Here is a 54,166-nt window from a genome sequence, read left to right as displayed (position 1 = left end):
GCCGTTGCTCGCAAGCTTCTCACCATCCTCAACGCCATGCTCAGGGACCAAAAACCATGGCAACCCGCTTGACAAAGAACACAGTCGCTGAGGAGCCGCGAAGCGGCGTCTCGAAGGATCGAGGCCGAGCTGTATCGGCCGGGCCTTCATGGTTCGAGACGCGCTTCGCGCTCCTCACCATGAGGGTCTGGTAACCTACTTGGTGCAGTCCTTCAGATCTTTGTCGGCGATCGAGAACACGGCGTCCGCTTTGATCTCGATGTCGCGGACCACGCATTGCCGTGAGTTGGGATAGCTGACCTTGGCGTCGTAGCGGCCGGGCTCGACCCCGGTGATGCGCAGTCGCTCGTCGTGGTCGACCTCCTTGTCCTTGTCGTTCAGGCACTGGTTCGGACCCCAGTCGGTCTTGCCTGACGGTGCGAGCTGGAAGCCGGAGATGGTCTCGCTGGTGAGATTCCAGAGCCGGATGCCCTTGCCCTTGGTCTGCGCAAGCGTCGTGCCCGGCATCGCAACCAACAGGATGCCGATCGCAATCAGCTGACGGCGCATGGTGACCTCCCTCGACAATCTCTGATGATGCAGTTGACCACGAGTGGTCATTTCGATTCAAGCGGCAACGCCGCAAGCTCCGTCCTGATCCTGGCGAGCTCGCCTTCGCTGCGCTGGCTGCGCGGAATCGAAATCGGCACCTCCTGCACGATACGCGCCGGCCGCGGCGACAGGAAGAACAGGCGGTCGCCGAGACGGATGGCATCATCGAGACTGTGGGTGACGAGCAGAGTCATCACCGGGCGGCTCGCCACCAGTGTCGCGATCTCGTCGCGCAGGCGGCCGGCGAGCGCGTCGTCGAGTGAGGCGAGGGGTTCGTCGAGCACGAGCAGATCGGGCTCGACCGCAAAGGCGCGGGCGAGAGCCACGCGGCGGGCAAGGCCCAGCGACAATTCGCCGGGGAAGTGGCTGCGATGCGCCTCCAGCTCGAGGATCTTGAACAGCTCTGACAACTTGGCGTCAGAGGCATTGGGCGCGGCGAGCCGCACGTTCTGCTCGACCGAGCGCCACGGCAGCAGCCGCGGCTCCTGGAACACCATGCCGATCCGCGCCTCGGGCGGGCGCGCGACTTGGCCGGAGAAATCGCGGTCGAGCCCGAGGATGATGCGCAACATGGTGCTCTTGCCGCAACCGGACGGGCCGATCAGCACGCCGACCTCGCCGGATTGCAGCGCGAACCTGATCGGCGCCAGCACGTCGTGCGCTCCGCCCGCAGCGCTCTCGTAGGTCTTGCCTGTGATCTCGACCTCAAGCCGCACGGGGCCGCCACCGCGTTACGCGGGCCTCGAACGGCTGCACCAGCGCGGTTTCGATGACGAGCACGACCGCGGCGAATGTCAGGGAATAGGCGAGCAGGCGCGGCGTGTCGAACAGCTGGAAGGCGACGCCGATTTCGAAGCCGACGCCGTTCGGACGCCCCAGCAGCTCGGCGACCAGCACGATCTTCCACACCAGCGACAGGCCGGAGCGGGCGGAGGCCGCGATATAGGGTGCAAGCTGCGGCAGCACGACATGGCGGAAGGCGCGCCAACGCGGCATCGCGAACACGGTCGCCATCTCGTCGAGCGAACGGTCGAGCGCGCGCGTGCCCTCGCGCAAGGTGACGACCGCGGTCGGCAGCTTGTTGATGGCGATCGCTGCGATCGCCGCGGCTTCGGTGAGCCCAGCCCAGATATAGGCGAGCACGATCACGACCAGCGCCGGCAGGTTGAGCAGCAGGATCAGCCAGGGATCGCCGAGCCGGTCGGCGAGCTTCACCCGCCCCATCAGATAACCGATGGCGCTGCCGACCGACATCGCCAGCACGAAGGCCAGCGTGACGCGGGCAAGCGTGGCGCCGAGATGCAGGAACAGCGCACCGCTCGCGGCCTCGGCGATGATGACGTCGAGCACGGCGGGCGGGGAGGGCAGCTTGGCACCGCCGACGAACAGCGCGGCAATCCACCAGATCGCAAGGAACAGGGCGAAAGAGAAAAGGCGCAGCACCTCAGTCTCCGGGGACCGCGTGATAGAACGTGCCGGGATCGAGCTCGGCCGCGGGCCCGACCAGATCACGGCCGCCGATCTCGGCCAGCACGCGATAGAGCACGCGCGCATCCGTCTCCTCGTCCGTGATGCTTCGGCGCGGAATGCCGTCGCGATAACGATCGCGGTATGTCCTGAGCATTGTGGGATCGGTCGCGCCGGTGAGCGGAGCGATCTTGTCCCAGGCCGCATCAGAGCTGACCAGCAGCTGCTTGGCCTTGCGGGTCATGGCGATGAAGCGCGCCACGGTGTCGCGATGGCCCGCAGCCCAGCCCTCGTCGAAGACATAACCCACCGCGGAGACCGCGCCCTTGGCACCTAACTTCGGCAAAATCTCCTCGATACCGGCGAGGCGCCTGAAGCCCTTGGCCTCGAGCTGGGCGCAGAAATTCCAGAAATTCAGGCTCGCATCCATCTCGCCGTCGAGCGCCTTGGCCGCGATCAGCGGCGGCGCGCCATAGACGATGGTCGCATCCGACTTGAGGTCGATGCCGTCCTGCTTCATCCGCGCCTGCAGCAGCAGCCAGCTCTTGTCGATCGGACCGCCGCCGACGGCGAGCTTGCGGCCCTTGAGATCAGCGAGCGTCTTGATCGGCGAGGCCGCAGGCACCATCACGGCGCCGAGCGCGCTGGAATAGGGATAGAAGGTGAGCCTGGCACCAAGCGCGCGCTCGCGCGACACCCACAGCCAGTCCGACAGCATGATGTCGGCATTGCCGGCGCGGAGCGCGATCTTGCCGGCCTCGGGGCTCGCAAGCTCTGTCACCTCCAGCGACAGATTGGCCTCCTTGTCGAGCCCGGCCTCGCGGATCGTCGCCAGTTCCCAGGAAAACGTCCCGGTCTTCTGCACCGCCAGGCGGATGACATCAGCGGCATGGGCCGCCGCGCCCAGCGCCAGCATCATCACGAGCACTATTGTTCTTGCCAATACTCTCATCACCTTGTGAGCCATTTCCTCGGACAGAGTGCTTTTCAGGACAATAGGCATAGCATAGCTTCCATCGCAACCAGCGGGAGGACGCACATGAGGTTTGCGGGACGATCGATTGTCGCTGCTCTGGTCGTGCTCGCGGCGACCGCCTGTGCAGCCCGCGCCGAGGAGGCCAATGACTATCCGACGTCAGCGCGCGCGGAATATGTCTACGGCTGCATGAAAGCCAATGGCGAGACACGGCAGGCGATCGAGCAATGCTCGTGCTCGATTGACGTCGTCGCCTCCATCGTCCCCTACGAGCGTTATGTGACCGCCGAGACCGCGCTCAGCATGTCCCAGGTCCGCGGCAATCTCGGCACCCAGTTCCGGACCTCGGAGCAGGCAAATTCGGCGATGAATGATCTCAGGCGGGCGCAGGCCGAGGCCGAGGTGAGGTGTTTCTAGTTCTTTCTTCCCTTCTCCCCTTGCGGGAGAAGGTGGCGCGAAGCGCCGGATGAGGGGTATCTATCCGAGCATTCAAGCGTGAGAGGCGTTCGCGGAGACATACCCCTCACCCGTCTCGCCGCCACGCGGCGATCCACCCTCTCCCGCAAGGGGAGAGGGGAAGAAAGCACCTCTCACGTCCCCGGCTTCTCCACGTCCCACTCATTGCGGAACACGTGCCCGTCCGTGTCCTTGGCTTCCGCGCGAAAACGCTTGGCACCGTTGGAGACGTAGGTGAAGCGCAGGTTGGGATCTTCCGAGATCGAGATACCGCCTTCCATCGACAGCACGGGGCTGCCGTCCTGCGTCAGCGTCAGCTGGTTGATGAAGAAGGCGGGAATATAGAGCTGCGTGACCTGATCCATCTGCAGGCCGGAATTGTTGGGATGGCCAATCATGATCTGGGTTTCGCGGATGCGGCTTGCCGGCGCGTCCTCGCGTGCGAATTGCCGGTAACGCATCTGGCCGAGGTGGTTCTTGGCTTCCTCGGCATTCTTGCCGGCCGGGGCCGAGCAACCGCCTGAGGCCTTCACGTAAACCTTGGAGACGTAGAGCTGACCGTCGCTGAGCTCGGCGACCGCATGCACATCGGTGTAATTATTGACGCGCACGCGCGTGGAGATCTCGCTGACATTGGCATCCGGCCCGAGATCGAATTTGGCGGCCATCGGCGCCGGGTTGCGATCGATCACCAGCGTGATCGAGCGGATGCGGCGGCTGTCTGCGGGCGACAGCTTGCTGCGCAGGGTCACCGGCACGATCGCGGCGTCCTCGGCGCGATAGGGCATCTCGATGGCGATGACATCAGCGCCGTCGTTCATGGGACGGTTGCTGAAGATGTCCTGCACCAGGCCAGGCCAGGGATCGTAGGCCTCTTCGGCGCTCGCAGGCAGCGCGAAGGCGATGCCGGCGAGCGCGGCGATCAAAGTCAGGCGGCGTGTGCATCCCATCATGGTCAAGGTCCTATACGGACGACGCAGTTGTTCGACGAGGGTAGCGCGCCCGCTACTCCCATTCAATTTCAGAAAATGCTGCGGTTGCGTTGCGGGCGTTATAGTCTTCGAACAGTTCCCAAAGGGGCCGCTCGGTCGCGGCGGCCTTGTCGGCCGCGCTCCGGATCGGCTCGCCCTTCTTGTTCGACGCACGGACATCCGACAGCAGCGTCGAGAGATAACGCCGTTCATCGGCCAAAGCGGCAGGCCAATCGCTCACGGGGCCGTGACCGGGAACGACGCGGACTGCCGGAACGGCCTCCAGCTCTTTCAACAGGGCGAGCCAGCCGCGAATGCTGCCGTCCATCACCGGAACGTGGCGCAGAAACACCAGATCGCCCGCAAACAGCGTCTTGGTCGTCTCGTCGAACACAGTCAGATCATTGTCACTATGCGCGGCCGGCCAGGCCCGCAAGGTTATCAGGCGCGATCCCAGATCGAGCGTCATCGTGTCCTTCACGAGCAGGGTGGGCGGCACGATCTTCACGGGATCGATCAGCTCCCCGCCCATGATGCGGCGGAAATTGTCCAGATAATACGGCCCGCGCGTCGCCAGCGCCTGCGGCAGCTTGCTGTGTCCGACGAAGCTGGTTCCTTCAGCCACAAAGGCGGCATTGCCGAAGACATGGTCGGGGTGGCCATGGGTGTTGATGATATAGCGGATCGGCTTGCTGGTGCTGGCCCGCACGGCCGCGAGCAGTTCCTCGCCTTCGCGCCGGCTGCCACCGGTGTCGATCACGGCCACCGCATCCCCGCCGACGATGAAACCGACATTGGCGATATCGCCCTCGTTCTCGCGGCTCATCAGGGCGATGGTCCCGGAGTGCACGAAGATTCCGGGGGCGACTTCGCTCACAGGCAATTCGGCCGCCCCGGCGCGTGCTAGCGTCGCTGCTGCCAGCAGGGACAGGGCTGCGATCTTTGATGCGAGATGCGACACTTTTCCGCCTCGGTTCAGGATTGGCCGCATTGCACTGCAGCAAAAAAGCCAACACCAAGTTTGGCAAACAGGATGCGTTCATGCGTTGCATGGATAGCATTCGAATGAAATGAGGAGGAAGCGCGATGGAGGCCGGACGACATCGTCGCTGGTTGTTCTTGCTGTGCGTGATGGCGGCGTCGTGTGCGATCGGCAAATTCGCCCGCGCGCAGACGAGTGATGGTGGCGATCTCTCGTTCGAGCTGGTCGATCCAAAAGTGCTGCGGGTCTGCGCCGATCCGCGCAACATGCCGTTCTCCAACGAGAAGGGCGAGGGCATCGAGAACAAGCTCGCCGAGCTGTTCGCGGACAAGCTGCAGAAGAAGCTCGACTACGTCTACTTCCCGCAGGCGACGGGTTTCGTGCGCATGACGCTCGGTGCGCATCGCTGCGACGTCATCATGGGCTTCCCGCAGGGCGACGACGTCGTGCAGGGCACCAATCCCTATTACCGCACGACCTATGCGCTGGTCGCCAAGTCAGGCAGTGGGCTCGAGGATGTCGATACGCTCGAGGATCCAAAGCTGAAGGGCAAGCATGTCGGTATCATCGCCGGCACGCCGCCGGCGACCAACATGGCGATCGCCGGGCTGATGAGCGATGCCAAGCCCTATCCGCTGATGATCGACACGCGCTACGACAATTCGGCGCAGGCGATGATCGACGATCTCATCTCGGGGAAAATCGATGCCGGCGTGTTGTGGGGCCCGATGGCCGGCTATTACGCCAAGAAGGCCGGCGCGATGCATGTGACGCCGCTGGTGAAGGAAACCACCGGCCCAAAACTGGTCTATCGCATCGGCATGGGCGTGCGCGCCGCCGACCAGAGCTGGAAGCGGCAGCTCAACAAGCTGATCCAGGAGAACCAGGGCGAGATCAACAAGATCCTGCTGGATTTTGGCGTGCCTCTGCTCGATGAAAACGATCGGCCGCTCGGCGTGGAGGCGGCCAAGAAGGCGCCATGAGATGGCCGCTTGCCGCTGCGCTCGTCGCCGCCGTGCTGGCGGTGCCGGCGTCGGCGCAGCAGGACTCGGCGCAGCAAGATTTGCCACGGCAGCAGGAGCCGTTCGAGCCGGAGGGCTATCGCACCGACAATTACCGCGCGCCGGTGCCGGCGACGCTGGAAGGCGCACGCGTGCTGACGACGGCGGAGGCCGAGGCCATCTGGCGGGCGAAGAGCGGCGCTTTCATTGACGTGCTGCCGCGCGCGCCGAAGCCGAAGAACCTTCCCGCAGGCACGGTGTGGCGCGATGCGCCGCGGAGAAACATTCCGGGCAGTATCTGGCTGCCGGACACAGGCTACGGCGCGCTGCCGGCCGCAATGGATGATTATTTCCAGCGCGGCCTTGCGCAAGCGTCGCACGGCGACAAGGCCGCGCTATTGGTGCTCTATTGCCTCGCCGATTGTTGGATGTCCTGGAACGCCGCCAAGCGCGCGCTGGCGTATGGCTACGCCAACGTCGCCTGGTATCCTGATGGCACCGACGGCTGGGAGCGCGCGAAGTTGCCAACGGAGGACGCGCAGCCGGAGCCGCGGCCCGAGCAGTGAGGCAAGACGTGGCGGTGGAGGCCTCGTGGTTCGAGACGACCGCTTCGCGGTCTCCTCACCACGAGGGTCTAACATCTCACCGCGAAACCAGACCTCATCCTGAGGAGCCCGCCAAAGGCGGGCTCCTGAGGAGCCCGCCAAAGGCGGGCGTCTCGAAGGATGGCTGCAAAGTGAGACTGCTACTGCTTCTGCAACTTCGTCAGCATGCCCGTACCATCCGTATCGGTCGCGGTGTACGTCACCCTGTCGCCGGCATGGACGGCATCCAGCATTGCGGCGTCCTTGGCCTTGTACTGCCGCAGCGCGCCGGCGCCGCCGGCACTGCCGCCGACCGTGCCTTTCTGCGTCTGCTGGATCGAGATCGTGTTGTTGAGCCTGTTGATGCTGGTGACCATTCCGGTCAGGTCGTCAGCAAAAGCGCTTGATGCAAGCACGGTGATGGCCGCAGCGCCTGCGAGGACGAATTTTGCTGTTCCCATCGAGCCCTCCTGTCGCTGGAGATTCACAGGATAAGCCATCCTAGATCGATTTGGTTCCGGCTGATAGCGCGGCAAACATTAACGATCGCGTTGATGTCGCGGGAACTCTGATGAAAGCTGTCAGCAGCGCTGACGCTATTCCATTTCCTGCTGGATCACGCGCCCGAGCGCGAACAGGCGCTGATCGATCGTGGTCGGAACCTCGCAGACGAAGCGTACCACCTTGCGGCGGTCCTCGAAGATGCGGGTTTCCCAGATCAGCTGGTTGCTCATGGCGTCGACCTTGGCGTCGTCGCGCGGCGTCGCGTCCTGCAACGCCTGGAGCTGGATGGTCTCCTCGCGGATCTTGTCGGCGGCCTCGCGCTGCTTGCGGCTGACGCGCTCCAACCCGCTCATGACCTGGGAGCGCTGGGCGTTGAGCGTGTCGAACAGGCCGGCGAACAGCAGTTTTGCGTTGTTGGTCTTGTCGGCGGCGGAGCCGGCCAGGAATTCCTTCACCGACTTCTCGGCCTCGTCCAGCGGCGTCTTGCGGGCCGCGAGCTTCGAGACCAGCGCGCTGACCTTGCTGTCGTCCTTCCACTTGGTCTCGGCGTCACCGAGCTCCGGACCGGCCCAGACGGCAGCGAGCGAGATTTCCGGCACCTTGGCCTGCGCACAGGGCCAGCTGGGATAGCGTGGATCGGCGGCGTGGGCGGCAGCGGTCGAGACCGCGAACGCAAGGGCCACAAGCGCAAATGTCCGAACGCTCATCCTTCGCCTCCGGCAGGCCCGCGCCGCGCCAGCCCGCGCGAGGGATCATAGGCGAAAATGGCGCCGATCATGAAGACGATTGTGCAGGCTCCGACCACGGCGAGCGAGATCCAGTTGATCTGCCCATACAGCGCGAAACGGATCAGCTCGACCGCATGGGTGAACGGATTCGCCTCGCAGAGATAGTAGAGATACGGGCTGCCTTCCTGAACGCGCCACAGCGGGTAGAGCGCGGACGACGCAAAGAACATCGGGAAGATGACAAAATTCATGACGCCGGCAAAGTTCTCCAGCTGCTTGATGCCGGAGGAGATCAGCATGCCGAGCGAGCCGAGCATCAGCCCGGACAAGATCAACGCCGGCAGCACCGTGAGGTAGCCAATCGGGGGCGGGGTGATATCCCAGAACCAGGCGATGATCAGGAACGCATAGACTTGGAGCAGCGACACCGCCGTGCCCGCGAGCAGCTTGCAGAACAGCAGGAAGCCGCGCGGCAGCGGGCTCACCAGCAGCGTGCGCATATTGCCCATCTCGCGATCGTAGACCATCGAGAGCGAGGATTGCATGCCGTTGAACAGCTGGATCATCGCCATCAGTCCAGGCGCGATGAAGACCTCGTAGAGGATGTAGGTCTCGTGGGGCGGGATGATGGAGATGCCGAGCACTTGCCGAAAGCCGGCGGCAAAGATGAACAGCCACACCAGCGGCCGCACCAGCGCCGAGACGAAGCGTTCGCGCTGATGCAGGAAGCGCAGGCCCTCGCGCCAGACGATGCCGGTGAGGCAGGTCATGTATTCGCTGGCCGAGAAGCCGCGCGGCATGTCTCGCGTGGTGATGCTGCTCATGCGCCGCCTCCGGGCATGATTTGCGCACCTGTCAGGCGCATGAAAGCGGTGTTGACGTCCTGCGCGCCGGCTTCGGTGATGACGCGGCCCATCGGCCCCTGCGCCAGCACCTTGCCCTGATGCAGCACCACGAGGTCGTCACCGGCCATGATCTCGTCGAACAGATGCGTGGCCCAGAGCACACCGATGCCTTGCTCGGTCACGAGCTGGCGGACATGGCTGATGATGTCGGCGCGTGCCTTGACGTCGAGGCCGACGGTCGGCTCGTCCAGCAGCAACAGCCGTGGTTTATGCAGCAGCGCACGGGCGATCTCCAGCCGCCGCATCTGGCCGCCTGAGAGATCGCGCACCTTGCTGCCGGCGCGGTCGGCAAGCCCGATGCGCGCGAGCAGCTCGGCGCTCCGCGCGGTTGCTTCACGCCTGATGATGCCGTGCAGGGCTGCGTGATAGAGCAGGTTCTGCGTCAGCGACAGGTCGAGATCGAGCGTGCGCGGCTGGAACACGACACCGAGCAGTCGCAGCGCCTCGCCGGGCGAACGGCTGATGTCATGGCCAAAGATGCTGACGCGGCCGGACTGGATGCCGAACAGGCGCGTGATCAGCGAGAACAGCGTGCTCTTGCCGGCGCCGTTGAGGCCGAGCAATGCGGTGAAGCTCGCGGGCCTCACGTTGAAGGAGACATCGATCAGGGCCCGGCGCGGGCCATAGGAATGGCTGACACCGTCGATCGACAGCGCCGGCACTGCAGCCGGATCGGGCTTGGGCATTTCCAGTGGTTCGGCGATGGGGGCGGGGCTGGTCATGGCGCGATCGTGATGCCCCAGGGCAATTCGCCGACCTGGATGGTCTTGATCACTTTTTGCGCGGCGATGTCGATGACGGAAACGTCGTTGGAGACGCCGTTGGTGGTGAGGAGATATTTTTCATCCGGCGTGAACGCCATGTGCCAGACGCGCTGGCCGACCAAGAGGTATTTCGTCACCTTGCGCGTAGCGGTGTCGACCACGGCGACGCGGTTGGCGGGGCCGAGCGCGATAAAGGCGGTCTTGTCGTCCTTGGTCATGCCGATGCCGACCGGCTGGATCGCCTCTTTCCGGAGGCCGGGGATCTCGAAAGTGACCTTGCCGATCACCTCGTGCTTGGCGGGATCGACGATCGACACCGTACCGCCGATCTCGGAAGAGACCCACAATTCGGACGAATCATGCTTGTAACAGGCAAAGCGTGGCCGTGGATCGACCAACACGTTGGCAACGATCTGGCGCGATCCTGTGTCGATGAAATGCGCCATGTTGGTCGTTTCGGACGTGTTGATGAGGGTCTTGCCATCAGGGCTGATGGTCATGCCCTCGGGCTCGACGCCGACCTGGATGTCGCCGAGACGGGCGCGCTTCTCCAGATCAATCACCGTCACCGTGTTGTCGTTCTCGTTGGCGACGTAGAGTGTCTTGCCGGCGGCATCCTGGGCGAACAATTCGGGGTCGGGACCGGATGGCAGGGTGTCCACCACGCCTTGGGTCTTGGCATCGATCAGCTGGATGGTGTCGTCGTCGCCGACCGCGACCATCACGAACTTGCCGTCACGCGTGAACTCGATGCCGCGCGGACGCTGGCCGACCTTGATCGTCTTGGTCACCGTCCAACTGTCGGTGTCGATCACCGACACCGTATTGCTCTTTTCGTTCGAGACATAGGCGATGAAGGCATGCGCGGGGGCTGCCGCCAGCACCAGTCCGGGCAGCAATCCCGCACGCAACATCAAAATTCTCATTTCAGCTTGCATTTGCTCTCCGGGCGATCGTAGCCGAGCGTGTCGAGCTCGGAGACCTGGTGCAGAAATCCTTCCTGCGGCGACACCGACACCACCATGCGGCCGTCGACCAGCAGGATCGGCTGGCGGAGCTGCAGATTCCAGTCGCGCAGGGTGAGGCGGGTGCCCTTGAAGGCGGCAACCTCGAAGTTCGGCCCCTTGATGAAGTCCGTGACCTTCTTGACGTCGCCGGAATTGGTGCGCGATGTCGCCTCACCGATCATGCGCACTGCGGTCCAGGCCTGCATGTCGAGCGCGGTCATGCGGCGTGCGTTAAGCTTCATGAAGCGGTTCTGCATCTGCGTCGCGCCCCATTGGTCCTGCGCGGCGTCCCAGCTGCGCGGCACCAGGCCCGCCGAGCCCGCGACGGGCCGCGGATCCCAGGTGCGATAGGGCAGATAGGCGGCGAACACTTCGCTTTCGTCAGCGGCGACCAGCACGTCGTAAGCCGGTGCCTGCTGTGTGAACACCGGCATCTGGCGCTGGATCAGTGTGACCCCGGAATCCGTGCGACGCGCGCCACCGGTGTCCTCGAAGCTGCGCTCCTGCACGATCTTGGCACCGAACCGCGTGGCGGCGCGGCGGAGCGCATCGGCGTAGAGCTTGTCCTGATCATGCGAGCCCACCACCAGCAGCCAGCGCGACCATTTCTTCCACACCAGGTACTGGCCGAGCGCATCCGCCAGCATCGAGCGTGTCGGCGCGGTGTGGATCACATTGGCGCGGCAATCCGCCTCGCGCAGCCGCTCGTCGATGGCGCCGGCGTTGAACAGCAGCGTGCCGCGATCGCGCAAGGCGTCGGCGACTTTGAGAAGCGCATCGGCCGGCAGGTCGGCGATGATGAAGCCGTTGTGTTCGGCGAGCGCAGTCGCGGCCTGGACCGGGTCTTCGCCTTCCTTGACGCGGCGTTCCTCCAGCGTGAAGCGCTGGCCCAAAAATTTTCCGGTGGTGTTGTTGTCCTCGATCGCGAGTTTTGCGCCGGCCGTGCCGTCATTCTCCGCGGGCTGCTCGACCAGCGACAGCGTCGATCTGGTGCCGGCGACGCCGAGATAGCCGACGCCGATCGTAACAGGGTCGGCCGCGAGCGCTTGCGCCGCTGCCAGACACAGGCCGATCGGGCCGAGCAACCATCGGATCATGCTTCCTCCTCACGTTCTCCCCGGCTTGACCGCCGATGGAGAATTGTTTCTCTTCAAGCATGACCGATTTGACAGGGCTTGCAACCCCGGATTTGGTCGTCGCGACGCCACGAGCGGAATCACGATCATGCGAGCGCTGATATGTTTCGCAGCTTTGCTGCTGATGGGGTCGCCGGCATTCGCCGATCCGCCAAAGCTTGCGATCTTCGATTTCGAGCTGGTCGACACCAGCCTGCCCGGCGAGTTCTATGGCTCGAAGCCGGAAGAGGCGCGGCTTGCGCATATCAGCGACCAGCTCCGCAAGGAACTGGCCGAGTCCGGTCGGTTCCAGGTGCTCGATATCGCGCCGGTCAGGGATGCGGCACGTCACAGCAATCTGCAGGCCTGCGGCGGCTGCGACCTCAAGCTTGCCGGACAATTGGGCGCGGACCTCGAGATCACAGGCATGGTGCAGAAGGTCTCGAACCTGATCATCAATCTGAACATCTATCTGCGCGACGTGAAGACCGGCAACATGATCACGGCGGCCAGCGCCGACATGCGCGGCAACACCGATGAATCCTGGTCGCGCACGATGAGCTATCTGATCCGCAACCGGCTGCTGGCGCCGAATTACGGGAGGCCGTGAGTAGATTCTTCTCCCCACGAGCGCCACTGCACCCTCTCCCCTTGCGGGAGAGGGTGGCTCGCCGCGTAGCGGCGAGGCGGGTGAGGGGTATCTGTCCTCGCGAACAGTCGCGCGTGCGGAGAGAACCCCTCATCCGGCGCTTCGCGCCACCTTCTCCCGCAAGGGGAGAAGGGAAGGCAGTGAGCGCTCGGCGCGCAAACCTCACCCCTTCAGCCGCTCCGCATGCCAGTGCAGATGATCGCTCATGAATGTGGAGATGAAGTAGTAGCTGTGGTCGTAGCCCGGCTGCCGCCGCAGCGTCAGCGGGATGTTGGCCTTGGTGCAGGCCGCCTGCAGCAGCTCGGGCTTGAGCTGCTCGTTGAGGAAATTGTCGGCCTCGCCGACGTCGACGAGGAAGCTGGAAAATTTCGCGCCGTCCTCGATCAGCGCCACCGTGTCATGGCTGCGCCAGGCCTCCTTATTTGGCCCGAGATAGCCCGTCAGCGCCTTGATGCCCCAGGGCACCTGAGAGGGCGCCACGATCGGGGCGAAAGCGCTGGCGGCGCGATAGCGATGCGGGTTGCGCAGCGCCACGGTCAGCGCGCCGTGGCCGCCCATCGAATGGCCCATGATCGATTGCCGTTTGGCATCGACGGGAAAATTTCCCGCAACAATCTTGGGCAACTCGTCGGTGACATAGGTCCACATGCGGTAATTGCGGGCGAACGGCGCTTCGGTCGCGTCGACATAGAAGCCCGCTCCAAGGCCGAAATCATAGGCATTGTTGGCATCGCCGGGTACGTCGGGCCCGCGCGGCGAGGTGTCGGGGGCGACGAAGATCAGGCCGAGCTCGGCGCAGGCTTTACGGAATTCGCCCTTCTCGGTGACGTTGGCGTGGGTGCAGGTGAGCCCGGAGAGATACCAGACCACGGGCAGTGTTGCGCCTTCGGCATGCGGGGGAACATAGACCGAGAACACCATGTCGGTTCCGGTCGCGCTGCTCGCATGGCGGTAAACGCCCTGCACGCCGCCGTGGGATCTGTTGGTCGAGACAGTCTGGATCGTCATGCCTGATGGCTCCGTGGCATCTCACCACATCATCTTTGCAATGCTTGTGTGACCGAATTTTGTGGCGCTCTTTTACGCCACGCCGCTGTCGATCGCCAGCCGCACCAGCTCGACCGAGGTCTTGACCCCGAGCTTCTGGCGCATGATCGAGGAGGTGTTGGCGACCGTTTTGTAGGATGATTGCACCAGCCAGGCGATTTCGGACAGGCTTTTTCCAGCGCTGAGCAGCCGCAGGATTTCCATCTCGCGCGCATTCAGCTTCGACAGCGGGCTCTGCGCCAGCGCCGGCCCCGCGAAGGCGATGCTGCGCGCAATCGCGCTGGGCAAATAAGTGCCGCCGCCGCCGACGGTGCGGATGGCCTCGACGAGGTCGTCGGGGTCGCCAGTCTTGGAGACATAGCCCTTGGCGCCGCACTCGATCGCACGCGCGGCGAAGGCCGGGTCGTCGTTCATGCTGAACATGATGATGCGGGCTTCCGGCGCACGCGCGAGGATGCGCCGTGCGAGCTCGAAACCGGAGACGGTCGGCAGGTTGATGTCGATGACGCAGAGGTCGGGGCGCTCGACGATGAAGACGCTCTCGCCGTCCTCGGCGTCTGCGGCCTCCAGGATCTCGATCTCGCCTTCGTCGGCCAGCACGGCGCGGCAGCCGGAGGCGACAATGGGATGATCGTCGACGATCAGAATGCGCATGGGCGTTCCCCGTGACAGCGCCGGCTTGTTTTGCGCCGCATGATACCGAGCGAGACAGACGTGCGTCTCATGTCGGCTCATGCAACCCGGCCGGGATTGCTGTACGCTTCCGATTAGATATCGGGCGCTTCTCTTCTGTCAACGTCGTCGGACGGGTGAAGCTTCGAGGGGCACGGGCGAAAGCAATGTGGCAAAATCTATCCCTGCGCGGGCGTATCAACCTTCTGCTGGCGCTGCTGCTGGCGCTCGGGCTCGCGGTCAACATCGCCCGCCAGGTCGCCGAGGCCGGCCCCCGCGTGCAGGCCGAGGACCAGAGCGTGATCCGGCTCGCGCGCGAGTTCATCGAGATGATCGTTGCCGATCTCAACGAGGCGCCGGATCCCGATGCCAGGCTGAACCGGATCGCGCACGACCTCAACCGTCTCCGCCATGTCAGCATCGCGCTCCGTGATGCCGGCGGGAACCCTCTGACACCGCCGCGGCCCGATGCGGATGACGACACGCCGGGGCCGCCGGCCTGGTTCGTCAGCCTGGTTCATCCCGAGCAGACCGCTGTCAGCGTGCCGGTCTCCGTCCATGGCAAGCCCGGCTCGCTCGTGATCACCTCGCATCCCAATGACGAGATCGCCGAGATCTGGGACGCCATCGTCACCCAGCTGGAGGTCGGCTCGGTGATCGCGCTGGTGCTGTTCCTGGTGACGATGACAGTCGTCGGCCGCGCGCTCGCGCCGCTGCAATCACTGGCGCAGACCATGGGCGAGCTCGAGGGCGGGCATTATGATGCGCGCGTCACGCCCGGCGGCGCGCCTGAGCTCGCTGCGATCTGCACCAGGCTCAATCACCTCGCGGCAACGCTCGGCGAGGCCGTCGAGGACAAGCGGCGGCTTGCCGAGCGCGCGGTGTCGCTCCAGGACGTCGAGCGCAAGGAGATCGCGCGCGAACTGCATGACGAGTTCGGGCCGTATCTGTTCTCGCTGCGCGCGCATGCCAGCGCGCTGGCCAAGCTCGCCGACGGACGTGCGCCAAGCGCGGAGGCCGTGCGAAAGCACGGCGGCGCGCTGCTGGAGCAGATCAACGCGCTGCAGCAGTTCACTCGTCGTGTGCTGGAGCGCTTGCGGCCCGTCGGTCTCGCCGAGCTTGGCCTCGGCAAGGCGCTGGAATCGTTGTCGCGGCTATGGCGGGAATCGCATCCCGACGTCACCATCGAAACCACGATCTCGCCGGCGCTCGGTGTCACGGGTGAGACGGCCGATCTCACCATCTATCGCGTCGTGCAGGAAGCGCTCACCAACGCGTTCCGTCACGCCGGCGCGACCGCGATCGCCGTGGTGATCGAGCCGGCGGAACAGCCGGGCCGCGACGGTCGCTGCTGCGCCCGCGTCCGGGTCAGCGACAACGGCCGCGGAATGGAGCCGGGTCAGAAGCTCGGCTTCGGCCTCGTCGGCATGCGCGAGCGTATCCTCGCGCTCGGCGGCACGCTCAACGTGGCCTCAGGCGAGGGCGGCGTCACCGTGGAAGCATTGGTTCCAACCGCAGCGGCCTGATCGCGCCCGACTTGAACGAGGAAAATTCCCGATCGGGAATAATTCCCGATTCCGTCGGGAAAACGGGTGCGGAGAGCGTACGACCTTTTGAGGCTAGTGCATCAGGTGCCGCCGATTACACTCGTCTCAAACCATCAGGCGAAAATGAAAACAGCCGGTGGTGACGGGTGGGACGATGGGAATGCGCTGGGCTGGACACACGCGACGTCTCCTGATGGCCTCGGTCTTATCAGGGCTGATGTCCGGATTCGTTGTCGCGACGGATGCGCTCGCCGCACAGGACGAGGAAACCAACGTCCAGAACCTCCCCGCGGTCGAAGTGGTGGCGCCGCCGCCCACCGTACGACGTGCTCCGTCGCGCCCCGTGGCGCGGACGGCCGCGAATTCAGGCAAGCCGAGGGGTAGCGGCAGGATCTACGTCTATCCGACGACGCCTGGGACCGGCAGAGGTCTCGAGGTCGACAAGGTTCCGTCGGCGATCAACGCGGTCGACGCCAATCAGATCAAGCGCACCGGCTCGCTCAATGTCACCGATGCGCTGCGCGACAACATCGCTGGCGTCAGCATCAGCGAGGTCACCGGCAATCCGTTCCAGCCGAACGTCGAGTTTCGCGGCTTTATCGCTTCGCCCGTCACAGGCACGCCGCAGGGCCTCGCCGTGTACCAGAACGGCGTGCGCATCAACGAAGCCTTCTCCGACGCGGTCAACTGGGACCTGATCCCGACCGCGGCGATCAGGTCGGTCACGCTGGTGACCAATAATCCCGCCTTCGGCCTCAACGCGCTCGGCGGCGCGATCAATCTGCAGATGAAGGACGGCTTCACCTATCAAGGCGCCGAGCTCGATGTCATGGGCGGCTCGTTCGGCCGCATGCAGGGCTCGGCACAATGGGGCAAGCAGGTCGACCAGAACTGGGGCGTCTATGCCGCGCTCGAAGGCCTGCACGACAACGGTTTCCGCAACTTCTCCCAATCGGACGTGCGGCGCTTCTACAGCGATGTCGGCTACAAGGCGGGCGACAGCGAATTCCATGTCAATGTGGGGGCCGCCAAGAACGATTTCGGCGCCAACGCCACCGTTCCGGCCGAGCTGTTGAACAATTACTGGGGCGCGACCTACACGACACCGCAGACGACATCCAACCGTGTCGGCTATCTCAACCTGACCGCCAAGGCCGACGCGACGCCGACCTGGACGCTCGAAGGCACCGCGCATGTACGCCGCTACGAGCAGAAGATCGTCGACGGCAACCCGACGAACGTCGGCGCGTGCACCGCGGATGCGACGCTGCTGTGTTTCCGCGACGGTGCGACGCCTGCGAACGGCACTGACGGCACCCAGCTCGGCAATCCCTTTGCGCCGGGCACGATCCTGGGCGAGATCGACCGCAGCTCGATACGCTCGACCAGCTTTGGCGTCTCGGGGCAGGCCACCAACACCGATCAGCTGTTCGGTCACGAGAACCGCTTCGTGATGGGCACGAGCTATGATGCCAGCGTCACGCGCTACGTTGCCACCGCCGAGATCGGTTCGATCGGCGAGAACTACGTCGTCAGCGGCAGCGGCGTCTTCCTGGGGCCAACAGGCACGTTCGCGACCGGGCTTGCCGGTCCCGTCTCGCTGCGGACCGTCAATCAATATAACGGCTTCTATGCGATGGATACGTTCAACGTGACGGACGCCTTTGCGATCACGGGCGGAGGCCGCTTCAACGTGGCGCGGATCTCGCTGGAGGATCAGCTCGGCACCGCGCTCAACGGTGACTCCACCTACACGAGGTTCAATCCGGTGATCGGTGGGACCTACAAGATCACGCCGGAGCTGACCGCCTATGCCGGCTATTCCGAGGCCAACCGCGTACCGACACCGCTCGAGCTCGGCTGCGCCGATCCGAACAATCCCTGTCTCATCGCGGCGTTTCTGGTCTCCGACCCGCCGTTGAAGCAGGTCGTGTCCAAGACCGTGGAAGCGGGGCTGCGCGGCACCAGGGAGCTGAACATCGGCACGCTCGGCTGGAAGATCGGCGGCTTCCGCGCCACCAATGATGATGACATCCTGGCTGTCCCGGTGCCCGGCCGGACTGGTTTCGGCTATTTCACCAATGTCGGCAGGACACGGCGGCAGGGGCTGGAGGCCGAGGTCAACATCAAGTCAGCGGCTCTGCAGTTCCAGGCGAGCTACGCCTTTGTCGATGCCCGCTTCCTCGACGCCTTGACGCTCGGCTCGAACAGCCCGTTCGCCGATGCCGCCGGCAACATCCAGGTCTTGCCCGGCAACCAGATCCCCGCGATCCCGCGTCACCGCGTCAAGGTCGGTGTCGACTATGCCATCACCGATGAGTGGAAGGTTGGCGGCAATGCGCTGTTCGTCTCCAGCCAGTATCTGGTCGGCGATGAATCCAATCAATATGCGAAGCTGCCGTCCTATACGGTGTTCAACCTGCACACCTCCTACCAGGTCACCAGGAACGTCCAGGTCTATGGCAAGGTCGACAACGTCTTTGACAACAGGTACGCGACCTACGGACAGTTCTTCGACACCGGTGCTTTGCCGAACTTCGCCAACGGCGGAAACCCCTTCACTGACCCACGCTCGCTGAGCCCGGCAAGGCCGCGCGCGTTCTATGCGGGAATGCGGGTGACATTCTAGATCGGAAAGTCGTGCGGGACCTCAAAGATCATCCGGCAAGGCAAATCGGCTGCTGCCGGCTTCTCGCCTCAATCGCCCAGTGGCCCTTTGGTATCGCCATCGCTCCCTTTCATCAGCTCGTATTTGATCCGGCGCATTCGCGCTTGAGCTTCTAGCGGCTTGCAATAGGCCGTCGAGGCGGCGAGCAGATCGACGGTGGCAAGGAGGGCATAGCGCGACGCCGTCGGCTTGAGGGCATCGGGCGCTTCCGGCACGTACACGCCGAGCGTGATATCGGCGATCAGCGCCAGTCTGCTCTCCGGTTTGGTAATCGCAACGACCAGGGCACCGTATTGCTTGGCGACGCTGGCCGCCGCGATCACCTCGCTCGCGGTTCCCGTGGTCGAGATGGCAATGACGACATCGTCGCGGCCGAAGGTTGCGGCAATCATGCGCATCAGTCTTGGGTCCGAGGCATGGGAGGCGGCGATCCCAAGACGAAAGAACCGGTTCTGCACTTCCGCGGCTGCGAGAGTCGAGCCGCCGCCCACACCGAACGCAACCAGTTTCGAACAGGCGGAGATGGCTTCGGCTGCCCTCTCGATGTCCTCCTTGCGCAGTCCCTCCTCGACGACGGCAATGGCACGCCGGATCTCCTGAAACACCGACCGCCACAGCGCCGGGCGCGCCAGATCCGTGCCGACATGCGGGGGCAGTTCGACGTAGATCCGTCCCACCGCCATGGCTTGCGCCAGCCTCACCTTGAGGTCGCGAACTCCGTGGCAGCCCACGGAGCGGCTGAACCGGGTGACTGTCGGCTCGCTCACGCGCGCCCGACGGGCCAATTCGGCGTTGCTGGCGTGAATAGCAAACGCGATGTCCGCCAGCAGCACAGTGGCCACACGCTGCTCCGACGGGCTGAGATTTGGCGAACTCTGTCTGATGAGAGAGATGATGTCGGCGGCGATGACGTCGTCGTGGCCTTCCGGCGTCGGCGTGGCGTGAGCGGCGGCTCGCACGTTACGACTTCGCTTTGCACGCGGCATGTCCCAGCCTTTTCCCAGGTCCAATCGAGCTGCGCCGCGGGCAGGGCGGCTTGTAAGAAACCTTCAGCTTAGACCAAACGTATATCAAGACCGGCGTCCCCAACAGCAAATTTTCCCTTGTAATTCGTGGCAGCCTGTATGTAATTTTCAAACATAACATAAGGTGCCGCCGGACCCGAGACTGAAGCGGGGAGGCAGGCGACGTGGAACGACCAGGGAGGGACGATCATGAGATGCTGTCCGAGTGTCTTGATGCGTGGTGTCGTCGCGACGGCCGCCGCGTTGTTCCTGCACGCGCAAGCCAGCGCTGCCACCGTGCTGCGCGAGGCCACCATCGGAGAGCCGCCGCCACTCGACGTCATGCTGACCACGGCCGACGTTGCCTCAGTCATCGGCCGTCACATCTTCGAGACCCTGTATGCGCTGGACTCGAGCTATGCCCCCCACCCGCTGCTCGCCGAGAGCGATCGCGAAGAGGACGGCGGCAAGACGATCGTCATCAAGCTGCGTGAAGGCATCCTCTTCCACAACGGCAAGGAGATGACTGCCAAGGACGTGGTCGCCTCGATGACGCGCTGGGGCAATTTCGGTGCGCGTGGCAAGCTTTTGATGGCCGGTGCCATTTCGGTTGAGGCGACCGGAAAGTACGAGGTCACGCTGAAGCTGTCGGCGCCGAATGGCGCCTGGAAGACGCTCATTGCGGACGTCAATGGCGGCCTTGCGATCTATCCGGAAGACATTTCCGTCAATGCAGGAAACAAGCCGATCGAGCAGAGGGACTATGTCGGGACCGGCCCTTACAAGTTCGTGGAATGGCGGCCGAACCGCTATGTCGAGGTCGAAAAATTCGATGGCTACAAGCCGGTGAAAGAGAGAGGCGACGGCTTCGCTGGCGCCCGCGCCGCCATCTTCGACAAGATCCGGTTCATTCCGGTGCCGGATGTCGGCACGCGCGTGAGCGGCGTGCAGGCGGGCGACTATGATTATGCGGAAATGATCTCTGGCGACTTGTATGAATCGCTGAGCAAGGACCAATCGGTTCAGGTGCAGCGCTCGAACGCGCCGATCTTCGGCCTTTTCTTCATGAACTCCAAGCAGGGGATCCTGAAGGACAATTACAAGCTCCGCCGCGCCATCCAGACTGCCTTGGACAAGTCGCAGGCCCTGCGCGTCGCCTTCGGGCCCAAGGACCTCTGGAACGCGGAGGGCTCGATCTTCCCCAAGGGCACGCCATGGTATTCGACGGAAGGAGTCTCCGGCTACAGCGCGCATGATCCGAAGACGGCCAAGGAGCTCGCGAAGGAGGCGGATTACACGGGAGCGCCCATCCGTCTCCTGGTCTCGACGAACTACCAGGCACACTACGACGAAGCTTCCGTCTTCACGCGCCAGTTGGCCGACGCCGGGATCAACGTCCAGATGATGGTCGTCGATTGGGCGACTCTCCTCAAAATGCGAGGCCAGCCGGAACAATGGGACATCTTCGTCACCCACCATTCGTTTTCGGCCGATCCGCTGCTGCTCACGTTCCTCAACGCGAGTTATCCGGGCTGGTGGGACAGTCCCGAGATCGGGGCGCTTCGGGCCGAGCTGATCAAATCGACCGACGCTGCGGTTCGAAAAGCCACCTGGGACAAGATCCAGACCCTGATCTACCAACAGGTGCCGGTGATGAAGGTCGGTGATGCCTACACGTACGACATCGCGTCCCCCAAGCTGAAGGGACTCAACCCGAACGGTCCGGCGTTCTGGAACGTGTCCACCAAACCGTAATCGGCAATGAGGTCATGAGACGTGTCGGGCACCGGCGCTTGCCGTAGCAGTTGATCGGCGCACAAGTACATGTGGTCTTACGCTTTCAAGCGTGCGGGAACGACGGCTGTGACGCTGCTGGCAGCGTCCGTCATGATCTTTGCGTTCATCCATGTCGTACCGGGGGATCCCATCTACGTCCTGCTCGGTGACACCGCGACCGCGGACCAGATCGATGCCTTGCGACATCAGCTCGGCCTCGATCAACCCATCATCCTGCAATTTGTCACCTGGATGGGCCATGTGCTCGAGGGTGACCTCGGGCGGTCGATCTTCTTCCAGGCGCCGGTGTTGTCCGTGATTGCCGACGGCGCCGAGACCAGCATCCTGCTTGCCACCATGACGATGATCTGGGTCGCGGTCATCGGCGTGCCGATCGGCATGATCGCGGCGGTCCGGCACGGCACGTGGCTGGACCAGGGCCTGTCAGGCGGGGCGATGTTGATGGCCTCGATACCCACATTCTGGGTCGGGCTGTACTTGATCCTGATCTTTGCCGCCTGGCTGGGCTGGTTTCCAAGCTCGGGATATCCCTCGGTCTTCGAAGGCGGACCCGCAAATCTCCGCTATCTCGTGCTGCCCAGCCTCGCGCTTGCGGCGCCGAACGCCGCCTTGATCCTGCGGCTGACGCGCGCCAGCATGCTCGACGTCTCCCGCGAGGATTACGTGCGCACGGCGAGGGCGAAGGGCATCCGGCCATGGCAGGTCGTGCGCCGCCACATCTGGCGCAATGCGCTGCTGGCAGTCGTCTCGGCGTTCGGATTCACCTTCGCCGCACTGCTGTCGGAGGCGGTGGTGACCGAAACCGTATTTGCGCTGCCCGGCATCGGCCGGCTCGTCGTGCAGTCGATCCTTCGCCGGGACTATCCCGTGATCCAAGGCGTCATACTGGTCATCGTCGTGGTGTATCTGCTGGTCAACCTGATCGTCGACCTGAGCTATCGTCTGCTCGATCCCCGGGTCGAGTTGCAATGAGCAGCAACAGCGCGACCTTGTGGCTCAGGCCGTTCTTCGCTCGCCCGATCGCGCTGGCGGGGCTTGCGGTCTTGCTGGCGACCGTGCTCGCCGCAGCCTTTGCTCCGTGGCTTGCGCCGTTCGATCCCTATGCCATCGATCCGGCGATCCGCCTGACGCCCCCGAACGCAGTCCATTGGTTCGGTACCGACCAGTTCGGCAGGGATACGCTGTCCCGCGTCATCCACTCGGCGCGGATGGCGCTCCTCATCGGCTCGGGCGTGGTCGTGTTCGCTCTCGCCACGGGCGTGCCCGTCGGTGTCCTTTCCGCCCTGTTCCCGCGTCTCGGCCACGTGCTGATGCGCATGGTCGATGTTCTGATGGCCTTTCCGACGCTGCTGCTCGCACTCGGGATGATCGTGGTCCTGGGACCGAGCGTGGCCAATGCCATTCTGGCTATCGGGCTCGGCTACATGACGACGACGACGCGCATCGTCTACGGGCTGACGTTGCGCTTGCGCGCGGAAACCTATGTCGAGGCATCGCGCAGCATGGGTGCCGGGACGACCTGGCTCATCAGCCGGCACATCCTGCCAAACCTTGTGTCGTCGCTTCTGGTCCAGGCGAGCTTCGTCTTCGCGTTCTCGCAACTTGGCGCGGCTTCACTGGATTTCCTGGGTCTGGGCGCTCCGCCCGAGATTCCGAGCTGGGGCAACATGCTGGCGGAATCGCGCACCTTCATCACGCGCGCTCCATGGCTGCTCATCTTCCCGGGCGTCATGATCGTGGTCACGGCATTTTCGCTGAACCTCGTCGGCGATGCCCTGCGCGATCGACTCGATCCGCGGTTCCGTCAGGTCTTCGGCGAGAAGGGGTAGGCGGTGCTTTCTGTTCGCGACCTTACGGTATCATTGGGACGCGAGCGCGCGACCGTCGACATCGTCGCTGGCGTGTCCTTCGGCCTGGCCAAGGGCGAAATCCTGGGGCTTGTCGGCGAATCCGGCTGCGGCAAGAGCATGACCTCGCTGGCCATCATGGGATTGTTGCCGCAACCCGGCCCGCGCGTCCGCGCCGGGCAGGTCATGTTGGATGGCTGCGATGTGACGCAGTTGCAGCCTTGGCAGCGTGTCGAAGCGGCCCATGGCCGCATGGCCATGATCTTTCAGGAACCGATGACGTCGCTCAACCCGGTCCGCCGGATCGGCGATCAGATCGCCGAGGCCGTGCGCGTGCACGAGAGAGTTTCGGGCGCGGCGGCGCTCTCCCGCGCGCGCGAGCTGCTGGAGCTGGTGCGTATGCCCGACCCCGCAATGCAACTGTCGGCCTATCCGCATCAATTGTCCGGGGGGCAGCGCCAGCGGGTCATGATCGCGATTGCGCTTGCATGCAGGCCCCAGGTTCTGATCGCCGACGAGCCGACCACGGCGCTGGATGTCACCATTCAGGTCCAGATCCTCGGCCTCTTGCGCGAGCTGTGCAATCGTCTCGACATGGCGATCTTGTTCATCACCCACGACATGGGAGTCATCGCGCAACTCGCCGATCGCGTATCCGTGATGTATGCGGGCCGCATCGTGGAAACCGCGTCGGTTCGTGCGCTCTTCGGCAAGCCGGCTCACCATTACACCAGCGGACTGATGGATTGCATGCCGACGCGAAATCCGGGCGCGCGCCGCTTGCCGACCATATCGGGCCAGCCACCGGCGCCCGGCAGCGTGGCTGCCGGTTGCGTCTTCGCCTCACGCTGCGTCGCCGTACGCGACCTTTGCCGCGTGGAATCCCCGCCCCGCGCGGAGGTCTCGCAAGGGCACGAGGTGCTCTGCGCGTTTCCCTTGGATGACGGAGGGGCGCGATGAACGGCGAGGCCATTCTCGAGGTCCGGGAACTGAAAGTCTCCTTCGATGTCAGGCGCGGAGGACGGAAACAGCGGTTGCAGGCCGTGGACGGCGCCTCGCTGTCGCTGGCCGAGGGCGAGGTGCTCGGAATCGTCGGCGAGTCCGGCTGCGGCAAGACCACGGTGGGACGATCGATCGTTGGGCTGGTCCGGCCCGACAGCGGCCGCGTCAGCTTCAAGGGAGCCAATGTGATCGGCGTGCGCGGTGCGAGCCTCCGCACCATGCGTCTGAACGTCAGGATGGTGTTCCAGGATCCCTACGCATCGCTCAACCCGCGGCGTGCGATCGGGGATGCGGTGGCGGAGGCAGGCGACATCAATGGTTTCTTCAGCAGCCGTGCCGAGCGCAGCGCAGCGATCGCTGACACATTGGCGGCCGTAGGCCTCGATCCGTCGTTCGCCGCACGCTATCCCTATGAGCTGAGCGGCGGGCAGCGGCAGCGCGTCGGCATCGCGCGAGCCATCCTTCCCACGCCGTCCATCGTCATCGCCGACGAACCGGTGTCGGCACTCGACGTGTCGGTGCAGGCCCAGGTGCTCAATTTGATGATGGATCTGCGCGAGCAACTGAGCCTGTCGATGCTGTTCATCTCGCACGACCTCGGCGTGATTGGACGGATCAGCAGTCGCGTTGCCGTCATGTATATGGGCCGGATCGTGGAGCAGGCCGGGACGCGAATGGTCCTCGATAATCCCCTCCACCCCTACACGCAGGCCCTGGTGGCAGCGATCCCGAAGCCGGATCCGTCGATACGGATCCAGGGTGCAATCGAAACGGGCGAGCCGCCAAGCCTGTTCAAGCGGCCGAGCGGCTGCGCATACGCGCCGCGTTGTCCCATCGCGAGCGATCGCTGCGGGGCCGAGGCTCCCGAATTGCGATCCGTCGGCGCCGACGGCAGGAGAGTTGCCTGTCACAACGTGTAGCGGCCGGCGCGGCCGGGTGCCGTCGCGGCCTATGGTAGGTTGTTTCGAGATTTGCGTACGGCTTGAATGCGTCAATGAATTTGATCGACGACAAGGCAGCCTGTTGCCAGCTGGCCGTAAGCTCCCCGGCGTTATAGTGGCGTCATGCACCCGAGCACGACAGGGCAGAGACAATGTGGATCAAGACACTCCTGCTGGGATTGAGCTTGACGGTTTGTGCAGCGCTTCCAGCCGACGCGCGGTCGGGAGGCGTTGGTCATGACGATCCCCTGAATTCAGAGCACATCGACGTCCTTCCCAGCGATATCAGGCAATATATTGCCGGCATATGCAAGGGGCGCGCGCGCGCCCAGCACGACTTTGCGACTTATCTGCCGTCGGAGAAGCGATGGCGCATCAACCTCGAATATCTGCATTGCGAGGGGCTGGGCGAGTTTCGTCGCGGAAACCAATGTCTGAACGTTGATTTCGTCGGCGAAGGGTCGCACTTCCACCTGGCGCGCAAGAGCTATGCGGATTGCGGCTTCTGACGGCCAACCGCTGGCCCACTTTGGGAGCATCAGACTCTACGATGACTTTGCTGCTACGGCGCTTTCGCCAACGTCCTGGCAAAAAACTCCTGCGCTGCCGCGATCGCCTGACGATGGGTGTCCGCCTGCGGAACCTTGAAGGTGCACCACTGCGGGAATGTAGCCCGACCGGCGTCGGTACAATCGGGCAAAAAATCGGTGTGACCGACGCCCGGCAGCCGTAACAGCGTCGCCCCGGGGATCGCCTTGGCCGCGATGAGGCCGTTCGTCGCCGGCGGCACGTCGATGTCATCATCGCCCAGCATGATGCTGACCGGCTTGCGCATGGCTGCGAGACTCGCGGGATCGAGCAATTGAATGGGCCCCGGAGCCATGACGAACGCCGCCTGCACTTCGGACAGGGCATGGCTTTCGCCAGCGCGGGCAAGCTCGGCGGCGATGTCCGGCGAGGCCCGGGTTTTACTCTGGTCGGCTAGCGTCGTCGGTGTTCTGTCGCGCGCGCGCTGATGACAGGTACCATCGTCGGGATTCTCGGTGCAGAAGGCGACAAAACGATCGAAATCGAAAGATCGCGCGCCCGCCGCGACAAGCGCCGTATATCCGCCCCACGACAGTCCAGCCGCACCGACGCGCGCTCTATCCAGATGCGGCCCAATCACAGGGTCATTTTCGGCGGCCGCGAGCGCCGAACGCAGATCCTCGGCGCGGTCCCAGGCCAGGAGCATGGCCGCCGTCGTCTTCACATCGTCGCCGTTATCGCCGGGGTGGTCGACAGCGATCACCACATAGCCGGCGCGGGCCATAGCGATCCCGAACCAGCCCACCATGCGAGCGCTGGCGCCACCACCAGGCGCCAACAGCAGGATCCGACGCAACCCGCCATCGGCGAAAGGCGCGTCGAACGCGACCGCTCCGACTTCGAACAAGGGCTTGTGCGGTGGGCCGACGACCAATGGCTGCTCTACCGCATCTTTTGCTGCCGGATACCAGACGGTGAAACGCAATTGGTCGCGATGCTCCGCGTCGCGCAGGGCGGCGGTCTTTTCGGTGGTCACACGATGCGTTTCGCCGACAGGGTCGGCATGCGCGCGTTGGAGTGACAGGAGAACGAGCAATGCCGCGCCGAACAGATATCTCACCTCAATGCTCCCGTGCATTGAAAATTCCCCAAAGCTTGCAGCTCGCGTGCCAAAGGCAGAACGCCTTCGCCTCGCTCCACACGCTTGATTGCCTTCAGTTTGCAAGCGGTCGGAAACTGACGGTTCTTTCCTCTTGCTGCCACAGGTCATCCTCGAAATGCCCGTCACTGCAATTATCGTGTCTCACAGCTCCTTGGTGAAATGATAGCGACGAATACCTCCGCCCAAAGTTTTGTTGCTGGTTGAATCGGCGACTTCCTCACGAACCATTTGATATTCAGAGGCCCTGTAAAGTGACAGCGCTTCGCGCTGCAGCTCTGAGGTGCTCAAATCGATCCGCGGACAATTCCGCTTGCGGCATTCGTCTTCCGCAAACCTCAACATCATTCGTGCGATACCCCGGCGCCGAGCGTCTGGATGAACGTACATGCGCCGCAACTCCATCCCCGCAGTTGATGAAGTTTCGAGTCCAAACATGCCAACGACTGTTTTGCCGTCGACTGCTACCCAGAACCCGCCTTGCCGCCGTCTGTAGTAGCGGCTGATCTGACCAATTTCTTCATTCAGGGACACTGCGATGTACTGCTCAAACGCTTCCGCCATGTGTGGAGGCGCAAGAAGTCGATTGACCCTGACGAATAGACGACGGACTTGGTCCGCGTCCTCTTCAGTAAACGGCCGTATGATGATCGTAGGTTCCAGCTGATCCACCTGCTGCGCTAGTCACGTCCTTCGGAAAACGGCAACACGTGGCGTCCATACTATCGAACTGCGTGAGCGAGATCACGGTCAACCCGCTTCAATTTCCGGATACTGCATCCGTCGATCATGAACGATCTTCTTAACCCAACGAACAGGAATTTCCCATGAATCGCTTCATCATTCCCGTTGTTGCAGCTCTCAGCATCCTTGCCGCCACTTCAGCCATGGCGCAAAACTCGATGGCATTCGTGCCGCACGGGATTGGCTATGACAACAAGCCGGTACTGCCGAAAGACCCGCCGACTAAACCCGTCGGCTACAGGAATCCGGGCGTGACAAATATCGTCTCTTGCAGCAAGGAGTGCATGTCTCCGACCGGACTCTACAATGTCTGCCGCAACAACCTGACCGGCGCAATCGTCTCGAAAACTGTCGTTGATATCAACGCATGCATGCATTGACGGAGGCAGGACTAGTCAACGGGCTCCGGGAAATGACGAAAACCCCGGACCCCGCCCGGCTTCAAGACCACCGACCCGAAGCAGGTTGGGTCGCGTTCGGTTTCGGTGTTTTTCGAGCCTGACCGCCGAAACACGTGCCGAATTGCCCCGCATCCTCTCGAACCGCGGGCCCTGGCGACCGTCGGCCTGAAGGTCCGCTGTGGGTCAAAGGCTGCTCTCGGTAGCCAGCACTATGAAGCGGACATCAGACTGTTCTAGGTTGGTGTCAGTCGTGGGCCATTAGCCGTCTCGACCGTGTCAGCCTTTGCTCGGAGCGGCTGCCTTTCGGCCATCCGGTCTGACGAGCGCTGCAAGCAATAGGAGAAACGGGCAGCCGAGCCAAAGAGCGAAGCCCAACTTAGCGCCTCTCACAACGTACTTTACGTCGGCAACAGGAACAGAAGTCAACGTGACGGTTGATACGGCAAGCGCTGTAGCAAGCCCCGCAAACACAATTGCGAGATAGCGCGGTATCGGCAAGGCGGAAGCCAGCATCAGCGGATTGGCAAACCACCCGAACTGCCCGATCAAGATACCCAAGGGCCCTAAGAGCAGAAGCCACCATCCGGCCCACTCTTCCGTAGGCGTGTCATATGGGGGATGAATTGACGTTTGGTAGGCCGAAAATGCTGGCACGAACAGTGACGAGATGAACATCAGAAGCGCCGCCAAATACAGCGTCCATTTGATTTGCGTTCGGCGAGCGTCCGAAATCATAAAAGGCAATCCTCGAGAGTGCAATTCAGAGCAATCTCAGTCTGCGCGGTACAACCGAGGCCTTGGTTGCATAGATCGAAATCGTCTACCTTGAATGCGAGCTACCGTTTAATTTTGAATGAACTTTGACCGCCAGGTCTGCTCAGGGTCAATCACGTCGATTTCGGCACGTCGCCACTATGTCCGGTCTGGCCTCGACTGCTGGCATGGCGGATGCCATTGCGATCTTCGCCTTCGGGCCACAGCAGACCACGGTCGTTCAAATGGAAGCCCCGTGTGCTTGCCACGCTATAAATAGCCAAACGGCCGCAGCCGGTAGTGAAGCTAAGAAACCCGATAGGAAGGGACCTTTCTCTGCGCGAAGCCCGATGAGAGTGAAACCGGCAAACCACGCGGCATAGGTGCCGAGCAGGATGTTCCTTTGAGCCTCGACGCTCGCGCGCTCATCAAGTCCGAACAGATTTATGGTCATCAACAAGTAAGCGGCTATTGGAAACAGCATCAAGAAGCAGCCGACCCCGCCGACGACGAGTCCGACGACAAGGCCAAGGAGATAGCGACCTGAAGGAGACCAGTCGGAAGATGCCATCGACGCCCCGATGATTGGTGCGCAACCTAAAGGAAGTGTCGGTTGGTTGTATGAACAAATGGTTTAGTCGACCTGTGTGAAGGTCAGGCCCGCTTTGGGTCAAAGGCTGCCCTCGGCAGCCAACATGCCCTGGTCGGGTCATCTCTCGCAAGCGGACATCGCCGCGCTCTGGGCCGAGGTCAGCCACGGGCCAACAGCGGACATCAGCGGTGGGTGTCTCAGTTTAAAATTTTCAGACGGCTAGATCTTGATCGCCAACTACCCGGTGACATGGAGCCACAGGACGTACAGTAGGGTCCCGGCCGAACACCAAAGGATAAAATAGAAGATCAGTCTTAAAAGGTTGCTATCGCTGCTTCGATAATAAGAACGGTCCCGGTTGGATATCTGCCTCTCCTCTCGGATCAACTTGCGGGCAGCCCATACCAGAGCCCACGCTCCGACCATAAACCAAATTGGCAATAGCAGGGACAACCAAACCTCCGTTCAAACGTGAGATTGATCAGAGGTTGTAGATCATCATCATTCCCCCGGTCACCACGTTGACGGCGGATTGGTTGCCGAAATTTTAACCTCTCAACGCGACCAGACAATGGAGCGAGGTCAACCTTGGGTCATTCGCCTCGATCAAGAGTGACCGCGGTCGCGTCCGGTCTACGTCAAAGACCTGACGCCAAGGGGGAGTATCGGGGCGACGCCAAGGGCCGGAAAGAGAAGTGCAATTTAATTGCTCGTCGCAGCACGATAGAAGGCTTCGACCTTGCTTAGGTCTTTTGAGTGAGTGCCCTCTTGGTCGGTTCTTGTTTTTGAATCGACGCCGGCAGGCCGCACCGACCCTATAGCTCTTTTGACATTGTCTGGTCCGAGCCCGCCAGCAAGTATTACTGGGGTACGAACATTCTCCACTATCATCCGACCGATGCTCCAGTCGTGCGTCACGCCCTGAGCACCAATTTGCAGATCACCTATGCGATGACTGTCAAGCAGGATCCAGTCGACGATTTGATCGTATGCTTGCGCCACACTCACCGCCTCAGGTCCCGTGACAGGTACGCTACGCATGAATTTGACTTTTGGTAGAGACTTTCGGAGCGCCACGACGAGATCAGGCGTCAGCAATTCGGTTGATGCGCCGAGATGGACGATGGGCGGATCAAGCTCTCGTGCCATCCGTTCGATAAGGGCGATATCCGCCGAGAGAAACAGCGCGGAAAGTACGGATGGCGCCCGGACCATCTTCATAACGGTTGACGCCTTCTGAACCGAAAGCTCGCGGGGGAAGGCACCATCCCCTACGAGCACCCCAACATGATCCACGCCGATCGCCGATATTGCCTCGGCTTCCGCAGGTGTCGCGACTTCGTAAATTTGCGTCAGCATTGTCTTACACCAGAGCGGCCAGTCGAACCTTTGAATAACTGGGATGGTCAGGTGTTTGGTCAATGGCCGGTTTGGGTCAAAATGCGAAGAACTCAGGTTGAGCACATCTGCTCCGCTCTGTCCCAATGAGCGGACCTGCGACAGACGCGGCGCAGCTTCTCAGATGGGCCAACAACCGACCTTAGCTCGCCTCATCACGGGAAGGTCCCGATAGTAGAGAGCATACCCCCATGCACAGCGCTCCCGACAAAACGAGCGTCCACTCGCCGGCCGTCATGTACTGCCTCGTAAGTCTCGTTAACGAAAATAGCAGAAACCAGACGGTCGCCGCGCCAACTATTGCGCTCAGAGGTGCCCTTAGTTGCAAGGGGATGAAATGTGCGAGGTAACCGTCGATTGGCCCGGTGATAATCGAAACGATAAGCGAGAACAGGAAGGCATAGACGACGCCTTCCTCAGGAACTCTTCCTGCGGCCAGCTCAATCAAGACCGCCGATGCTACACAAAGCGCGGGTCCGAGTACCGAGAACACGAGAGTTCTCCTCACTGCCCCCACTCGCTGCGGACCGAAAGTCGTGTACGTCATGAGCAGCGCGAACGTGATCAATACGACAATTAGTATCGATATCACTGGCATCGGTGAGTCTCGCTGCAAACCCGCAGCCGACCGTACGCTGGTCGAGTCAATTGGACACTCGGTGAAATGCTAAAATTTGAGGAACAGGTCGGCTTCGGGTCATTCACGTTGATTTCGGCGCGTCGCCACTATGTCCAGTCTGGCCGCGACTGCTGACATGGCGGATGCCATTGCGATCATCGCCTTCGGGCCAGAGGCGGACCAGCATCACTATCCAAAACGCTCGTTGCATGGCGCTTTCCGCATCGTGGATATCTAGACTTAGAAAGTTGACCCACAGGTGATGCGGAGCGTGCCCCGCACAATTTGAATGTCAACGTTCCGCCCTATCGGCACGGAGTTTCGCCCGGTAGTGACCCAGGCCAATGCGACGCCATCGGGAATTTGTTTTTCGGACGCAGGTTCGCCAAAGTGGTCAATCAAGCTTTTTCTCGTGTCTTGGATCGCGTTCGGGCCGGCAGCAATCGGCGCTTGCACTTGCACGACTGCGTCCAATCCCCACACATGAGTGCATTGCACGCCGAAGAAGGGTGCTGCCAGAACGCCGGATGGCGTCAAGAGCCCAAGGATGAACGCGCATTTCGACAAGTGAGTTGCGATTACCAAAGCAAGACCTCTGAATTGGACTGCACCACGCTAAGGACAGCATAGCACGACTAAGTCCGTTTCGGGTCCAGGAGCGGCCGTTCGGTTTGAAGAGGGCATGGTTCGTCTGAGCAAGAAGGGCTGGTATCAGCAGCCAGTCCCAACGAGGTAGAAATGCTCCCCTAGCGGCGTCCCCGATGCGCCGCACATTCCAACCTCTGTATTCGCAACCCTCTCTTTCCACGCGGGCGATTGCTCCGACAAGGCTATTTCATCGCTCTCGTCGTAGACAACACCGTGGCCAGTTCCAAATCCACCCCAGTTCCACATCGCGAACCGAGGTTCGCCAGCAGACGGAAGGTTCGCCACATCCACGAGATAGCTCCGGCGCATGACTTGGAAATGGAGCCTCTCCCCAATGTCCATTGCGAGCGACCAAACGGTACCGGCATTAGCGATTGCGATAAGCGTGGCGAGTGGCAGTACTGACATCGAAATGGCTCGCCGCCAGTTATGGGCACGTGCTGAAAAAATCGCTAGACCTGAGGCGAGTAGCGCTGAGCAGGCCCACACCAGGAGCAGGATGGGCGCGCCCAAGAAGACCAGACCAAACGGTCCGCTCCAAAGGATGATCAAAATAGCCGGAAACAAAACGGCCCACGCAGTCGGCCACAGTTTGACGTGATCCATATTCGCACTTGTCATTCCAACAGTTCCGCTCACACCAGGAGGCACCGTAGCACGCTGCGGCAGCTGCGTCGGCTTCGGGTCATTCACCTCGATTTCGGCACGCCGCCACTATCCGGTCTGGCATCGACTGCTGACATGGCGGATGCCATTGAGATCTTCGCCTTCGGGCCAGAATCAGACTCAAGCAGCGGGGCAAAACGAACCGTTATTCGACCACGCTTTCAGTAATTGTAATCAACGTCGGCAGTGCCCTTGAGCCGGCGCCACTGCTCGTCTTAAGGTGGAAGAGCTTTGGATTTGCCGGTTGTTTCAGCGGGCCAGATCGATTGGCCAGGTGCGCCGGATCACGGCTTGAAGCAGATTGAGCCCAGCCAAGATTGAACCCTCAAGCGACCGCATGCTACCAAAAATGAACGGCGTCGGTGCGGGTTCATCTGCTTGAAGGGCATCTGGACCTGACGCCTGGCCCCGCGGCAGCAGGCACTCCTCGGAAAGACGGCGATGCGATTCAGTTGGACCAGCCTGATCCTGGCGCCGTTGTTGGTGCCGCTGATTTTCAGCGGTACGATGATCATTGTCCTGACCGGCGACCCGTTGCGGGCATTCCCGACTCTGCTGGGCGTGAGTTGCATCTTGTCTTATGGCGCCACGATTTTCCTTTTCCTGCCCTGCCTGTTCCTGCTCTCTTTGTCGCATCAGATGACTGGCGTTAAGGTCTGCCTGCTTGGATTTGTACTGGGCGCAGTGGTGATCTTGCCGCTGATATTGATTAGCTGGAGCGGCAGCGGTCCCCACTCTGGCCCCCCGTTCGTGAACTTCTTTGTATTCTTCCTGCGCTGGGCTGCCGATCCGATCACGGCGCTGTTTCCGCTCGCCGGGCTTGTGACGGCTGGGCTGTACTGGTGGCTGGCAAAGCGACAGACCGGGTCGGCACGCGTGCAGTGATGGCACCATTCCATGTCCGCTTAGGGTCATGAACGTCAAAACTCAAGGTGAGCATAATAGGTCTGCTTCCGGGTACATAGCGACCTGTTGAGCCTGACAGCCGAGCCATGATTCAAGCCACCCAACGGAAGGCGCCGAATCATGCGCTACGAACTCACGGACTACGAGTGGTTTGCCACTAAGCCGATGCTGCCGAATAAGCCGCGCGCTGGCCCGCGGTCCTGGCAAGTGATGCTCGGGTGAAGGCATTCGTTGCGTGGCTGTTGGACGAGGCCGCCGACTGCGTCCAATAGGGGGACCGCACAACAATCCCGATGATGCCAGCATACGCCTGTTTTGCCCGACGGGACAAGTGATATTCGGTTTTTAAGAAATCGCGTGATCGAGCAGCGGGCTCATTCGCGATGACCGGTCATTCCGCTCGCATCGCGCTTTAAGTCCTTGATTTAATTATCCGCGCCTACTGTGCATGGGGTTGTTTTGTGCCTTCCCTCACTCCACCTTCATCGGCTCGAGTGGGGCAGACGCAATGCTGGCAGCCTCACGGCCTTTGGCGGTGTTCACGCGTTGCCGCCGCTGGACGAGATACTGGTCGGCGAGCACGCCGATCAGGATCACCGCGCCCATGACGGCGAAGTTCAGCGAGCTCGGGATGCCCAGCAGATTGACCAGGTTCTGCAGCACCTGGAGCAGCACGGTGCCGAGCACGACGCCGACGATCGAGCCTTCGCCGCCGCGCAAGGAGCAGCCGCCGAGCACGGCCGCGGCGATGGCATAGAGCTCGTAGAACGAGCCGTGCACGGCCGGCGAGATCGAGCGGGTGTACATCGCGAACAGGATCGCGGCAAACGCGGTCAGTCCGCCGCAGATGACGTAGGCGGACACCATCACGCGCTCGGAGCGGATGCCGGAATAGCGCGCGGCCTCCTCGTTCTTGCCGACGGCGTAGAGATAGCGGCCGAACACCGAGCGGTGCAGCAGCACCCATGCAATTGCGGCGATGGCAATCAGCGCCACGATGCTGTGTGGCACCGGAAAGCCGAGCAGATTGGTGCGGCCGGCCGTCAGCCATTCCAGCGTGGGGAAGCTGGCGCCGAAGCCGAAGCCGGCGGTCGCGTCCTCGGTGTAATAGCGCGCCGCGCCGCGATAGATCAAAAGCCCGCACAGCGTCACCACGAACGGCTGGATGTGCATCCGCGTCACCAGCGTGCCGTGCACGAGGCCGATCACGAGGCCGCTCGCGATGACCGCGGCAAAGGCGAGGATCCAGTTGACGTCGTGATTGACGATGAGGTCGATGAAGAGAACGCCGAGCAGCGCGATCACCGATCCGACCGAGAGCTCGATCCCGCCGATGATGATGACGAAGGCCTCCGCGATCGAGAAGATGCCGAACATCCCGACCTGGTTCAGCGTATTGGAGAGGTTGCCAACGTAGAGGAAACGCGGATTGATGAAGGCCACGACCGCGCCGACGACGAGGATCAGGACCAGCAGGCTCAGATCTTTCTTGTTCAAGGCAACCTCATCTCAACCGCGTGGCCGACGGCCAACTGGAGCACGTTGTGTTCGCTGAACTGGCTGCGATCGAGGAAACCCGAGATCGCACCCTCGTGCATGACGGCGATCCGGTCGCTGACCCCGATCACCTCTTCCATGTCGCTCGAAATCATCAGGATGGCGACGCCGGAATCGGTCAGCCGGCGCAGCATCTCGTAGATCTCCTGCTTGGCGCCGACGTCGACGCCGCGCGTCGGCTCGTCGAAGATCAGCACCTTGGGCCGCATCGACAGCCATTTGGCCAATACGACCTTCTGCTGATTGCCGCCGGACAATGAGCCGACCGTGGTGGCAACATCAGGCGCGCGGATCTTGAGCTGCTCACGCTGGGCCCGCGCGTTCGTCGTCTCCAGTGCGGTGTTGACGAGCCATGCGCGCAGATAGGACGACAGATCCGGCAGCGAGATGTTTTCGGCAATCGACACGTCGAGCAGGAGGCCGCAGCCCTTGCGATCCTCCGGGATCAGATAGATGCCGTGGTCGATCGCCCCGCGCGGGCTCGTCACCCGGATGGCTTCGCCGTTCAGCTTGATCGCCCCCGCCTTGAGCGGTTCGACACCAAAGATCGCCCGCGCGAGCTCGGTGCGCCCGGAGCCGACGAGGCCGGCCAGCCCCAAGATCTCGCCGCGCCGAACGGAAAGGCTCACCGCGCGCTCCGGATAGGTGTCGGTGACGGCCTCGACGATGTCGAGCACGGCCTCGCCGGGCGGGGCGGCCGGCGGCACGTAGAGCGATTTGAGGTCGCGCCCGATCATCAGGCGGATCATCGCCGCGGGCGACAGCTCGGCGCGGGTGAGCGCGCCGACCATGCGCCCGTCGCGCAGCACGACCGCGCGGTCGGCGCATTGCATCACCTCGTTGAGGCGGTGGGTGATGAAGATGATGCTGACGCCATCGGCTTTCAGGGCCGCGATGACCCGCATCAGCCGGTCGGTCTCGGAAAGCGTCAGACTGGACGTCGGCTCGTCCATGATGACGAGGCGCGCATCGAGCGACAGCGCCTTCATGATCTCGACGAGCTGACGCTGGGCCAGCGACAGATCGGCGAGCGGTGCGTCCGGCGCGAAATCTGCTCCCAGCCGGTCCAGCAGCGGCTGCGTCCTGGCGTAAAGCGCCTTGCGGTCGATCAGCCGCAAGGGCCCGCCATGCACGGGCTCGCGGCCGATGAACACGTTGCCGGCGACGTCGAGATTGTCGAAGAGATTGAGCTCCTGATGGACGAAGGCGATGCCTGCGGCGATCGCCTCGGCCACCGTGAGCGCGCTTCGTTCGGTGCCGTCGACGCGAATGCTGCCGCCGCTCGGCTCGACCACGCCGCCGAGCACCTTCATCAGGGTCGACTTGCCGGCACCGTTCTCGCCGATCAGGGCGATCACCTCGCCCGGCGACACGGCAAGGCCGACGTGGTCCAGTGCGACCACGCCGGGATAGCTCTTGCTGATGTCGATGAGTTCGAGAAACGGCTCAGGCATTGACGGTTGCGGGCAACGCCCGCACGTCTCCTACTTCTTGAGCATCGTCTTCATCGAGCCCATGAAGTCGTCGACGTTGGCTTTGTCGATGACCTTGCCGGGCACGATGATGATGCCGCCTGCGGGCACGCCTGATTTGTCGCCCTCGATGTACTTCGCCATCAGCTTCATGCCCTGATAGCCCCACTCGAACGGCTGCTGCACGACGGTGCCGGCGATGGCGCCTTCCTTGACGCCGCCCAGCGTGATCGGATCCTCGTCAAAACCGATGATCTGGATCTTGCCGAGTTTGCCGGCCTCCTTCAGCACTTCGTAGATGCGCGGAGTGTTGTAGGAATAGAAGCCGACCAGGCAGCTCACGTCGGGCATGGCGGCGAGGATGTCCTCGACGTTGCGCTTGGCGCGGGTCTGATCGATCTCGTCGCCGCGAACGTCGACCAGCTCGACCTTCGAGCCCTTGATGGTCTCCTTGACGCCCTCGATGCGCTCGCGCGCGTTATCGGCGCCGGGCAGGCCGACGAAGCCGACGCACTTGCCGCCATTCGGCAACGCCTTGAGCATCAGCTTGCCGGCGTCCTTGCCGAGATCGACGTTGGACGAGCCGATATAGGCGATGCGCTTCGAGTTCGGCGCATCGCTGTCGGTGGTGAACAGCAGCGTCTGCGAGGCGATCTTGTTGAGGTGCTCGACCTGGTTCTTCGGATCGACCGCGCTGACCATGATGCCGGCGGCACCGGCGGCGACGAGGTCGTCCATCATGCGCTGCTGAACGGCAGCAGCGGCCTGTTCCGGATATTTGAGCTGAAGGTTGTAGTTGGGCAGCTCGCCCTGGGCCTTCTTCACGCCGGCTTCCGCGATCTTCCAGAAGTCGGACGCGCCGTTGACGACGAAGGCCAGAACCTTCTTGTCCGCCGCATTGGCCGAGCCGAGGCCCAGAGCCATTGCAAACGCGACAGATACACCTGCGATCAAGAGACGCTGCATTCCATCCTCCCCTTGTGCGGTCAGCCCTTCGTTGAAGGCCAACTCTGCTTGAGCCCGAATTGGGCACACGCCTCGTTCTCGCGGGTCGTGCAGGTCAGCCGCCGTCCGCATCCTTGCGGCAGGGGGCGGGTCACCGGCCGGCCCATGAGGTGAAATGAGGCGCGTACCTCATGATGTAGCAAAAGCACGCCGAGCGTGCAACAGGGGGCGAGGTTCGCGCGAAGTCGTCCGGAACTGCTCGCGTCGTGACGTTATCCTGAACAGCAACGCGGAACTTGAGTCCCGGCTGCGGAACTATCCCTCCGGATTGGCACGGGTCGCGTCCTTAAGTGGTTGTTAGCGCTGGCCGTGCGGATGATTGGCCTGGAAGGCCAGGAGAGACCGCTCCCATGCTGAAGGATGGTACCTACGCGGCGTGGTACAAGACGCCGTTCGACCAGGGCACCGGCATCGTGCATGTCGCGGACGGCCAGATCTGGGGCCGCGACAGCCTGATGACGTATCATGGTTCCTGCCAGGTCGATGGCGACCGCTTCACCGCGACCGTGACGACCAGGCGCCATACCGAAGGACGTGACACGGTCTTCGGCGTCTATGATGAACTGACGCTGGACATCGAAGGAACTTGCCCCGGCAAGGTTGCGACCTACACCGCGACGGCGGGGCAGGCGCAGGGAGTCGTCCTCCAGGGGACGCTTATTCTCGCAGAACAGCCGGTGACTGCACCTGAACGAACCGGAAAGGTCCCGCCATTCGATCCCGGCAGGCTTCCAAAGCTGCCGAAGCGCTCGCGCTGAGCGAAGGTGCCATCTCAGCATCGCCCGCATCGACCTGTCGCGGCACGGGTAGCAGAATTCTGCATCCTCAGATATCGGTGCCGGCGCTTCTCAAACCGCCTGCGCCCCGTCATTGTGCCGCCGCATCATCAATCTCGGGGCAGTATCAAATGTCGGACAAGGTCTCGCGTCGCCAGTTCGCGAAAATCGCGGGGCTGTCCACAGCCGGTGTCGCAAATCCTCTCGCGTTCGCCGAAGCCAAGCCGGCCGCCGCGCCGCAAGCCGCCGGCGGTTTCCCGGCAGGCTTCGTTTGGGGCACCGCCACCTCGTCCTATCAGGTCGAGGGCGCGGTCGAGGAAGATGGGCGAGGGGCCTCGATCTGGGACAAGTTCGTGCGTATCCCCGGCAAGATCGAGGACGGCACCAATGGCGATCGCGCTAATGAGCACTATCATCGTTACAAGGATGACATCGCACTCATCAAGGAGCTCGGCTGCAAGGCCTACCGCTTCTCGGTGGCCTGGCCGCGCGTGTTTCCTGACGGCGACGGCAAGCCCAATCCGAAAGGGCTCGACTTCTATCATCGTCTGGTCGACGAGCTCTTGAAGAACGGCATCGAGCCGTGGCTCACGCTTTATCATTGGGACCTGCCGCAATCGCTGCAGGATCGCTTCGGCGGCTGGCGCTCGAGCGAGACCTGCAAGATCTTCGGCGACTACGCGGCTTACGTGGCCGAGCACCTGACCGATCGCGTCAGGAACGTCTTCACGCTGAACGAGAGCGGCCGTTTCGTTTATTTCGGCTACGGCATCGGCATCGACGCGCCGGGTCTGACGCTGCCGCAGGCTGACGTGAACCAGATCAGGCATAACAGTGCGCTCGCGCATGGGCTCGCAGTGCAGGCGGTGCGCGCCCATGGCCGCCGCGGCACGCGCGTGGGACCAGCCGAGAACATCGATGCCTGCATTCCCGCGATCGACACGCCCGAGAACGTCCGCGCCGCGGAGATCGCGTTGCGCGAGCTGAACGCCGGCTATCTCAACGTCATCATGACCGGCCGCTACACCGACGCGTTCCTGAAATATGCAGGCGCCGACGCGCCGAAATACACCGACGCAGAGCTGAAGATCATCTCTTCGCCGGTCGACTTCCTCGGCCTCAACATCTACGCACCGCAGCATTATATCGTCGCGTCGGACCAGGGCGCGGGCTTCATGCCGCTGCCGATCCCGAAATCCTTTCCGCACATGAACTCGGACTGGCTGCGCGTCGGCCCCGAGACCATCTACTGGGTGCCGAAGCTTGCGGCAAAGATCTGGAAGACTGATGCGATCTACATCAGCGAGAACGGCACCTCCGGCGATGACCAGGTGACGCCGGACGGCAAGATCCACGACACCGACCGCATCATGTATCTACGCAACTATCTCGCCCAGCTTCAGCGCGCCACCGCGGAAGGCGTGCCGGTGCGCGGCTACTTCCTCTGGAGCCTGATGGACAATTTCGAATGGGTGTTCGGGCTCAACAAGCGCTTCGGGCTCTATCACGTCAATTTTGACACGCAGGTGCGCACTGCCAAGCTGAGCGCCAGCTTCTATCGCCACGTGATCGCGAAGAACGCCGTGGGGGCGTGACGGGTTCTTTCGTGTAGCGCCATGACGTTGTGGAGATTTTCGTGCGCTAACCGCCCAGCGGAAAATGCGGGCGAGGGACGTTATCACAGCGCATTGACTCCGCTCTCCCCCTGATTCAAAACCGTCCTCAACACTCATAACAAGAGGACAACGCCCATGACCGACGCGCTGATCATTGATGCCTGCCGCACTCCGCGCGGCGTCGGCAAGGCCGGAAAAGGTGCGCTGTCGGGCATCCATCCGCAGCAATTGGGCGCCACCGTGCTGCGCGCGCTCGCTGATCGCACCGGCATCAACACCGCCGATGTCGACGACATCGTCTGGGGCTGCAGCGCGCAGGTGGCGACGCAAAGCGGCGACCTCGGCCGCATGTCGGCGCTCGATGCCGGTTATGACGTTCGCGCCAGCGCGGTGACGCTGGACCGCTTCTGCGGCTCCGGAATCACCAGCGTCAACATGGCGGCCTCCTCGATCATGGCCGGCGCGGAAGACCTCGTCATCGCCGGCGGCTGCGAGATGATGTCGATGGAAGGACGCCGCGGCGGCGGTCCGATGATGATGGATAGTGGCAATCTGCGGCTTCGCGCGCGACATCCGCAGTCGCATCAGGGCGTCTGTGCCGATGCGATCGCGACGCTCGAAGGGATCACGCGGCAGGACGTCGATGCGCTTGGCCTCGAAAGCCAGAAGCGCGCGGCGCAAGCGATCGCCGGCGGCCATTTCAAAAGGAGCCTCGTGTCCGTTTATCGCGAGGACGGCAGCCTCGCGCTCGACCATGAAGAATATCCGCGGCCGCAGACCACCATGGAAGGCCTCGCGGCGTTGAAGCCTGCATTCCCTGCGATCGCCGACTATGCGCTGGACGACAAGGGCACGACCTATCGCGGCCTGATCCTGCAGAAATATCCTGATCTCGACATCGACTTCATGCACCACGCCGGCAATTCGTCCGGCGTCGTCGATGGCGCCGCCGCGATCCTTCTCGCGTCGCCATCTTACGCCAAGGCGCATGGCCTGAAGGCGCGTGCCCGTGTCGTTGCGATGGCGAACATGGGGGACTCGCCGACCCTGATGCTGAACGCGCCGGTGCCGGCGACGCGCAAGGTGCTGGCGAAGGCGGGCCTGACGATCGACGACATTGATCTGTTCGAAATCAACGAGGCCTTTGCGGTGGTTGCGGAAAAATATATCCGCGACCTCAAGCTCGACCGCGCCAAGGTCAACGTCAACGGCGGCTCGATCGCGCTCGGCCATCCCATCGGCGCAACCGGCTCGATTCTGATCGGCACCGTGCTCGATGAGTTGGAGCGGCGCGACCTCAAGCGCGGTCTCGTCACCATGTGTGCGGCTGGCGGTATGGCTCCGGCGGTCATCATCGAGCGCATCTAGCTCGCTGCAAGCCCCGTAAAACGCAGGGCGAGACGCCGCAGAGCGACGATCGAGCCTTATTTTCTAGGGTGAAACGCGCTCCTCCTCTCACAAAGATGCCGGTCGTCGCTTGTCGAAAGCATCGAATCAGCTTTAGCAAGGCTGTTTGCGGGCCTTTGAAACAAGGCAAAAACCGCTGCCTGAGGCTTCTTCCGCTCCGGAAGCCGCTAAAATGCAGGGGTTTTTGCCACAGGGGGCCAAAAAAGCCCGTAAAACCGCGACAAAACTGTGCAGAAGGCTATAGGCCTTCGCCGGTTGGTCTAATATGCAACCGGCAACGAATCAGAGGAGACACGATGCCAGCCCAAATGTCCAAATCGCAGTTGATCGAAAAGATTGCGACCGCCACCGAGCTTTCCAAGCGCGACGTCAAGAGCGTCATGGAGACGCTGACCGACGTCGGCCACAAGGAGCTCAAGAAGAACGGCCTGTTCCTGGTGCCGGGCTTCGCCAAGTTCGTGGTCATCAAGAAGCCCGCGACCAAGGCGCGCAAGGGCACCAACCCGTTCACGGGTGAAGAGATGATGTTCAAGGCCAAGCCGGCCCGGAAGATCGTCCGCGCCCGCCCGGTCAAGGCCGCCAAGGACGCTGTGGCCTGATAACGCAAAGGCCCCCTCGGTGAGAGGGGGCCTTTTGGTTTGAGTTAAGTGGCCGCGAGGGCTGAGGCGGAGGGGTTCAGCCCTTGCGGCGCTTCACCCGGACCGGGATCGGCTGAAGCCGCGGCTCGGGTGCCGCCAGCGCATCGCGCACCCGGTCGATGGCACGACCGAGCAGCTGGCGCAGCCGCTGCGTCTTGCGCGATCGCTTTGCTTCTTCCAGCAGTTTCTTCATCGCCTTCACTCCGCCGCTTCGACCTTGACGTCGGCCTTGACTTCCGCCGGCTCGAGCGCGGCGGCGATGGCCTCGTCGACGCGCTCCAGCCAGATGAATTCGAGCTTGTCCCGCGCGCTCTTCGGGATGTCGTCGTAGTCCCGCTTGTTGCGCGCCGGAAGCATCACCCGCTTCAGTCCGGCGGCGGCCGCAGCCACCACCTTCTCCTTGATGCCGCCGACCGGCAGCACCAGGCCGCGCAGCGAGATCTCGCCGGTCATCGCCGTGTCGCTCCTCACCGTGCGATTGGTGAGCAGTGACGTCAGCGCCGTGAACATCGCCACGCCCGCGCTCGGTCCGTCCTTCGGGGTTGCTCCCGCCGGCACGTGAACGTGGATGTCGTTCTTCTCGAACACCTGATGATCGATGCCGAGCTGCGAGGCCTTGCTCTTCACCAGCGTCAACGCTGCCTGCACGCTCTCGCGCATGACCTCGCCGAGCTGCCCGGTCAGGATCATGCCGCCGCGGCCGGGGACGCGCGAGGCCTCGATGAACAGGATGTCGCCGCCGACGGGCGTCCAGGCAAGGCCGGTGGCGACGCCGGGAATGCTGGTACGCTGCGCGATCTCGCCTTCGAAGCGCGGCTGTCCCAGGATGTCGCCGATGTCCTTCACCGTGATCACGACCTTCGCGGCCGTGCCTTCGGCGACCTGCACCGCGGCATGGCGGAACACCTTGCCGATCTCGCGCTCGAGGTTACGCACGCCGGCCTCGCGGGTGTAACCCTTGACGACCAGCCTTAGCGCCTCCGGATCGATCTCGGCCTGCTCTGCCGAAAGGCCATTGGCCTCGAGCTGGCGCCGCACCAGGTAGCGCCGCGCAATCTCCAGCTTCTCCTCCTCGGTGTAACCGGCGAGGCTGATCAGCTCCATGCGATCCAGCAGCGGACCCGGTATCTGGTCCAGCATGTTGGCGGTCGCGATGAACACCACGCGCGACAGGTCGAAGGGCACGCCCAGGTAATTGTCCCGGAACGTCCCGTTCTGCTCGGGGTCGAGCACCTCCAGCATGGCGGCGGAAGGGTCGCCCTGCACGCCACGGCCCATCTTGTCGATCTCGTCCAGCATCATGACGCAGTTGCGTGCGCCCGCTTTCTTGATGCCCTGGATGATGTTGCCGGGCAGCGCGCCGATATAGGTGCGCCGGTGACCGCGGATCTCGGCCTCGTCATGCACGCCGCCGAGGCTGACGCGCACGAAGGGGCGATCCATCGCGCGGGCGATGGATTGGCCGAGCGAGGTCTTGCCGACGCCGGGCGGGCCGACGAAGCACAGGATCGGCGCCTTGCCCTGCGGCGCCAGCTTGCGCACCGCCAGATATTCGATGATCCGGCTCTTGATCTTCTCCAGGCCGAAATGATCCGCATCCAGGATGCGACGTGCCTCCTTGATGTCGATCGGCTTCTCCGCCGGCAGCGCCCAGGGCAGCTCGATCAGCCAGTCCAGATAGGTGCGGACCATGCCGGCTTCACCGGCAGCCTCGGGCATGCGCTCGTAGCGGCGCAGCTCCTTCTTGGCGTGCGCGTCCGCTTCCGGCGGCATGCTGGCCTTGGCGATCGCAGCCGTCAGCTCGGCGACTTCGGCGGCCTTGCCGTCGCCTTCGCCCAGCTGCCGCTGAATGGTCGCCATCTGCTCGCGCAGGATCGCCTCGCGCTGCCGCTCGTCGAAAGAGGCCTTGGTCTTCTGGCCGATCTCGTTGGAGATGCGCAGCACCTCCAACCGCTCGGCCAGGTGCTTCGACACCTTCTCGACACGCAAGGTGAGGTCGATGGTCTCCAGCACCTCCTGCTTGTCCTGCGGCCTGATGTCCATGAATGAGGCCGCCAGATCGGCGAGCGCGCCGGGCGCGGTAGTGCTCTGGAACATCGCGACCAGCTCGGGCGGTGCCTGCGGCAGCAGCTCGATCGCCTCGATCGCCTGGCGCTGCAGATTCAGCGCCCGTGCCTCGATCTCTGGCGAAGACGTGGTCGGCTCCGGAATCTGCTGGAAGCGCGCAGCGAGGAACGGCGTCCCCGGCAGGAAGTCGAGGATACGCGCGCGCTGCACGCCCTGGCAGACGATATGATGCGTGCCATCGGGTGCGGTGATGTAGCGCACGATGTTGGCGATGGTCGCGACCTTGTAGACATCGTCCGGGCCGGGCTCATCGGTCTCGGGGCTGCGCTGCATGAGGATGCCGATCGGCCGCTGCTCGCGCAGCGCCTGCTGTGCGGCGGCGACGGATTTCGGCCGCGCGATCGCGATCGGCGCGATGGCGCCGGGGAACAGCACCATCTCGCGCACGGGGATGATGATCAGTGCGTCGTCGGGGATCTTCACGTCAGGATTGGTCTGTGCGGTATTCATTTGTTCGGTGGCCATGATCGACCTCAGGATTTGGCGAGGCGCAGTGCGACGCAGCCGTCCATCACGAAGCGGCTGATGGCGTAGCGGCCAAGGGGCAACGAAATGCGGCGCTCAAAACGCCCCTGCGGCAGCTCGAGCCGGTGGATGCGGGCGTTGCGAAGCTCCGGCGGCAGCGTTCGCTGGCCGGAGATGACCAGCACCCCGTCATGGATGACGGTCTCGACATTGTCCGGATTGACGCCGGGAAGCGCGACCAGGATCAAAAGCTCATGCTCGGTCTCGAGCACGTCGATCGGCGGTTCCCAGCAGGCGTCCTGGCGGCCGAACTGCTGCCGCATGCGTTCGCCGCGGGTCAGCTGGTCGAGGGCCTCGGACAGCATCCAGTCGAAGGGATTTTTGGGTGGCATGGCAAAACTCGGCGAAGGCGCTGCGGTTCGAAAACCGGGATATGGTGATGGTTCCCGCAAATTCCAGCATCGCGCGTTCGGAGCATGCCTGCCTCTCCACGGAGAGGAGGGCCTTGCCGTCAGACGCGTCGGCGCCGCGGAAGATGTTCCGCGGCGCCGGAGGCAACAATTGGGCGGGACGTGGATCAGGCGGCTTCGCGGTACTCGGCCTCCGCTTCGAGGTTGATCACGGACGTGGCGAGCTCGGTCAGGGTGTGGTCGGTCGCCTCTTCCTCGTCCAGCGTATCCTGGAGCAGCCTTGCCGCCTCGGGCATGCCGAGCTCCTCGGCCCAGGTGCGCAGCGTGCCGTAGCGCGAGATCTCGTAGTGCTCGACGGCTTGCGCCGCGGCGAGCAGGCCGGCGTCGAGGGCAGGGGCGTTCTTGAAGTCCTTCATGATCTCGGCGCCCTCGTCGGTAATGCCGTTGATGGCCTCGCACGGCTTGCCGCGTGCCGGCTTGTCCAGCATCGCAAAGATCTGCTCGAGCCGTCGCACCTGGCCCTGCGTCTCCCGCAGATGCTTGTTGAAGGCGGCGGCCAGGTCCTTCGAATGGGCGGCCTTGGCCATCTTCGGCAGCGTCTTGATGATCTTGTTCTCGGCGTAATAGATGTCTTTCAGCGTTTCCAGAAACAGGTCGCTCAGCATCTTGGGCGCCCGGCGCGGGCGGCGCGATGCGGCCTTTTTCGCAGGGGCACGTTTCTTTGCTCGTTTAGCCATAGGTCCTCCTCATGAGGTGACACGGGAAGGCACGCCCTTCCTCAATCCTCACGCGATCAAGAGCCAGCGTTTGCAAATGTTCCTCGCGAGCGCCCGCGCGAGCCTGTCGTAGGCCTGCGACAATCTATTAATATATTGATTTTACACTTGATTTCGTGATCCGGCGGGGTCGTTGGCAATCCGGGGTCCGAACGGGTCCGCTTTCGCTTGCACTGCCATATTGCTTTGACGTACTTCGGGTCTAACAAGCGTCCATCGCCAAGAAGGTCGAGACGTAGTCGGGATGTCGATGACAGCGGACGAGCTCGCGAAGAGACAGGCCATCATCGACGCCTGCCGCCGCATGAATGCGCTCGGCATCAACCAGGGCACCTCTGGCAATATCAGCGTGCGTTCTGGCAATGGGATCCTGATCACGCCCACCAGCGTGCCCTATGACGCGATGACGCCGGACCAGATCGTCTTCATGGCGATCGACGGCTCGCACGCGCCCGACCAGAAGCCGTCCAGCGAGTGGCGCTTCCATCTGGATATCCTGAGGGCGCGCGGTGACGTCAACGCCGTCGTCCACGCCCATCCGACCTACTGCACCATCCTGGCGATCATGGGCATGGAGATCCCGCCGGTGCACTACATGATCGCGGCCGCCGGCGGCGACAATATCCGCTGCGCGCCCTATGCGACCTTTGGGACAGTGGAGCTGTCCGGGCATGCAGTGCGGGCGCTGGAGGGCCGGCTGGCCTGCCTGCTCGACCATCACGGCATGATCGCAGTCGGCAGGACGCTCGACAAGGCGATGTGGCTCGCCGTCGAGGTCGAGACGCTGGCGCGGCAATATCACGGCTGTCTCCAGATCGGAAAACCGCCGCTGCTCTCCAGCGACGAAATCGAACGGGTCCGCCAACGCATGGCCGGCTACGGCATGGCTGAAGGGTAGGGCGGGCGTCAGGTGTTTGCGCGGATCAGGCATATCGTCGATCGTAAGGGGACGAGCCGCACCATGCTTCGGCTGCGTGCGCTCCTGCGCAGCAACGAGTTCTACCTGATCCCGCTGGCGCTCGTGATCGGCACGCTGGCCGGTGCGATCGTAACGCTGATGGCCGAGATCGCGCAGATCGCCCATGTCGTGATCTACGGCATTCCCATCGACGTGCGTCTTTCGGCCAACGCCTATATCAGTCCCTGGGCGGCGATGATCGCGCCCGCGCTTGGCGGCCTGGTGCTCGGCATCATGGAATGGTGGCGGCGGCGGCTGAAGATCTCGAGCGCAGTCGACCCGATCGAAGCCAATGCGCTGCGCGGCGGCAATCTGTCGATGCGCGACAGCGTGGTGGTGTCGAGCCAGACGCTGATCTCGAACGGCTGCGGCGCCTCGGTCGGCTTAGAGGCCGGCTACACCCAGATCGGCTCGGGCATCGCCTCGCTGTTCGGCAAGTTCTTCAATCTCCGGCGTAACGACCTCCGCCTGATCGTCGGCTGTGGCGCTGCGGCGGCGATCGCAGCAGCCTTCGGCGCGCCGATCACCGGCGCGTTCTACGCCTGCGAGCTGATCGTCGGCGTCTATTCGGTCGGCAGTGCCGCGCCCATCCTGGCGGCCTCGCTTGCCGGCGCGCTCACCGCGCAATGGCTCGGCGGTGCGCCATACTCCATCGAAATACCGAAGGTCAGCGCCGTCGGCGTCGAGCAATATCTGGCGCTGATCGGGCTCGCGCTCGTCACCAGCGGCGTCGGCATCGCCGTGATGCGCTCGTCCTCCATGTTCGAGCGGCTGTTCAAATGGCTGCCGGTCTGGCTGCGCCCCGTGATCGGCGGCCTCATCGTCGGCGGCTTCGCCCTCATCACGCCGCAGGTGCTGGCGGCCGGCCACGGGGCCATGGTGCTCGATCTTTTCCACGACATGACGATCGGCCTGGTCGCGCTGATCATCGCGCTGAAGGTGACGGCCTGCCTGATCTCGCTGGCCTCGGGCTTCCGCGGCGGTCTGTTCTTCGCCTCGCTGTTCGTCGGCAGCCTGATCGGTAAGTTCTTCTCCGCGGTGCTGCTGCTGATCAGCCCGAACTTCGTGATCGATCCGCTGGTGGCCATGCTGACCGGCATGGCCACGCTCGGTGTTGCCATCGTCGGCGGTCCCCTCACCATGTCGTTCCTCGTGCTCGAGATGACCCGCAATGTCGACGTCACCGCTGTGGTGCTGGCCGGCTGCATCGTCACCTCGATCTGCGTCCGCTTCATGTTCGGCCATTCCTTCTCGACCTGGCGCCTGCATCTGCGCGGCGAGACCATCCGCAGCGCCAACGACGTCGGCTGGCTCCGCAACCTCACAGTCGAGCGGCTGATGCGCTCCGACGTCGGCAAGGTGCCGTCGACCACGACGATCGCCGCCACCCGCAGCGAATTTCCGCTGGGCTCGCGCCCCGGAATCGTCATCGTCAACAATGCTGACGAATATGTCGGTCTCGTCCTGCTGCACGATCTGTTCTCCAGCGATCTCGACACCATCGCCGACGACATCCAGATCATCGAGCTCGCGCGCCTGACCGAGATCGTGCTGATCCCGGAAATGAACGTGAAGTCGGCGATGGCGGTGTTCGACGAGGCCGAGGCCGAAATGCTGGCGGTGGTCGATTCCACCGACAGCCGCAAGGTGGTCGGCTTCCTGACCGAAACCACCGCGCGCCGCCGCTATGTCGAGGAAATCGACAAGGCCACGCGCGGCGTGCTGGGCGCGTTGTCGTAAATCGCCCACCCCCCCCCCGGGCAAGTTGACGCTGGCACGCAGAGCGGACTTGCCAGATCGTTCACAACCTCTAGGCTCGGCACGGACGGCCGGACGAGTGCCCGGCCGCGTTCAGCGACGAGGGCCGCGCGATGTCGGACACGCTTCGCCTGTTGCTTGCCTTGCTCGACCTCGGGCCCCGCTTGAAGGACCTGCTGGGCGATAAATGGCCGCCCTACCGCGACGAATTGCTGGAGTTGGCTGGACGCGCCGGCCAGGGTGAAGACCCGGACAAGCTTCGCTGGGCGCTCGATAGGCTGATCGTGCGCCTGCTCGGGGAGGCGCCGGCCATGGAACTCGTCGCGCGCGTGATGGAGCAGATGTCCTCGCCAGTGGCCGAGACCGTCACCCGGCGCGGCCGCGTGTCACCGCTTGTGGTCCCGGACATCGTTCGTCCGACCACGGATGAAGCGAGTGGCGTCGTCACCATCCCCGTCTTCTACGGCACCGACCGCGCACGCGGCGACGACACGCCGGCGCGCTATTTTGGCGGCGCGCGCGGGATGCCTTCGTTCGGGATCGCGGAGGTCAGCGTGCCCACGCGTGGCCGCGATCTCGGCGAACTCACCAGTCCGAGCTGGTGGCGGCTCGAATTCTCCGCCGATCCGGAAAAGCATGTGATCCTTAAAACCGTGGGATCGCTTGATCGGGACGCGTTCGTCGCCAGCCTGACAGACTCGCTCGCCGCAGCGGACCTGCATGACGTTCTGGTCTTCGTGCACGGCTACAACGTGTCGTTCGAGGACGCGGCGCGGCGGGCCGGCCAGCTTGCGGTGGATCTGAAATTCGGCGGCCGGACGCTGCTGTACAGCTGGGCGTCGGCGGCGGATGCGAAGCAATACACCGTGGACGAGAGCACGATCGACTGGTCGCGCGATCACTTCGAGGCATTTCTTCAGCTCGCGCTCGGCGAGATCGGCGCCGGCAAGGTTCACGTCATCGCCCACAGCATGGGCAACCGCGCCGTGATCAACACGCTCGAACGCGCCGCGTCCTGGCAGCTGCCGGCCGGCGCCGCCAAGCTTGGTCAGATCATCTTTGCCGCGCCCGACATCGACCGCGACCGCTTCGTTCAGCTCGCAGCGAAGTTCAAGGGATGCGCGACGCGCGTCACGCTCTATGCCTCCTCCCGCGACGTCGCGCTGCTGGCCTCGAAATTCGTGCATGGCTATCCCCGCGCGGGCGAGGCCGGCGATGCTCTGACGATCGTCGACGGCGTCGATACGATCGATGCCTCACGGGTCGACACCAGCCTGGTCGGCCTGCACCATTCTTATTTTGGCGAGAAGCGCTCGATCCTGAACGATATGTTCAGTCTGATCGTGCAGCAGCTCGCACCTGACCAGCGCTTCGACCTCCAGGCGGCAGGCGATGCGCTGCGGAAGTACTGGAGTTACAGGGCCTAGTGGGCGTACGATCGCTCAAAGCGTGGCGGATTGCCGCGATCGCGAAACCATCCCGCTGCTCTAAGCATTATATGTCGTTTCCCTATGTCTTCATTGGCGAGAACAGAGGACAGCTAAGATGAGTGACAGACCTTTGAATTCGAGACTTGGCCGTAAGGTTGCGCTGGCCGCATGCGCCGGTCTCGCTCTGGTCGCGGGGGCGCTGTCGCCGGCGGTCGCCGCGTCCCCAACGCCGGCCAAGGCCGCAATGGCAGGGCAGGGCTCATCCAACGCGACCGATTTCAGCGCCGCGCGACGGCATCGCTATTATCGCCGCGGACCGAGCCCGGCGGGCCTTGCCTTCATGGGCCTCGCCGCCGGTCTGATCGGAGGCGCGATCGCCGAGAGCCGGCGTCAGGAGTATTACGACAACTACTACTATGGTGGCCCGCGCTATTACGGCCCCGGTCCCGGCTACGGCTATTATGGCGGACCGCGTTACTACTACGATCCGTATTGATCGTTGCCGTGACCCGTCGGGGCAAAACACCAGCGGGCGCTGTCAAGTCGCGCCCGCAGAAATATTCCACTTTACCGAAATTCGGAAATGGCGTATGTATCGCCCATCCCGGCTCATCCTTGAGGGGCGATCTCGAGTCGTCTTGATTGCGAGCCGGGCTTGCGGTGGACGCGGGCAGCGTTGGGCGCGAGAGGTGCGGGCAGGGCGGGTAGTCCCTGTGAGCCCGAAACCGCGTGCTGACGAACGGCGCTGTCAGGTTCGTCTCGCCTGCGGGTTCTCAGGTATGTCGACAAGGCCTGGGAAAACTGCGGTGAACAAGCGAACCCTAGCGTACGGCAAAACCGTGTGGTCCTGGCCGTCGTCGCTACGGTCAAGCTGTCGCAGAGGTGCAGGGAGCCCAACCGGGTGAAGTGCATCGCTAATCTGCGAGGCGAGGGAGGCCAGAAGGAATTCGGCTCCCGGGAGAGCACGGCATAAGCCGTCAAACCACTGCGCAGGGAAGGCCGAGTGTTCGGCACCACCTGTATGCTGCTGTGCGGTTTTCCTGCGCTACATTTTCGCGCAGCGGACCGCGGGTGCGAGGTTGGCACCCGGTCTTCCCTGCGCCCTCTTGGTTCAAGAGGGACACGAGATCAAGCAAAGCTCGGGCGAAAGAAGCCGCGAGAGCGTGAAGGCGTGTCTCCGATTCAAAATGCGAACGAGAGAAGCGAAGCGGGCCGCCACTATCGCCGTCTAAATATTCGGCAATCACCCCACCGGGCCCGGATGGACTTGACCGGCGCAATCCGGTTGAATGGGGGCAATGAAGGTTTCAGGCGCGACAACGATGTCGAAATATCTGCTGGTCCTGCTTTTGATCGCCTCACCTGTTGTGGCGCAGGTCAAACCCGCTCCAAAAACTGCGGCGGCGCATTCCGACCCCTGCGCTCCGATCGGACGCACCGCGGACGGCAAGCTAGTCTATTCCATGAAATGCGAGAATCTGCCGGCGCCGCCCCCGCCGCCGCCGCAGGCGGAACTGAAGGAGGCGCCGCCGTCGGCTGCGGCCGCAGCAGCGGAGCCCGAGCCGGAGGTGCGGCGGAGCGGCATTTTCGGCTGGTCCTACGATCGCAGGTAACGCGCCTTACGCCCTTCTTGCGCCCCTTGCGCGAAGCCCGCTGGAATGCTCTTTGCTGCAAATTCCCCGTGGGGCCTCCAATCCCTTGGCCCCCGATCCAGAGAGATGAGATGAGCAAACTCGTTATCCGCGCCGGCGATTTCACCTTCGATGCCCGCTTCGAAGAGGAGGCTGCGCCGAAGACCGTCGCGGCGTTCCGCAAGGCGCTGCCGTTCGAGAGCCACATCATCCATGTGCGCTGGAGCGGCGAGGGCGTCTGGATGCCGCTCGGCGATCTCGATTTCGGCGTCGGCTACGAGAACCACACCAGCTATCCCGCGCCCGGCCAGATCATCCTTTATCCCGGCGGCATCAGCGAGACCGAGATCCTGATGGCCTATGGCGGCGTGCACTTCGCCAGCAAGATGGGCCAGCTCGCCGGCAATCATTTCATCACCGTGACCTCGGGCCTGGAGAATCTGGCGACGCTGGGCAAGAGCGTGCTCTGGAAGGGCGCGCTGCCGATCCGCTTCGAGGAAGTCTGAGTGACTGACAGCAGCTACCCGCGCGATCTCCGCGGCTACGGCCGCAATCCGCCGCATCCGCAATGGCCCGGGAATGCGCGGGTCGCGGTGCAGTTCGTCGTCAATTTCGAGGAAGGCGGCGAGAACAATATCCTGCATGGCGATCGCGCCTCGGAAGCGTTCCTGTCCGACGTGCTGGGCGCGCAGCCCTGGCCGGGCCAGCGCCACGCCAATATCGAATCCATGTTCGAATATGGCTCGCGCGCCGGCTTCTGGCGGCTGTGGCGGATGTTCAGCGAACGCAAATGGCCGACCACCGTGTTCGGTGTCGCTACCGCGCTGAAGCGCAATCCGGAAATCGTGGCTGCGATGAAGGAGGCCGGCTGGGACATCGCGAGCCACAGCCTGAAATGGATCGAGCACAAGGACATGACGGAAGCGCAGGAGCGCGCCGAGATTGCGCAAGCGATCCGCGTCCACACTGAGGCGACCGGTTCGCGGCCGCTCGGCTGGTACACCGGACGCTCCTCGATCAACACCAACAGGCTGTTGATGGAGGAGGGCGGCTTCCTCTATCTCTGCGACTCCTATGCCGACGATCTGCCCTATTGGGTCAAGGGCGCGAACGGCAAGCAGCTCGTCATTCCCTACACGTTAGACGCCAACGACATGCGCTTCATCAACCCGCAAGGGTTTGCCGAGGGCGAGCAGTTCTACACCTATCTGAAGGACGCCTTCGACGTGCTCTATGCCGAAGGCGAGACCGCGCCGAAGATGATGTCGGTGGGGCTGCACTGCCGTCTCGCCGGTCGGCCCGGCCGGGCTGCCGGCCTGATCCGCTTCCTCGATTACATCGGCAAGCATGAGCGCGTCTGGGTGCCGACGCGCCTCCAGATCGCGCAGCATTGGCACGACAAGCATGCGGGTCTTGCCGCCGATGCATTCGAGATCGGATAAGGCCGCAATGTCGCAAATCTCGCTCGCCGACCTCAACGCCGTAAGCCAAGCCGACTTCGTTGCCGCGCTCGCCAATGTCGTGGAATATTCGCCGTGGATCGCCGAGCAGATCGCGGCGCGCCGTCCGTTTGCCGGCATCAACCAGCTGCATGCCGCGCTGGTGGCGGCAATCCAGGCGGCCGAGCCTGAAGCGCAGCTGGCGCTGATCCGCGCGCATCCTGATCTCGCCAACAAGACCCAGCGCGCGGCCGGCCTGACGGCGGAATCGACCGACGAGCAGAACAGCGCCGGCCTCGACCGGTTGTCGGAGGCCGAGTTCGCCGCGTTCGAGCGGGCCAACAACGCCTACCGCGAAAAATTCGGCATCCCCTATATCGTCTGCGTACGGCGTCACACCAAGGATTCCGTGCTGCGCGACTTCGAGACACGCTTGCGCAATATCGCCAAGACCGAGACGCGCCGTGCGATCGAGGAGATCGGCCGCATCTCGGCGCTGCGGCTCGACCAGCTCGTTATCGCCGACGACAAGCTGAAAGTGCACGGCCGGCTCTCGACCCATGTGCTGGACAATCTCGCCGGCAAACCTGCGCCGGGGATTCCGGTGGAACTGGTCGAGCTCGCTGCGCTCGGAGAGAGCAGGGTGATCGCGCGCACCGTCACTAATGCGGATGGCCGCACCGACCAGCCGCTGATCGGTGGCCGTCCCCTGCCGATCGGCCGCTACGAGCTTCGCTTCAGCGTCGCAAAATATTATTCCGAACGTAACGTGCCGCTGTCCGATCCGCCGTTCCTCGACGAGATCCCGCTGCGCTTCGCGATCAGCGAGCCGGAGAGCCACTACCACGTGCCGCTGCTGGTCACGCCGTGGAGCTATTCGACCTATCGCGGGAGCTAGTCGCCGTATTTCTCGTGCAGGGCCGGAAACAGCCGGTCCGGTTTGAACGGCGGCGCGGTGAAGCGGATGCCGGTGGCGTCCGCGATGGCGTTGCCGAGGGCTGCGGCGACCGGATTATAGGGGCTCTCGCTCATCGACTTCGCGCCCAGCGGCCCGATCGTGTC

General features: G+C 63.2%; 54 protein-coding genes and 1 pseudogene (1 of these 55 running past the window's edge). 28 read left to right on the top strand and 27 right to left on the bottom strand.

Annotated features, from left to right (window positions below):
• Positions 1 to 195: 195 nt before the first annotated feature.
• From M2427_RS33040 to M2427_RS33025, 4 genes are read right to left on the bottom strand one after another with little or no spacing between them, the layout of a single operon-like run.
• Complete coding sequence (locus M2427_RS33040) at positions 196 to 549, bottom strand: hypothetical protein (protein ID WP_280710993.1); 354 nt, start codon at positions 547 to 549, stop codon at positions 196 to 198.
• 47 nt (positions 550 to 596) lie between these two features.
• On the bottom strand, positions 597 to 1,307 hold the full coding sequence (locus M2427_RS33035; protein ID WP_280710992.1) for an ATP-binding cassette domain-containing protein: 711 nt from the start codon (positions 1,305 to 1,307) through the stop codon (positions 597 to 599).
• The gene (locus M2427_RS33030; protein ID WP_280710991.1) at positions 1,297 to 2,034 is read right to left on the bottom strand and encodes an ABC transporter permease subunit; all 738 of its coding nucleotides are present in this window, start codon (positions 2,032 to 2,034) and stop codon (positions 1,297 to 1,299) included. The genes M2427_RS33035 and M2427_RS33030 overlap by 11 nt, the downstream gene beginning before the upstream one ends.
• A gap of 1 nt (position 2,035) precedes the next feature.
• Positions 2,036 to 3,010 (bottom strand): ABC transporter substrate-binding protein, encoded by a 975-nt coding sequence (locus M2427_RS33025; protein WP_280710997.1) that lies wholly within the window; start codon positions 3,008 to 3,010, stop codon positions 2,036 to 2,038.
• A gap of 87 nt (positions 3,011 to 3,097) precedes the next feature.
• Between M2427_RS33025 and M2427_RS33020 the strand changes: the two genes are divergently transcribed.
• A complete protein-coding gene (locus tag M2427_RS33020) occupies positions 3,098 to 3,451 on the top strand; it encodes a hypothetical protein (protein WP_280710990.1) in 354 nt (117 codons plus the stop codon).
• A gap of 173 nt (positions 3,452 to 3,624) precedes the next feature.
• Here the strand turns inward: M2427_RS33020 and M2427_RS33015 are convergent, their stop codons facing one another.
• Both M2427_RS33015 and M2427_RS33010 read right to left on the bottom strand, forming a co-directional pair.
• Positions 3,625 to 4,443, bottom strand: coding sequence for a quinoprotein dehydrogenase-associated SoxYZ-like carrier (locus M2427_RS33015; RefSeq protein WP_280710989.1), 819 nt, complete (start codon positions 4,441 to 4,443; stop codon positions 3,625 to 3,627).
• A 52-nt stretch (positions 4,444 to 4,495) separates the two neighbouring features.
• Positions 4,496 to 5,422, bottom strand: a complete 927-nt coding sequence (locus M2427_RS33010) for a quinoprotein relay system zinc metallohydrolase 2 (RefSeq protein ID WP_280710988.1) — start codon at positions 5,420 to 5,422, stop codon at positions 4,496 to 4,498.
• Between the two features lie 170 nt (positions 5,423 to 5,592).
• Between M2427_RS33010 and M2427_RS33005 the strand changes: the two genes are divergently transcribed.
• Positions 5,593 to 6,426: a substrate-binding domain-containing protein gene (locus M2427_RS33005; protein ID WP_280710996.1), complete on the top strand. Its 834-nt coding sequence runs from the start codon at positions 5,593 to 5,595 to the stop codon at positions 6,424 to 6,426.
• Positions 6,423 to 7,010: a PQQ-dependent catabolism-associated CXXCW motif protein gene (locus M2427_RS33000; RefSeq protein WP_280710987.1), complete on the top strand. Its 588-nt coding sequence runs from the start codon at positions 6,423 to 6,425 to the stop codon at positions 7,008 to 7,010. Before M2427_RS33005 ends, M2427_RS33000 begins: the two co-directional genes overlap by 4 nt.
• A gap of 179 nt (positions 7,011 to 7,189) precedes the next feature.
• Here the strand turns inward: M2427_RS33000 and M2427_RS32995 are convergent, their stop codons facing one another.
• The 6 genes from M2427_RS32995 to M2427_RS32970 all read right to left on the bottom strand — a co-directional run bounded on the left by M2427_RS32995 (position 7,190) and on the right by M2427_RS32970 (position 12,033).
• On the bottom strand, positions 7,190 to 7,489 hold the full coding sequence (locus tag M2427_RS32995) for a copper-binding protein (RefSeq protein WP_280710986.1): 300 nt from the start codon (positions 7,487 to 7,489) through the stop codon (positions 7,190 to 7,192).
• Positions 7,490 to 7,624: 135 nt separating this feature from the next.
• Entirely contained in the window at positions 7,625 to 8,239 is a 615-nt protein-coding gene (locus M2427_RS32990; RefSeq protein WP_280710985.1) for a hypothetical protein, read from the bottom strand.
• Positions 8,236 to 9,084: an ABC transporter permease gene (locus M2427_RS32985; protein WP_280710984.1), complete on the bottom strand. Its 849-nt coding sequence runs from the start codon at positions 9,082 to 9,084 to the stop codon at positions 8,236 to 8,238. The genes M2427_RS32990 and M2427_RS32985 overlap by 4 nt, the downstream gene beginning before the upstream one ends.
• Complete coding sequence (locus M2427_RS32980) at positions 9,081 to 9,887, bottom strand: ABC transporter ATP-binding protein (protein WP_280710983.1); 807 nt, start codon at positions 9,885 to 9,887, stop codon at positions 9,081 to 9,083. The genes M2427_RS32985 and M2427_RS32980 overlap by 4 nt, the downstream gene beginning before the upstream one ends.
• Positions 9,884 to 10,867 (bottom strand): YVTN family beta-propeller repeat protein, encoded by a 984-nt coding sequence (locus tag M2427_RS32975; protein WP_280710982.1) that lies wholly within the window; start codon positions 10,865 to 10,867, stop codon positions 9,884 to 9,886. Before M2427_RS32975 ends, M2427_RS32980 begins: the two co-directional genes overlap by 4 nt.
• The gene (locus M2427_RS32970; RefSeq protein WP_280710981.1) at positions 10,852 to 12,033 is read right to left on the bottom strand and encodes an ABC transporter substrate-binding protein; all 1,182 of its coding nucleotides are present in this window, start codon (positions 12,031 to 12,033) and stop codon (positions 10,852 to 10,854) included. Before M2427_RS32970 ends, M2427_RS32975 begins: the two co-directional genes overlap by 16 nt.
• Positions 12,034 to 12,160: 127 nt before the next feature.
• Between M2427_RS32970 and M2427_RS32965 the strand changes: the two genes are divergently transcribed.
• Positions 12,161 to 12,661: a DUF3280 domain-containing protein gene (locus M2427_RS32965; RefSeq protein ID WP_280710980.1), complete on the top strand. Its 501-nt coding sequence runs from the start codon at positions 12,161 to 12,163 to the stop codon at positions 12,659 to 12,661.
• Positions 12,662 to 12,862: 201 nt separating this feature from the next.
• On the opposite strand, the gene fghA is transcribed toward M2427_RS32965, so the two are convergent.
• Together fghA and M2427_RS32955 are read right to left on the bottom strand one after the other, a co-directional pair.
• Positions 12,863 to 13,708, bottom strand: a complete 846-nt coding sequence (fghA, locus tag M2427_RS32960) for an S-formylglutathione hydrolase (RefSeq protein ID WP_280710979.1) — start codon at positions 13,706 to 13,708, stop codon at positions 12,863 to 12,865.
• A gap of 72 nt (positions 13,709 to 13,780) precedes the next feature.
• On the bottom strand, positions 13,781 to 14,401 hold the full coding sequence (locus M2427_RS32955) for a response regulator transcription factor (RefSeq protein ID WP_280710978.1): 621 nt from the start codon (positions 14,399 to 14,401) through the stop codon (positions 13,781 to 13,783).
• A gap of 185 nt (positions 14,402 to 14,586) precedes the next feature.
• On the opposite strand from M2427_RS32955, the gene M2427_RS32950 reads away from it, so the two are divergent.
• On the top strand, positions 14,587 to 15,945 hold the full coding sequence (locus M2427_RS32950) for a histidine kinase (RefSeq protein ID WP_280710977.1): 1,359 nt from the start codon (positions 14,587 to 14,589) through the stop codon (positions 15,943 to 15,945).
• A 175-nt stretch (positions 15,946 to 16,120) separates the two neighbouring features.
• The gene (locus M2427_RS32945) at positions 16,121 to 18,595 is read left to right on the top strand and encodes a TonB-dependent receptor (protein WP_280710976.1); all 2,475 of its coding nucleotides are present in this window, start codon (positions 16,121 to 16,123) and stop codon (positions 18,593 to 18,595) included.
• Positions 18,596 to 18,663: 68 nt separating this feature from the next.
• On the opposite strand, the gene M2427_RS32940 is transcribed toward M2427_RS32945, so the two are convergent.
• Positions 18,664 to 19,620 carry a MurR/RpiR family transcriptional regulator gene (locus tag M2427_RS32940; RefSeq protein WP_280710975.1) on the bottom strand — a complete coding sequence of 319 codons (957 nt, stop codon included), beginning with the start codon at positions 19,618 to 19,620 and terminating at the stop codon, positions 18,664 to 18,666.
• Between the two features lie 252 nt (positions 19,621 to 19,872).
• On the opposite strand from M2427_RS32940, the gene M2427_RS32935 reads away from it, so the two are divergent.
• From M2427_RS32935 to M2427_RS32910, 6 genes are all read left to right on the top strand, one after another.
• Positions 19,873 to 21,393, top strand: a complete 1,521-nt coding sequence (locus M2427_RS32935) for an ABC transporter substrate-binding protein (RefSeq protein WP_280710974.1) — start codon at positions 19,873 to 19,875, stop codon at positions 21,391 to 21,393.
• A 69-nt stretch (positions 21,394 to 21,462) separates the two neighbouring features.
• Positions 21,463 to 22,407 carry an ABC transporter permease gene (locus M2427_RS32930; RefSeq protein WP_280710973.1) on the top strand — a complete coding sequence of 315 codons (945 nt, stop codon included), beginning with the start codon at positions 21,463 to 21,465 and terminating at the stop codon, positions 22,405 to 22,407.
• Positions 22,404 to 23,264 carry an ABC transporter permease gene (locus M2427_RS32925; protein ID WP_280710972.1) on the top strand — a complete coding sequence of 287 codons (861 nt, stop codon included), beginning with the start codon at positions 22,404 to 22,406 and terminating at the stop codon, positions 23,262 to 23,264. Before M2427_RS32930 ends, M2427_RS32925 begins: the two co-directional genes overlap by 4 nt.
• Before the next feature lie 3 nt (positions 23,265 to 23,267).
• On the top strand, positions 23,268 to 24,242 hold the full coding sequence (locus M2427_RS32920; protein WP_280710971.1) for an ABC transporter ATP-binding protein: 975 nt from the start codon (positions 23,268 to 23,270) through the stop codon (positions 24,240 to 24,242).
• Positions 24,239 to 25,204: an ABC transporter ATP-binding protein gene (locus M2427_RS32915; protein ID WP_280710970.1), complete on the top strand. Its 966-nt coding sequence runs from the start codon at positions 24,239 to 24,241 to the stop codon at positions 25,202 to 25,204. Before M2427_RS32920 ends, M2427_RS32915 begins: the two co-directional genes overlap by 4 nt.
• Positions 25,205 to 25,377: 173 nt before the next feature.
• Positions 25,378 to 25,734, top strand: a complete 357-nt coding sequence (locus tag M2427_RS32910; RefSeq protein ID WP_280710969.1) for a hypothetical protein — start codon at positions 25,378 to 25,380, stop codon at positions 25,732 to 25,734.
• 53 nt (positions 25,735 to 25,787) lie between these two features.
• On the opposite strand, the gene M2427_RS32905 is transcribed toward M2427_RS32910, so the two are convergent.
• Together M2427_RS32905 and M2427_RS32900 are read right to left on the bottom strand one after the other, a co-directional pair.
• Entirely contained in the window at positions 25,788 to 26,873 is a 1,086-nt protein-coding gene (locus M2427_RS32905; RefSeq protein ID WP_280710968.1) for a prolyl oligopeptidase family serine peptidase, read from the bottom strand.
• A 183-nt stretch (positions 26,874 to 27,056) separates the two neighbouring features.
• Positions 27,057 to 27,584 carry a GNAT family N-acetyltransferase gene (locus M2427_RS32900; protein ID WP_348521959.1) on the bottom strand — a complete coding sequence of 176 codons (528 nt, stop codon included), beginning with the start codon at positions 27,582 to 27,584 and terminating at the stop codon, positions 27,057 to 27,059.
• Positions 27,585 to 27,739: 155 nt separating this feature from the next.
• Here M2427_RS32900 and M2427_RS32895 point away from each other — a divergent pair, with 155 nt between their 5' ends.
• A complete protein-coding gene (locus tag M2427_RS32895) occupies positions 27,740 to 28,036 on the top strand; it encodes a hypothetical protein (protein ID WP_280710966.1) in 297 nt (98 codons plus the stop codon).
• A gap of 297 nt (positions 28,037 to 28,333) precedes the next feature.
• On the opposite strand, the gene M2427_RS32890 is transcribed toward M2427_RS32895, so the two are convergent.
• Positions 28,334 to 28,792: a hypothetical protein gene (locus M2427_RS32890; protein WP_280710965.1), complete on the bottom strand. Its 459-nt coding sequence runs from the start codon at positions 28,790 to 28,792 to the stop codon at positions 28,334 to 28,336.
• 421 nt (positions 28,793 to 29,213) lie between these two features.
• Here M2427_RS32890 and M2427_RS32885 point away from each other — a divergent pair, with 421 nt between their 5' ends.
• Positions 29,214 to 29,357, top strand: a complete 144-nt coding sequence (locus tag M2427_RS32885) for a hypothetical protein (RefSeq protein ID WP_280710964.1) — start codon at positions 29,214 to 29,216, stop codon at positions 29,355 to 29,357.
• 747 nt (positions 29,358 to 30,104) lie between these two features.
• Here the strand turns inward: M2427_RS32885 and M2427_RS32880 are convergent.
• Positions 30,105 to 30,866 (bottom strand): phosphoribosylanthranilate isomerase, encoded by a 762-nt coding sequence (locus M2427_RS32880; protein ID WP_280710963.1) that lies wholly within the window; start codon positions 30,864 to 30,866, stop codon positions 30,105 to 30,107.
• A 2,308-nt stretch (positions 30,867 to 33,174) separates the two neighbouring features.
• Between M2427_RS32880 and M2427_RS32875 the strand changes: the two genes are divergently transcribed.
• Together M2427_RS32875 and M2427_RS32870 are read left to right on the top strand one after the other, a co-directional pair.
• The gene (locus M2427_RS32875; protein ID WP_280710962.1) at positions 33,175 to 33,618 is read left to right on the top strand and encodes a hypothetical protein; all 444 of its coding nucleotides are present in this window, start codon (positions 33,175 to 33,177) and stop codon (positions 33,616 to 33,618) included.
• Positions 33,619 to 33,759: 141 nt separating this feature from the next.
• Positions 33,760 to 33,837, top strand: a pseudogene (locus M2427_RS32870) (IS5/IS1182 family transposase); the annotation flags it as partial.
• A 273-nt stretch (positions 33,838 to 34,110) separates the two neighbouring features.
• Here M2427_RS32870 and M2427_RS32865 read toward each other — a convergent pair.
• From M2427_RS32865 to M2427_RS32855, 3 genes are read right to left on the bottom strand one after another with little or no spacing between them, the layout of a single operon-like run.
• Complete coding sequence (locus tag M2427_RS32865) at positions 34,111 to 35,136, bottom strand: ABC transporter permease (RefSeq protein WP_280710961.1); 1,026 nt, start codon at positions 35,134 to 35,136, stop codon at positions 34,111 to 34,113.
• Positions 35,133 to 36,650, bottom strand: coding sequence for a sugar ABC transporter ATP-binding protein (locus M2427_RS32860; protein ID WP_280710960.1), 1,518 nt, complete (start codon positions 36,648 to 36,650; stop codon positions 35,133 to 35,135). Before M2427_RS32860 ends, M2427_RS32865 begins: the two co-directional genes overlap by 4 nt.
• A gap of 30 nt (positions 36,651 to 36,680) precedes the next feature.
• On the bottom strand, positions 36,681 to 37,634 hold the full coding sequence (locus M2427_RS32855; RefSeq protein WP_280710959.1) for a sugar-binding protein: 954 nt from the start codon (positions 37,632 to 37,634) through the stop codon (positions 36,681 to 36,683).
• 389 nt (positions 37,635 to 38,023) lie between these two features.
• Here M2427_RS32855 and M2427_RS32850 point away from each other — a divergent pair, with 389 nt between their 5' ends.
• The 4 genes from M2427_RS32850 (at position 38,024) to M2427_RS32835 (ending at position 42,071) form a co-directional block, all read left to right on the top strand.
• Positions 38,024 to 38,431 carry a hypothetical protein gene (locus M2427_RS32850; protein WP_280710958.1) on the top strand — a complete coding sequence of 136 codons (408 nt, stop codon included), beginning with the start codon at positions 38,024 to 38,026 and terminating at the stop codon, positions 38,429 to 38,431.
• Positions 38,432 to 38,580: 149 nt separating this feature from the next.
• Positions 38,581 to 40,044 carry a GH1 family beta-glucosidase gene (locus M2427_RS32845; protein ID WP_280710957.1) on the top strand — a complete coding sequence of 488 codons (1,464 nt, stop codon included), beginning with the start codon at positions 38,581 to 38,583 and terminating at the stop codon, positions 40,042 to 40,044.
• A gap of 156 nt (positions 40,045 to 40,200) precedes the next feature.
• A complete protein-coding gene (locus tag M2427_RS32840) occupies positions 40,201 to 41,433 on the top strand; it encodes an acetyl-CoA C-acetyltransferase (protein WP_280710956.1) in 1,233 nt (410 codons plus the stop codon).
• 335 nt (positions 41,434 to 41,768) lie between these two features.
• A complete protein-coding gene (locus tag M2427_RS32835) occupies positions 41,769 to 42,071 on the top strand; it encodes an HU family DNA-binding protein (RefSeq protein WP_008139488.1) in 303 nt (100 codons plus the stop codon).
• A gap of 76 nt (positions 42,072 to 42,147) precedes the next feature.
• Here M2427_RS32835 and M2427_RS32830 read toward each other — a convergent pair whose 3' ends face one another.
• The 4 genes from M2427_RS32830 to M2427_RS32815 form a co-directional block, all read right to left on the bottom strand.
• The gene (locus tag M2427_RS32830) at positions 42,148 to 42,303 is read right to left on the bottom strand and encodes a hypothetical protein (RefSeq protein ID WP_280710955.1); all 156 of its coding nucleotides are present in this window, start codon (positions 42,301 to 42,303) and stop codon (positions 42,148 to 42,150) included.
• A gap of 5 nt (positions 42,304 to 42,308) precedes the next feature.
• A complete protein-coding gene (gene lon / locus M2427_RS32825) occupies positions 42,309 to 44,702 on the bottom strand; it encodes an endopeptidase La (protein ID WP_280710954.1) in 2,394 nt (797 codons plus the stop codon).
• An 8-nt stretch (positions 44,703 to 44,710) separates the two neighbouring features.
• A complete protein-coding gene (locus M2427_RS32820; RefSeq protein WP_280710953.1) occupies positions 44,711 to 45,094 on the bottom strand; it encodes an Hsp20/alpha crystallin family protein in 384 nt (127 codons plus the stop codon).
• Positions 45,095 to 45,279: 185 nt separating this feature from the next.
• Positions 45,280 to 45,849 (bottom strand): ferritin-like domain-containing protein, encoded by a 570-nt coding sequence (locus tag M2427_RS32815; RefSeq protein ID WP_280710952.1) that lies wholly within the window; start codon positions 45,847 to 45,849, stop codon positions 45,280 to 45,282.
• Positions 45,850 to 46,132: 283 nt separating this feature from the next.
• On the opposite strand from M2427_RS32815, the gene M2427_RS32810 reads away from it, so the two are divergent.
• From M2427_RS32810 to uraD, 8 genes are all read left to right on the top strand, one after another.
• Positions 46,133 to 46,786, top strand: a complete 654-nt coding sequence (locus tag M2427_RS32810) for a class II aldolase/adducin family protein (RefSeq protein WP_280710951.1) — start codon at positions 46,133 to 46,135, stop codon at positions 46,784 to 46,786.
• A 12-nt stretch (positions 46,787 to 46,798) separates the two neighbouring features.
• Positions 46,799 to 48,586 carry a chloride channel protein gene (locus M2427_RS32805; RefSeq protein WP_280710950.1) on the top strand — a complete coding sequence of 596 codons (1,788 nt, stop codon included), beginning with the start codon at positions 46,799 to 46,801 and terminating at the stop codon, positions 48,584 to 48,586.
• Positions 48,587 to 48,717: 131 nt separating this feature from the next.
• The gene (locus M2427_RS32800) at positions 48,718 to 50,031 is read left to right on the top strand and encodes an alpha/beta hydrolase (RefSeq protein WP_280710949.1); all 1,314 of its coding nucleotides are present in this window, start codon (positions 48,718 to 48,720) and stop codon (positions 50,029 to 50,031) included.
• 118 nt (positions 50,032 to 50,149) lie between these two features.
• Positions 50,150 to 50,530: a hypothetical protein gene (locus M2427_RS32795; RefSeq protein ID WP_280710948.1), complete on the top strand. Its 381-nt coding sequence runs from the start codon at positions 50,150 to 50,152 to the stop codon at positions 50,528 to 50,530.
• An 826-nt stretch (positions 50,531 to 51,356) separates the two neighbouring features.
• The gene (locus M2427_RS32790) at positions 51,357 to 51,647 is read left to right on the top strand and encodes a hypothetical protein (RefSeq protein ID WP_280710947.1); all 291 of its coding nucleotides are present in this window, start codon (positions 51,357 to 51,359) and stop codon (positions 51,645 to 51,647) included.
• Positions 51,648 to 51,757: 110 nt separating this feature from the next.
• Entirely contained in the window at positions 51,758 to 52,171 is a 414-nt protein-coding gene (locus M2427_RS32785) for a DUF3830 family protein (RefSeq protein ID WP_280710946.1), read from the top strand.
• Positions 52,172 to 53,107: an allantoinase PuuE gene (gene puuE / locus M2427_RS32780; RefSeq protein WP_280710945.1), complete on the top strand. Its 936-nt coding sequence runs from the start codon at positions 52,172 to 52,174 to the stop codon at positions 53,105 to 53,107.
• A gap of 7 nt (positions 53,108 to 53,114) precedes the next feature.
• Entirely contained in the window at positions 53,115 to 54,002 is an 888-nt protein-coding gene (gene uraD / locus M2427_RS32775; protein ID WP_280710944.1) for a 2-oxo-4-hydroxy-4-carboxy-5-ureidoimidazoline decarboxylase, read from the top strand.
• Here uraD and M2427_RS32770 read toward each other — a convergent pair.
• Positions 53,999 to 54,166, bottom strand: partial view of a molybdopterin cofactor-binding domain-containing protein gene (locus M2427_RS32770; protein WP_280710943.1) — the final stretch only. It continues 2,559 nt past the right edge of the window; the window shows 168 of its 2,727 coding nt (coding positions 2,560–2,727); its start codon lies beyond the right edge, outside the window; it ends in the stop codon at positions 53,999 to 54,001. The genes uraD and M2427_RS32770 overlap by 4 nt on opposite strands.

Origin of the sequence: Bradyrhizobium sp. BR13661 (assembly GCF_029892425.1) — a bacterium.
Classification (GTDB): Bacteria; Pseudomonadota; Alphaproteobacteria; order Rhizobiales; family Xanthobacteraceae; genus Bradyrhizobium.
Note: the sequence above shows the minus strand (reverse complement) of the source record. Positions and strands in the feature narration are given on the sequence as shown.

Coding starts and splice junctions, on each gene's coding strand:
- M2427_RS33005 (WP_280710996.1), top strand. CDS start 5,593: ATGGCGGCGTCGTGTGCGATCGGCAAATTCGCCCGCGCGCAGACGAGT.
- M2427_RS33025 (WP_280710997.1), bottom strand. CDS start 3,010: ATGAGAGTATTGGCAAGAACAATAGTGCTCGTGATGATGCTGGCGCTG.
- M2427_RS32980 (WP_280710983.1), bottom strand. CDS start 9,887: ATGACCAGCCCCGCCCCCATCGCCGAACCACTGGAAATGCCCAAGCCC.
- fghA (WP_280710979.1), bottom strand. CDS start 13,708: ATGACGATCCAGACTGTCTCGACCAACAGATCCCACGGCGGCGTGCAG.
- M2427_RS33015 (WP_280710989.1), bottom strand. CDS start 4,443: ATGATGGGATGCACACGCCGCCTGACTTTGATCGCCGCGCTCGCCGGC.
- M2427_RS32810 (WP_280710951.1), top strand. CDS start 46,133: ATGTCGATGACAGCGGACGAGCTCGCGAAGAGACAGGCCATCATCGAC.
- M2427_RS32925 (WP_280710972.1), top strand. CDS start 22,404: ATGAGCAGCAACAGCGCGACCTTGTGGCTCAGGCCGTTCTTCGCTCGC.
- M2427_RS32855 (WP_280710959.1), bottom strand. CDS start 37,634: ATGCAGCGTCTCTTGATCGCAGGTGTATCTGTCGCGTTTGCAATGGCT.
- M2427_RS32975 (WP_280710982.1), bottom strand. CDS start 10,867: ATGCAAGCTGAAATGAGAATTTTGATGTTGCGTGCGGGATTGCTGCCC.
- M2427_RS32955 (WP_280710978.1), bottom strand. CDS start 14,401: ATGCGCATTCTGATCGTCGACGATCATCCCATTGTCGCCTCCGGCTGC.
- M2427_RS32830 (WP_280710955.1), bottom strand. CDS start 42,303: ATGAAGAAACTGCTGGAAGAAGCAAAGCGATCGCGCAAGACGCAGCGG.
- M2427_RS32970 (WP_280710981.1), bottom strand. CDS start 12,033: ATGATCCGATGGTTGCTCGGCCCGATCGGCCTGTGTCTGGCAGCGGCG.
- M2427_RS32895 (WP_280710966.1), top strand. CDS start 27,740: ATGAATCGCTTCATCATTCCCGTTGTTGCAGCTCTCAGCATCCTTGCC.
- M2427_RS32790 (WP_280710947.1), top strand. CDS start 51,357: ATGTCGAAATATCTGCTGGTCCTGCTTTTGATCGCCTCACCTGTTGTG.
- M2427_RS32845 (WP_280710957.1), top strand. CDS start 38,581: ATGTCGGACAAGGTCTCGCGTCGCCAGTTCGCGAAAATCGCGGGGCTG.
- M2427_RS32815 (WP_280710952.1), bottom strand. CDS start 45,849: ATGGCTAAACGAGCAAAGAAACGTGCCCCTGCGAAAAAGGCCGCATCG.
- M2427_RS32965 (WP_280710980.1), top strand. CDS start 12,161: ATGCGAGCGCTGATATGTTTCGCAGCTTTGCTGCTGATGGGGTCGCCG.
- M2427_RS32935 (WP_280710974.1), top strand. CDS start 19,873: ATGCGTGGTGTCGTCGCGACGGCCGCCGCGTTGTTCCTGCACGCGCAA.
- M2427_RS32950 (WP_280710977.1), top strand. CDS start 14,587: ATGTGGCAAAATCTATCCCTGCGCGGGCGTATCAACCTTCTGCTGGCG.
- M2427_RS32915 (WP_280710970.1), top strand. CDS start 24,239: ATGAACGGCGAGGCCATTCTCGAGGTCCGGGAACTGAAAGTCTCCTTC.
- M2427_RS32820 (WP_280710953.1), bottom strand. CDS start 45,094: ATGCCACCCAAAAATCCCTTCGACTGGATGCTGTCCGAGGCCCTCGAC.
- M2427_RS32875 (WP_280710962.1), top strand. CDS start 33,175: ATGCGATTCAGTTGGACCAGCCTGATCCTGGCGCCGTTGTTGGTGCCG.
- M2427_RS33020 (WP_280710990.1), top strand. CDS start 3,098: ATGAGGTTTGCGGGACGATCGATTGTCGCTGCTCTGGTCGTGCTCGCG.
- M2427_RS32945 (WP_280710976.1), top strand. CDS start 16,121: ATGGGAATGCGCTGGGCTGGACACACGCGACGTCTCCTGATGGCCTCG.
- M2427_RS32930 (WP_280710973.1), top strand. CDS start 21,463: ATGTGGTCTTACGCTTTCAAGCGTGCGGGAACGACGGCTGTGACGCTG.
- M2427_RS32850 (WP_280710958.1), top strand. CDS start 38,024: ATGCTGAAGGATGGTACCTACGCGGCGTGGTACAAGACGCCGTTCGAC.
- M2427_RS32990 (WP_280710985.1), bottom strand. CDS start 8,239: ATGAGCGTTCGGACATTTGCGCTTGTGGCCCTTGCGTTCGCGGTCTCG.
- M2427_RS32910 (WP_280710969.1), top strand. CDS start 25,378: ATGTGGATCAAGACACTCCTGCTGGGATTGAGCTTGACGGTTTGTGCA.
- M2427_RS32860 (WP_280710960.1), bottom strand. CDS start 36,650: ATGCCTGAGCCGTTTCTCGAACTCATCGACATCAGCAAGAGCTATCCC.
- M2427_RS32785 (WP_280710946.1), top strand. CDS start 51,758: ATGAGCAAACTCGTTATCCGCGCCGGCGATTTCACCTTCGATGCCCGC.
- M2427_RS32985 (WP_280710984.1), bottom strand. CDS start 9,084: ATGAGCAGCATCACCACGCGAGACATGCCGCGCGGCTTCTCGGCCAGC.
- M2427_RS32940 (WP_280710975.1), bottom strand. CDS start 19,620: ATGCCGCGTGCAAAGCGAAGTCGTAACGTGCGAGCCGCCGCTCACGCC.
- uraD (WP_280710944.1), top strand. CDS start 53,115: ATGTCGCAAATCTCGCTCGCCGACCTCAACGCCGTAAGCCAAGCCGAC.
- M2427_RS32995 (WP_280710986.1), bottom strand. CDS start 7,489: ATGGGAACAGCAAAATTCGTCCTCGCAGGCGCTGCGGCCATCACCGTG.
- M2427_RS32890 (WP_280710965.1), bottom strand. CDS start 28,792: ATGATTTCGGACGCTCGCCGAACGCAAATCAAATGGACGCTGTATTTG.
- M2427_RS32835 (WP_008139488.1), top strand. CDS start 41,769: ATGCCAGCCCAAATGTCCAAATCGCAGTTGATCGAAAAGATTGCGACC.
- M2427_RS33040 (WP_280710993.1), bottom strand. CDS start 549: ATGCGCCGTCAGCTGATTGCGATCGGCATCCTGTTGGTTGCGATGCCG.
- M2427_RS32840 (WP_280710956.1), top strand. CDS start 40,201: ATGACCGACGCGCTGATCATTGATGCCTGCCGCACTCCGCGCGGCGTC.
- M2427_RS32795 (WP_280710948.1), top strand. CDS start 50,150: ATGAGTGACAGACCTTTGAATTCGAGACTTGGCCGTAAGGTTGCGCTG.
- M2427_RS32800 (WP_280710949.1), top strand. CDS start 48,718: ATGTCGGACACGCTTCGCCTGTTGCTTGCCTTGCTCGACCTCGGGCCC.
- lon (WP_280710954.1), bottom strand. CDS start 44,702: ATGGCCACCGAACAAATGAATACCGCACAGACCAATCCTGACGTGAAG.
- M2427_RS33000 (WP_280710987.1), top strand. CDS start 6,423: ATGAGATGGCCGCTTGCCGCTGCGCTCGTCGCCGCCGTGCTGGCGGTG.